Annotated in this window: 50 protein-coding genes and 5 pseudogenes (1 of these 55 cut by a window edge); 29 read left to right on the top strand and 26 right to left on the bottom strand. The window is 68.4% G+C overall.

The annotated features are described in order from the left end of the window. Positions 1-511 carry the 5' portion of a hypothetical protein gene (locus OHS70_RS00685; protein WP_328392504.1) on the bottom strand. 131 nt of this gene lie to the left of the window's left edge, so only the first 511 of its 642 coding nucleotides appear in the window; the start codon lies at positions 509-511; its stop codon lies beyond the left edge, outside the window. Positions 512-703: 192 nt separating this feature from the next. Here OHS70_RS00685 and OHS70_RS00680 point away from each other — a divergent pair, with 192 nt between their 5' ends. Next, positions 704-919 carry a hypothetical protein gene (locus OHS70_RS00680; RefSeq protein WP_328392502.1) on the top strand — a complete coding sequence of 72 codons (216 nt, stop codon included), beginning with the start codon at positions 704-706 and terminating at the stop codon, positions 917-919. A 117-nt stretch (positions 920-1,036) separates the two neighbouring features. Here the strand turns inward: OHS70_RS00680 and OHS70_RS00675 are convergent, their stop codons facing one another. Then, positions 1,037-2,149 (bottom strand): selina-4(15),7(11)-diene synthase, encoded by a 1,113-nt coding sequence (locus OHS70_RS00675; RefSeq protein ID WP_328392501.1) that lies wholly within the window; start codon positions 2,147-2,149, stop codon positions 1,037-1,039. Between the two features lie 278 nt (positions 2,150-2,427). On the opposite strand from OHS70_RS00675, the gene OHS70_RS00670 reads away from it, so the two are divergent. Next, on the top strand, positions 2,428-3,198 hold the full coding sequence (locus OHS70_RS00670) for a hypothetical protein (RefSeq protein ID WP_328392499.1): 771 nt from the start codon (positions 2,428-2,430) through the stop codon (positions 3,196-3,198). A 269-nt stretch (positions 3,199-3,467) separates the two neighbouring features. Here OHS70_RS00670 and OHS70_RS00665 read toward each other — a convergent pair whose 3' ends face one another. Continuing rightward, the gene (locus tag OHS70_RS00665; RefSeq protein WP_328392497.1) at positions 3,468-4,811 is read right to left on the bottom strand and encodes a cytochrome P450; all 1,344 of its coding nucleotides are present in this window, start codon (positions 4,809-4,811) and stop codon (positions 3,468-3,470) included. Between the two features lie 224 nt (positions 4,812-5,035). Between OHS70_RS00665 and OHS70_RS00660 the strand changes: the two genes are divergently transcribed. Continuing rightward, a complete protein-coding gene (locus tag OHS70_RS00660) occupies positions 5,036-6,436 on the top strand; it encodes a cytochrome P450 (RefSeq protein WP_443062541.1) in 1,401 nt (466 codons plus the stop codon). Positions 6,437-6,534: 98 nt separating this feature from the next. Here the strand turns inward: OHS70_RS00660 and OHS70_RS00655 are convergent, their stop codons facing one another. The 3 genes from OHS70_RS00655 to OHS70_RS00645 all read right to left on the bottom strand — a co-directional run bounded on the left by OHS70_RS00655 (position 6,535) and on the right by OHS70_RS00645 (position 13,855). Then, positions 6,535-7,770 carry a cytochrome P450 family protein gene (locus OHS70_RS00655; RefSeq protein WP_328392493.1) on the bottom strand — a complete coding sequence of 412 codons (1,236 nt, stop codon included), beginning with the start codon at positions 7,768-7,770 and terminating at the stop codon, positions 6,535-6,537. Between the two features lie 1,061 nt (positions 7,771-8,831). Continuing rightward, entirely contained in the window at positions 8,832-13,352 is a 4,521-nt protein-coding gene (locus OHS70_RS00650) for a caspase, EACC1-associated type (protein ID WP_328392491.1), read from the bottom strand. 47 nt (positions 13,353-13,399) lie between these two features. After that, positions 13,400-13,855 carry an effector-associated constant component EACC1 gene (locus OHS70_RS00645; RefSeq protein ID WP_328392489.1) on the bottom strand — a complete coding sequence of 152 codons (456 nt, stop codon included), beginning with the start codon at positions 13,853-13,855 and terminating at the stop codon, positions 13,400-13,402. A gap of 574 nt (positions 13,856-14,429) precedes the next feature. On the opposite strand from OHS70_RS00645, the gene OHS70_RS00640 reads away from it, so the two are divergent. The 3 genes from OHS70_RS00640 to OHS70_RS00630 all read left to right on the top strand — a co-directional run bounded on the left by OHS70_RS00640 (position 14,430) and on the right by OHS70_RS00630 (position 17,974). After that, positions 14,430-15,404, top strand: a complete 975-nt coding sequence (locus tag OHS70_RS00640) for a DUF1731 domain-containing protein (protein WP_328392487.1) — start codon at positions 14,430-14,432, stop codon at positions 15,402-15,404. A gap of 219 nt (positions 15,405-15,623) precedes the next feature. Further along, positions 15,624-16,877, top strand: coding sequence for a hypothetical protein (locus tag OHS70_RS00635; protein ID WP_328392485.1), 1,254 nt, complete (start codon positions 15,624-15,626; stop codon positions 16,875-16,877). Then, entirely contained in the window at positions 16,868-17,974 is a 1,107-nt protein-coding gene (locus OHS70_RS00630) for a hypothetical protein (RefSeq protein ID WP_328392483.1), read from the top strand. The genes OHS70_RS00635 and OHS70_RS00630 overlap by 10 nt, the downstream gene beginning before the upstream one ends. Positions 17,975-18,087: 113 nt before the next feature. Here the strand turns inward: OHS70_RS00630 and OHS70_RS00625 are convergent, their stop codons facing one another. The 3 genes from OHS70_RS00625 to OHS70_RS00615 form a co-directional block, all read right to left on the bottom strand. After that, positions 18,088-18,354: a hypothetical protein gene (locus OHS70_RS00625; RefSeq protein ID WP_328392481.1), complete on the bottom strand. Its 267-nt coding sequence runs from the start codon at positions 18,352-18,354 to the stop codon at positions 18,088-18,090. Beyond that, the gene (locus OHS70_RS00620; RefSeq protein ID WP_328392479.1) at positions 18,351-18,965 is read right to left on the bottom strand and encodes a ParA family protein; all 615 of its coding nucleotides are present in this window, start codon (positions 18,963-18,965) and stop codon (positions 18,351-18,353) included. Before OHS70_RS00620 ends, OHS70_RS00625 begins: the two co-directional genes overlap by 4 nt. A gap of 375 nt (positions 18,966-19,340) precedes the next feature. After that, the gene (locus tag OHS70_RS00615; protein WP_328392477.1) at positions 19,341-20,150 is read right to left on the bottom strand and encodes a S1 family peptidase; all 810 of its coding nucleotides are present in this window, start codon (positions 20,148-20,150) and stop codon (positions 19,341-19,343) included. Positions 20,151-20,604: 454 nt separating this feature from the next. Between OHS70_RS00615 and OHS70_RS00610 the strand changes: the two genes are divergently transcribed. Continuing rightward, the gene (locus OHS70_RS00610; protein WP_328392475.1) at positions 20,605-21,456 is read left to right on the top strand and encodes an endonuclease I family protein; all 852 of its coding nucleotides are present in this window, start codon (positions 20,605-20,607) and stop codon (positions 21,454-21,456) included. A gap of 807 nt (positions 21,457-22,263) precedes the next feature. Here OHS70_RS00610 and OHS70_RS00605 read toward each other — a convergent pair. Continuing rightward, positions 22,264-22,866, bottom strand: coding sequence for a DUF2867 domain-containing protein (locus tag OHS70_RS00605; RefSeq protein WP_328392473.1), 603 nt, complete (start codon positions 22,864-22,866; stop codon positions 22,264-22,266). Positions 22,867-22,961: 95 nt separating this feature from the next. Here OHS70_RS00605 and OHS70_RS00600 point away from each other — a divergent pair, with 95 nt between their 5' ends. Next, the gene (locus OHS70_RS00600; protein WP_328392471.1) at positions 22,962-23,516 is read left to right on the top strand and encodes a TetR/AcrR family transcriptional regulator; all 555 of its coding nucleotides are present in this window, start codon (positions 22,962-22,964) and stop codon (positions 23,514-23,516) included. A 439-nt stretch (positions 23,517-23,955) separates the two neighbouring features. Further along, positions 23,956-24,236: pseudogene (gene tnpA / locus OHS70_RS38940) on the top strand (IS200/IS605 family transposase); the annotation flags it as partial. Positions 24,237-24,459: 223 nt separating this feature from the next. Here the strand turns inward: tnpA and OHS70_RS00590 are convergent. Further along, positions 24,460-24,903 (bottom strand): hypothetical protein, encoded by a 444-nt coding sequence (locus OHS70_RS00590; protein WP_328392467.1) that lies wholly within the window; start codon positions 24,901-24,903, stop codon positions 24,460-24,462. A 45-nt stretch (positions 24,904-24,948) separates the two neighbouring features. Next, positions 24,949-25,398 (bottom strand): hypothetical protein, encoded by a 450-nt coding sequence (locus OHS70_RS00585; RefSeq protein WP_328392465.1) that lies wholly within the window; start codon positions 25,396-25,398, stop codon positions 24,949-24,951. A gap of 43 nt (positions 25,399-25,441) precedes the next feature. On the opposite strand from OHS70_RS00585, the gene OHS70_RS00580 reads away from it, so the two are divergent. From OHS70_RS00580 to OHS70_RS00565, 4 genes are all read left to right on the top strand, one after another. Beyond that, positions 25,442-25,579 carry a hypothetical protein gene (locus OHS70_RS00580; RefSeq protein WP_328392463.1) on the top strand — a complete coding sequence of 46 codons (138 nt, stop codon included), beginning with the start codon at positions 25,442-25,444 and terminating at the stop codon, positions 25,577-25,579. A gap of 431 nt (positions 25,580-26,010) precedes the next feature. After that, positions 26,011-26,598, top strand: coding sequence for a peptidoglycan-binding domain-containing protein (locus OHS70_RS00575; protein WP_328392461.1), 588 nt, complete (start codon positions 26,011-26,013; stop codon positions 26,596-26,598). Positions 26,599-26,974: 376 nt separating this feature from the next. After that, entirely contained in the window at positions 26,975-27,979 is a 1,005-nt protein-coding gene (locus OHS70_RS00570) for a helix-turn-helix domain-containing protein (RefSeq protein WP_328392459.1), read from the top strand. A 391-nt stretch (positions 27,980-28,370) separates the two neighbouring features. Then, positions 28,371-28,910: a 2'-5' RNA ligase family protein gene (locus tag OHS70_RS00565; RefSeq protein ID WP_328392457.1), complete on the top strand. Its 540-nt coding sequence runs from the start codon at positions 28,371-28,373 to the stop codon at positions 28,908-28,910. Between the two features lie 64 nt (positions 28,911-28,974). Here OHS70_RS00565 and OHS70_RS00560 read toward each other — a convergent pair. Beyond that, positions 28,975-29,159 (bottom strand): annotated as a pseudogene (locus tag OHS70_RS00560) (ATP-binding protein); the annotation flags it as partial. A gap of 263 nt (positions 29,160-29,422) precedes the next feature. Here OHS70_RS00560 and OHS70_RS00555 point away from each other — a divergent pair. After that, a pseudogene (locus tag OHS70_RS00555) lies at positions 29,423-29,818 on the top strand (transposase); the annotation flags it as partial. A gap of 72 nt (positions 29,819-29,890) precedes the next feature. Here OHS70_RS00555 and OHS70_RS00550 read toward each other — a convergent pair. Next, positions 29,891-30,319, bottom strand: coding sequence for a VOC family protein (locus tag OHS70_RS00550; protein ID WP_328392455.1), 429 nt, complete (start codon positions 30,317-30,319; stop codon positions 29,891-29,893). Positions 30,320-30,614: 295 nt separating this feature from the next. On the opposite strand from OHS70_RS00550, the gene OHS70_RS00545 reads away from it, so the two are divergent. Beyond that, on the top strand, positions 30,615-30,896 hold the full coding sequence (locus OHS70_RS00545) for a hypothetical protein (protein ID WP_328392453.1): 282 nt from the start codon (positions 30,615-30,617) through the stop codon (positions 30,894-30,896). Between the two features lie 304 nt (positions 30,897-31,200). On the opposite strand, the gene OHS70_RS00540 is transcribed toward OHS70_RS00545, so the two are convergent. After that, entirely contained in the window at positions 31,201-31,479 is a 279-nt protein-coding gene (locus tag OHS70_RS00540) for a DUF6355 family natural product biosynthesis protein (protein WP_328392451.1), read from the bottom strand. Positions 31,480-31,915: 436 nt separating this feature from the next. Here OHS70_RS00540 and OHS70_RS00535 point away from each other — a divergent pair, with 436 nt between their 5' ends. Then, a complete protein-coding gene (locus tag OHS70_RS00535; RefSeq protein ID WP_328392449.1) occupies positions 31,916-32,584 on the top strand; it encodes a class I SAM-dependent methyltransferase in 669 nt (222 codons plus the stop codon). 225 nt (positions 32,585-32,809) lie between these two features. Further along, a complete protein-coding gene (locus OHS70_RS00530) occupies positions 32,810-33,346 on the top strand; it encodes a DUF4240 domain-containing protein (RefSeq protein WP_328392447.1) in 537 nt (178 codons plus the stop codon). 152 nt (positions 33,347-33,498) lie between these two features. On the opposite strand, the gene OHS70_RS00525 is transcribed toward OHS70_RS00530, so the two are convergent. The 5 genes from OHS70_RS00525 to OHS70_RS00505 all read right to left on the bottom strand — a co-directional run bounded on the left by OHS70_RS00525 (position 33,499) and on the right by OHS70_RS00505 (position 38,857). After that, a complete protein-coding gene (locus tag OHS70_RS00525) occupies positions 33,499-33,765 on the bottom strand; it encodes a hypothetical protein (RefSeq protein ID WP_328392445.1) in 267 nt (88 codons plus the stop codon). A gap of 79 nt (positions 33,766-33,844) precedes the next feature. After that, on the bottom strand, positions 33,845-35,182 hold the full coding sequence (locus tag OHS70_RS00520) for a flavin monoamine oxidase family protein (RefSeq protein ID WP_328392443.1): 1,338 nt from the start codon (positions 35,180-35,182) through the stop codon (positions 33,845-33,847). Positions 35,183-35,479: 297 nt separating this feature from the next. Continuing rightward, positions 35,480-36,289 (bottom strand): hypothetical protein, encoded by an 810-nt coding sequence (locus OHS70_RS00515; protein WP_328392442.1) that lies wholly within the window; start codon positions 36,287-36,289, stop codon positions 35,480-35,482. 1,257 nt (positions 36,290-37,546) lie between these two features. Next, positions 37,547-38,203 (bottom strand): TMEM175 family protein, encoded by a 657-nt coding sequence (locus OHS70_RS00510; protein WP_328392441.1) that lies wholly within the window; start codon positions 38,201-38,203, stop codon positions 37,547-37,549. Positions 38,204-38,212: 9 nt separating this feature from the next. Next, complete coding sequence (locus OHS70_RS00505; RefSeq protein WP_328392439.1) at positions 38,213-38,857, bottom strand: nuclease-related domain-containing protein; 645 nt, start codon at positions 38,855-38,857, stop codon at positions 38,213-38,215. Between the two features lie 47 nt (positions 38,858-38,904). On the opposite strand from OHS70_RS00505, the gene OHS70_RS38935 reads away from it, so the two are divergent. Beyond that, complete coding sequence (locus tag OHS70_RS38935; protein WP_443062540.1) at positions 38,905-39,249, top strand: hypothetical protein; 345 nt, start codon at positions 38,905-38,907, stop codon at positions 39,247-39,249. 61 nt (positions 39,250-39,310) lie between these two features. On the opposite strand, the gene OHS70_RS00495 is transcribed toward OHS70_RS38935, so the two are convergent. Beyond that, a complete protein-coding gene (locus OHS70_RS00495; RefSeq protein ID WP_328392437.1) occupies positions 39,311-39,760 on the bottom strand; it encodes a hypothetical protein in 450 nt (149 codons plus the stop codon). 1,510 nt (positions 39,761-41,270) lie between these two features. Here OHS70_RS00495 and OHS70_RS00490 point away from each other — a divergent pair. After that, positions 41,271-42,119, top strand: coding sequence for a fascin domain-containing protein (locus OHS70_RS00490; protein ID WP_328392435.1), 849 nt, complete (start codon positions 41,271-41,273; stop codon positions 42,117-42,119). 845 nt (positions 42,120-42,964) lie between these two features. On the opposite strand, the pseudogene OHS70_RS00485 reads toward OHS70_RS00490, so the two are convergent. Next, a pseudogene (locus tag OHS70_RS00485) lies at positions 42,965-43,145 on the bottom strand (hypothetical protein). Positions 43,146-43,457: 312 nt separating this feature from the next. Between OHS70_RS00485 and OHS70_RS00480 the strand changes: the two are divergent. From OHS70_RS00480 to OHS70_RS00470, 3 genes are all read left to right on the top strand, one after another. Beyond that, complete coding sequence (locus OHS70_RS00480; protein ID WP_328392433.1) at positions 43,458-43,637, top strand: hypothetical protein; 180 nt, start codon at positions 43,458-43,460, stop codon at positions 43,635-43,637. 466 nt (positions 43,638-44,103) lie between these two features. Beyond that, positions 44,104-44,562 (top strand): hypothetical protein, encoded by a 459-nt coding sequence (locus tag OHS70_RS00475; protein WP_328392431.1) that lies wholly within the window; start codon positions 44,104-44,106, stop codon positions 44,560-44,562. 270 nt (positions 44,563-44,832) lie between these two features. After that, entirely contained in the window at positions 44,833-45,147 is a 315-nt protein-coding gene (locus OHS70_RS00470; RefSeq protein ID WP_328392429.1) for a hypothetical protein, read from the top strand. Between the two features lie 1,553 nt (positions 45,148-46,700). Here OHS70_RS00470 and OHS70_RS00465 read toward each other — a convergent pair. Next, positions 46,701-47,750, bottom strand: coding sequence for a hypothetical protein (locus OHS70_RS00465; protein WP_328392427.1), 1,050 nt, complete (start codon positions 47,748-47,750; stop codon positions 46,701-46,703). Between the two features lie 322 nt (positions 47,751-48,072). Then, on the bottom strand, positions 48,073-48,771 hold the full coding sequence (locus OHS70_RS00460; protein WP_328392425.1) for a nucleotidyltransferase domain-containing protein: 699 nt from the start codon (positions 48,769-48,771) through the stop codon (positions 48,073-48,075). A 337-nt stretch (positions 48,772-49,108) separates the two neighbouring features. On the opposite strand from OHS70_RS00460, the gene OHS70_RS00455 reads away from it, so the two are divergent. From OHS70_RS00455 to OHS70_RS00445, 3 genes are all read left to right on the top strand, one after another. Further along, a complete protein-coding gene (locus OHS70_RS00455; RefSeq protein WP_328392423.1) occupies positions 49,109-49,582 on the top strand; it encodes a hypothetical protein in 474 nt (157 codons plus the stop codon). A 306-nt stretch (positions 49,583-49,888) separates the two neighbouring features. Then, positions 49,889-50,140: a hypothetical protein gene (locus OHS70_RS00450; RefSeq protein WP_328392421.1), complete on the top strand. Its 252-nt coding sequence runs from the start codon at positions 49,889-49,891 to the stop codon at positions 50,138-50,140. Positions 50,141-50,280: 140 nt separating this feature from the next. Next, positions 50,281-51,747 carry a membrane-associated oxidoreductase gene (locus tag OHS70_RS00445; RefSeq protein ID WP_328392419.1) on the top strand — a complete coding sequence of 489 codons (1,467 nt, stop codon included), beginning with the start codon at positions 50,281-50,283 and terminating at the stop codon, positions 51,745-51,747. Between the two features lie 10 nt (positions 51,748-51,757). On the opposite strand, the gene OHS70_RS00440 is transcribed toward OHS70_RS00445, so the two are convergent. Further along, complete coding sequence (locus OHS70_RS00440) at positions 51,758-52,042, bottom strand: hypothetical protein (protein WP_328392417.1); 285 nt, start codon at positions 52,040-52,042, stop codon at positions 51,758-51,760. Positions 52,043-52,150: 108 nt separating this feature from the next. On the opposite strand from OHS70_RS00440, the gene OHS70_RS00435 reads away from it, so the two are divergent. The 3 genes and pseudogenes from OHS70_RS00435 to OHS70_RS00425 form a co-directional block, all read left to right on the top strand. Continuing rightward, entirely contained in the window at positions 52,151-52,390 is a 240-nt protein-coding gene (locus OHS70_RS00435) for a hypothetical protein (protein ID WP_328392415.1), read from the top strand. Then, positions 52,390-52,767 carry a fic family toxin-antitoxin system, toxin component gene (locus OHS70_RS00430; RefSeq protein WP_328392412.1) on the top strand — a complete coding sequence of 126 codons (378 nt, stop codon included), beginning with the start codon at positions 52,390-52,392 and terminating at the stop codon, positions 52,765-52,767. The genes OHS70_RS00435 and OHS70_RS00430 overlap by 1 nt, the downstream gene beginning before the upstream one ends. A 36-nt stretch (positions 52,768-52,803) precedes the next feature. Beyond that, positions 52,804-53,125: pseudogene (locus OHS70_RS00425) on the top strand (Lrp/AsnC ligand binding domain-containing protein); the annotation flags it as partial. Between the two features lie 97 nt (positions 53,126-53,222). Here OHS70_RS00425 and OHS70_RS00420 read toward each other — a convergent pair. Continuing rightward, positions 53,223-54,785, bottom strand: a complete 1,563-nt coding sequence (locus tag OHS70_RS00420) for a tetratricopeptide repeat protein (RefSeq protein ID WP_328392410.1) — start codon at positions 54,783-54,785, stop codon at positions 53,223-53,225. A gap of 364 nt (positions 54,786-55,149) precedes the next feature. Here OHS70_RS00420 and OHS70_RS00415 point away from each other — a divergent pair, with 364 nt between their 5' ends. Then, positions 55,150-56,688, top strand: coding sequence for an ISL3 family transposase (locus tag OHS70_RS00415; protein ID WP_443062539.1), 1,539 nt, complete (start codon positions 55,150-55,152; stop codon positions 56,686-56,688). Positions 56,689-56,828: the final 140 nt, after the last annotated feature.

Below are 56,828 nucleotides of genomic sequence, written 5' to 3'. Positions count from 1 at the left end.
CGGATACGACCGTGGCTCCGACCACGGCGTGGATGCTGGCGCTGCAGAGGCTCTCCACCAGGCAGCCGTGCGCTGAGAAGGCCTGGTCAGCCCCGGTGACGGTGATGGGGGCGACGCCGCTGTCGTACTGAGTCCTGCTGAACGCGAGGTGATCGGTCGCGGCGGCCGGGCCGCTGAAGGAGCTGATACTGAAGCTGACGGTTCCGTCGAGGTCCGGCGCCTCGTAGCCCACCGTTCCGTAGGCCTTGCGCCCGGCGTCATGTGCCGCGTCGTCGCGCTGCGGCGCTTGCGCCTTCGTCCAACCGGACGGCACAGCGTCCACGCCGGGCAGCGCCGCGGCAACCTGCTTCTTGTCCAGGACGACCGCCTTCGCCCCGTCCGATGGAGAGCTGTCGGGCTTGGAGCTGCATCCTGTTGCGACGACTCCTGCCACCACCAGTGCGGCACCTATCTGCCGCCACTGTCTGTCCTTCACCCGCACCACGACGCACCACCCACCCCTGTTGTTCATCGCCGATCCTCGCACGTCGGGAGCCTTCGCCGCACCTTCGCCGGGCGGGCTCGGGCTGACGGTGACGGCTGAAGGCCCGAGCGCTGCCGGCGCTGCGCAGAAGGGCTTCGCCCCTTGAGCCGCGCCCCGGGCGTTCTGTGCCCGTGGCGCTGGTGGCGTCGCTGAAGGCCGATGGACCGGTGGACGCCGTGATTGGCCGGGCACTACTGCCTGCACGCAGCCCTCGGCAAGCTCGAGGCGGAGGTCGCCGTAGGCCAGCTCTTCGTCCGCTTCCCCGACGTCATCCTGGCGACGACCGACGCCATCCCCACCATGGGCTCCATCTCGCTGTACGGGCTCCAGCGGCTTCTGGCCAGTTTCTGCGCCGGCGACCAGGCCCGCGTCAAGGAGGTCGCCATCAGGGCCTGAGCGGGTGGATACACCGAGGGCCCCCGACCGAGGCGTGTGGTTCGGGGGCACTCGTGTGCCAGATCTGTCGCCGCCCGCACAGGCCACGAGCCAGCGGTCCGTGCTCTGGCTGGGCTGCTACTGCGGTGCGCGCCGAGGCCTGCGAGGAGTGCGGGACTGCTCCAGGGGGGCAGTCCGGGAGGCAGGCACCAGGTCCCACCACCAGGAGACCGACGGGATGTCCAGCGGGTCGGAGCTGTCGTCGGTCGGCCGGTCGGAGAACGACGAGGAAAGGGCGGCCGGGTCGTCGGGAGTGGTGTAGCGCAGGGAGCTGACGCTCCAGTCCTGGGTCGCCCGGATGAAGGAGGCGAGGTTACTCAGGTACCGCCGCACCTGGGGGCTGCCCTCGTCGTCCAGCTTCGCGCGCAGGCTCAGGAAGAGGCACATCACCCGGTCGCGTTGGGCTATGGCCTTGGTCAGAGCCTGGTCCGGGCTCAATGCGTACTCGTGCTCCAGGACGCGGATCACGTTGACGTAGTAGTTCGTTCCGCGGCTCTCCTTGTGGTGGGAGTAGATGTCGTTGTCCCACGTGGTGATGAACGACGTCATCTCGGAGGCGGCGCGCACTGCTTTGCTGTCCCGGTCGTGAGGCTGGAGCTCGAATCCGTAGCCCATCTCCAGGAACGGCTGCACCACGGATGTCGCGCCGTCGTAGAGGCGCATCAGTGCGTAGTCGTTCAGCCCGGGGACCCGGCCCGCGGCCCGGTTCTCGGCCTCCCACACCACGGCGAAGAAGTACTCGCGCAGAGTGTCCACCCAGCGCCCGGCCTGGAGAGCGGTTCCGCAGCGGGAGACCCGCAGCGTGAGGTCCCTCAGTCCCTCGGCGAGGGGATCGTCCGTGAGCATGGGAGCCTCGGGGTTCTGCGCAATGCGCAGCAGCCGCTGGAGGGCCGCTGCCAGCTCGCCCGGCTTGTCGCCGAGATTGCCTTCCTCGCAGTAGCCGTCGTCCACGCCGAAGAGCCAGATGACGAAGTCGGAGAGAAGGGAGACGACCTCCTCCTGCCCCTCCGGAAGGATGCGGGCGGCGAACACGCCGATGTCCTGGGTGACGAGGCGGCTTCGCCACTCGGGTGATCCGATGTTGAAGGTGTCGGCCCAGGCGGCGGTCCGGGCGTCGATTGCTGCGTGGTTCGGGTGCACGGCGGGAGGGATGGGAGCGTATATGGGGGGAACTGCCAGTGCAGGCCTCACTCGTGATTCCCTTTCAGTCGTTGGCGCGCGCGAGCACTCTGGGGGATGTACAGACCATGGCTGGAACTGCACGGTGAGTGATCAACTAGGGGGAATAGTACTGAGCGGAAGTCGGCACTCAAAGGGCTGCCGGGCGTCGCGAGAGCCAAGAAGAAGGCCTGGGCTGGCAACCGATGTTGAGTCGTCCAGCGTGCCTTCGCCGCCTTGCACCACTTCCGGCGCCTGCGCGGCGCCGCCTTGCACAATTACCATGCAACTTCCCTATGGACGCGGAGAGCATGAGCATCTGGCCCAGCTACGTGGGGCGGGCACTGCGTGAGCTCGGCCCAGCCACCGGTTCCTACGTGGTGCACATCGCCGACGAGTTCGTCGACGAGTTCGCCCCGGCCGGGCGGGAGGACTTGGTCCTGCGATACGCCCGCCCACTACCCATCCAGGTCACTGCCGGCCTGCTCGGCATGGACGAGCGCTACGCCGCAGACATTGGGCAGTCGCTGCCAGCACTCATGGGCCGCTCCTCGCATCCGGAGGGCGCCCACAAGACCATAAAGAGCGTCTGCGAGCATCTGGTTGCCGAGAAGGCCCAGGCAGCAGGGCCCGACCTTGTCTCGTGGATGCTTCACCACGCCCCGCCCGAGCGGCACGCGGACATACCCCGCCTGGTACACCGGCTTCTCCTGGGCATCACCGCCACCGCCACGTCCAGAACCATCCTCGAGTTGAGCCGCTGCATTCCCTCGTCCGGCGGCCGTGCCACCGGTCCGGCGTCGGGAGACGCCGGAGCTGTCCAGGGCGCCCTGCCGATTGGCGCCCAGAGGGTGGTGGGTCTCCTGGTGGCGACAGCGGTTGAACGGATCCTGTCGCGGCTGCCTGACGTGCGGCTTCGGATGCCGCTGGCTGAGGTTCTGTGGGAGCCGGTACTCGGCGTGAGCTGCCCCCAGTCTTTGCCGGCTGTCTTCTCACCAGTGGGCATGAGATACACAGCCGACGAGGACATTGATTGGTTGCCCGCGCCCACCTTCACCTCCAGCCCGCCGACGCAGTCCTGAGATCCGCTCGAAGGACCTGGAGTGGTCGTGCACCGGGCCTACGGCACCGGCGTCACGGACGAGGCCAGGGAGGGATGGTGGCGCTGAGCCGTGCCTTCAACACATCCTTCGCGGCAGTGATCTGGGGCCACGAGAGACTCCATTCAAACGCGGGCCCCGGCCGCTACGGTCGGGGCCCGGCACCGGAAGCGGCCCTTGGCGGGTGGTGGTCAGTCGCTCTGCCGGCGGTGGATGACCAGCGGTATGCGGGTCGGATGACGGCGACCGGTTCAGTCTTTCCGCGGCTGAACTGTCATAGGGATGCTGTCGGCGTGGACCACTGCTGAAGCGACTTCCTTGGGCCGGTGGCCGGGTGCCGGGGTGAACTGCCACCGGGCGAGCAGCGTGGCGATGGCGATGGTGGCCTCCGTCCAGGCGAACAGGTCCCCGATGCACTTGCGGTTGCCGGCACCAAAGGGTACGAACGCCTCGCGCGGGATGGCGTCCCGGCGCATGGGCAGCCAGCGGTCGGGATCGAAGGTGTCGGCGTTCACGTAGACCGCCGGATCTCGGTGGATGGCGTAGAGGCTGAAGCCGACCTCCGTGCCGGCGGGGAATTCGGTGTCGGCGAGCACTATCGGCTCGGTGGTGCGGCGCATCAGGAAGGTGACCCCGTGCAGTCTGATGGTCTCGTCCAGCACGCGGCGGATCCCCTCCAGACGGGGTACGTCCGCGATGGTGACGGGCCGGTCGCCGACGACCTCCCGGATCTCGGAGAGCAGCTGCTTCTCCACCTCGGGGTGGTTCACCAGCTCATGAAAGGCCCAGGCGAGCGTGGCGGCGGTGGTCTCGACTCCTGCATACAGAATGGTGCTGAGTTCGTCGCGGACCTCGACGTCGGAGAGGGTCTTTCCGTTGTCCGCATCCTGGGCCGCGAGTAGCATCGACAGCAGGTCGCCCCGCTCGGTCTCTCCCGAGCGTCGAGCATTGGCCACCACTTCATCGATCACCACGCGCAGCGCCTTGCTCGCCGCATCGAAGTCGCGGTTGGCACGGATCGGAAGCCCGTCCAGGACCTTGGGTGACCCTGCCCGTATCAGCAGGTTCTTCATCACGACGGGCAGGTTGACGCGAATGGCTTCGACTGCCGGCAGCCCGATGTCCGCCGAGAACAGGGTCGACGTAAGCGTGTCGATCGAGTATTTGGCCATCGCATGCTGGAGGTCGATCACCTGCCCGGGTTCCCAGGAGTCGGCCAGCTCATGGGCGTGGCGGCTCATGATCTCGGAGTAGGCCGCGATGCGGTCCTTGGAGAACATCGGCTGGATCAGCCGCCGGTGCGCGCGGTGCACCTCGCCGTTCGCGTTGGCCAGGCCGTTACCGGCGAGCGGCCGCAGCCGGTCGAAGAAGCGCCCCTTCTCGAAGCTGCGTGCCTGCCTCACGGTCACCTCGTGGACCAGCTCGGCCGACGTGACCACGTACGTGGGCATCGTCCCGAAATCGATACGGACCAGGTCACCGTGCTGCCGCAGCGACTTCACGAAGCCGAGGGGATCGCGCCACAAGGCCAGAGCGTGGCCCAGAAGCGGAACCGCTCCCGGAGCGCGTGGAACCGTCTGCAAACCAGCTGACACCAGGGAACCCTTTTCTCTCTAGGTCGTGCACCTGCCGGAAACAGGAAGATCCCATCACCGGATGGGCCCCCAGCGCGAGGCCACGGATCGTCACATGATCGTATCCAGGCCTGAGTTCGGCACAAGACCGTCTGCTTGGCCGGTGTGGATCACGGATATGCTGCGTGCGCTCCTCTACGCCATCTGTGCGCGACACCCCCGCGCCGCTGCTTCCCGGAGGCCTCGTGACCACCCCGTACCCAGACTCGTCAGGCATATCGGCTGCGGCGCTTCCGCCTCCGGGATGCCCGGCACACGCACTCGGTTCTGGGGTGCGCCGGATGTACGGACCGGAAGCGGAGGAGCCGTACGCGCTCTACGCCAAGCTGCGTCAGGAGCACGGCTCGGTGGCGCCCGTGCTGCTTCCCGGTGACGTACCGGCCTGGCTGGTACTGGGACACCGGGAGAACCTGGAGGTCATGCGGTCACCCTCCCTGTACTCCAACGACTCCCGCATATGGAACGTCCGGTTGCAGCCCGACTCCCCACTGCTGCCGATGACCGCATGGCAACCGCTGCTGGCTTTCACCGACGGCACGGAGCACGCACGACTGCGGGCGGCAGTGACAGACGGTCTGGCACGGTTCAACCGGCACGGGATCCGGCGCTATGTCGTGCGCTACACGCACCGGCTGGTCGACAACTTCGCCGGCGCCGGCAGGGCCGACCTGGTGGCGGACTTCGCCGAGAAGCTGCCGATCCTCGTCATGGCCCGGCAGTTCGGCGTGCCCGAGCAGGACGCGCTGCCGCTGGGTGCCGCGGTGCGTGACATGGTCAAGGGCACCGAAACGGCGCTGCAGAGCAATCAGTTCGTCGTGGGTGTCCTGCAGGAGCTCGTCAAGCGAAAGAAGGAGCAGCCGGGCGACGACTTCGCCAGCTGGCTGCTGCGCCACGAGTCGGCTCTCACGGACGACGAGGCGATGGAGCACCTGCGGCACGCCATCGTCGCTGCGACCGAGAACACCACCAACCTGATCGCCAACACGCTGCGGATGGTGCTGACTGACCGGCGCTTCCGTTCGAGCCTGTCCGGAGGTGCGATGACCCTCCCGGACGCGCTGGACCAGGTGATGTGGGACGCGCCACCTCTCACCGTGGTGCCCACCCGATGGGCGACCGGCGACACACGGCTCGGCACCCAGGAGATCAAGGCAGGCGACCTGGTGATGCTGGGCCTGGCGGCCGGCAACGTCGATCCCGAGATCCGGCCCGATCTGTCCGCCCCGGTGCACGGCAACCGCTCACACCTTGCCTTCAGTGCTGGGCCGCACGAGTGCCCGGGCCAGGACATCGGGCGGGCCATCGCGGACACCGGAATCGACACGCTGCTCGCACGGCTGCACGACATCGAGCTCGCCGTGCCCGAGGACGACCTGCACGTGACCGGCTCCCTGGTCTCCTCCCGCCTGGACGACCTGCCCGCGCGCTTCACGCCCCGGCGGCCGAAGCAGGAGAGCACCGGCGGTAGCCCGTCCCCTTCGTCCTCCGCCCAGCCGCTGCCGGCTGCCGCTCCTTCGGTCGGCCCCGCTCCCGCGCCGGTCGTGGTCGCGGTCCGCAAGCCGTGGTGGCGCAGGCTCTTTGGCTGACGCCAGAGACAGCCGTGGGGTTCGGATCACGTGATCCGGACCCCACGGGGCGATGCCGAAACCGCCGCTCGCCCGGGAAATTCAGCGGCCCGCGCCGCTCAGGCAGTCATGGCTGCGTCCTGGTCCATCGACAGTGCGCCTGTCGGCGTTCCGTCCCCGCCGTGCAGATGGACCGGCAGGGACTGGTAGCCCTGGAGTGGGATCGACGTCAGGCGGGCAGGCTCCGAGGCCAGCGTGAGGTCGGGGTAGCGGCGCAGGAGTGCGCGAAGCGCGATCTCCGTTTCCAGCTTGGCCAGCCGCGCTCCCAGGCAGTAGTGCGCACCGAACCCGAAAGTAACATGCTCTCGGCTCGTGGTTCTCGCGATGTCGAATGCGTGGGGGTGCTCGTGTCGGCCCGGGTCCCGCCCGGCCGGTACGAGGCTGGCGAGGACGGCGTCACCCTTGGCAACCCGGACGCCTGCGATCTCGGTGTCCCTCACCGCGTACCGCAGGATGGCGTGACGCACGGGAGGGGAGTAACGCAGGCCCTCCTCCACCACATTGGCCCAGGTCCCACCGTCCTCGGCGCCCAGGGCGGCCGCCAGCATGACCGGGTGCCGCAGGAGGGCGTGGAGCGTGTTGGTGATCGAGTTGATCGTGGTTTCGTGCCCTGCGATCAGCACCAGGAACAGGGTCTCGACCAGTTCCTGTTCGCTGAGACGGTCTCCGTCGTCGCCGGCTTGGATCAATGCGGTGGTGAGATCGTCCCCGGGATCAGTGCGCTTCCAGTCGATAAGCGCCGACAGGGAGCTGTAGATCGCTGCCACGGCCACCCGGATGTCATCGTCCCCGGTGGCGCCCTTCTGGGGCGTGACGAGGCGATCGAAGCGGCTGCGCAGCTCGCCGACAGCCGAGTCCGGTACTCCCAGGACATGACAGATGACGGTCACAGGCAGCGGGAATGCGAAGTGTTCCCGCAGGTCGACGGGGCTCCCAGCGCTGCTCGTGGCCGCCAACCGGTCCAGCAGCTCCTCAGCTGTCTGCTCTATGCGGGGCCTGAGCGCCTCGATGGGCGCCCGCGCGAAGCCGGAGCTCACCAACTGCCTCAGCCTGCGGTGATCGGCGCCGTCCATGTGGAGCATTCCAGCACCACGCACCAGGGCGATCAGTTCCCAGTCGTCCGCTATCCGGCCGGCGGCGAGCGCGGGCCAGAAAGCGGGATCCTTCGTCAGGTCCTCATGACCGAGAGCCCGCTGCGCCGTTGCGAGGTCTGTGGCTGCCCAAGCCGGCACCCCGCCAGGCAGTTCCACCGCTACCAGTTGTCCGAGCGCGCGGAGCTGCTCAGCCTCCTCCATGGGGTCAGCATGGGGATCGAGGGGGAAGGGCTTGCGGTTCGTCAGGTCCACGGACACTCCAGTGTTGAGACAGAAAGAGTCGGACAGAGGCACGACACCAAGCAGGTTCCGACTCGGAGTCTGCCAATTTGCGCCACTGCCAAACGAGCGTTGAGGCGGCGGCCCCACCGCGTGTCCTCATGCCACACCGGGTAGATCAGGCACGCCGTGTCGGCAGTCCGGAACTTCAGGCGAGCGGGCGCAGCGACACGGTACAGACATCCGACCGCACCCCGGAGGTGCACGGGGGCACGATCGAACCCCGTGCAGGGTGCGGCGCCGGTTTCAGCTGTCCTTCCGGCGGATGGGAACTTGCATCTGCTGGAGATTGGGCTTCAAACAATCCAGTCTTCGCCACATCGGGCGGGCCCCCCAGCGCACCGCCCCTGACAACTGAGCCCGGTCGCTAATTTCCTGACATGCTGTTGTCCCCTTCACCTTTCGGATCCAGGTAAGTCATCCGGCCCAGAAACCTCCTTCCGAGTTCCTCCCAGCTGAGCCGGGGATACAAACAGAGCGCCTCGTGGCGCACTTGGTGCGCTCGACCACCCAGCGTTTGCGTACCTGGATCGGAGCGAGTACGCCCTGCGGGCGATCTGGCCGTGGAGGCCGAGTTCGTCGAGCAGTTGCCGGGTCGGGTTGTTGTCGTAGGCACCGTCCAGGTGCATGCTCGCGCCCGGCGGGACCGGCAATGCCAGGCCGACCGTCTGGTCGTCGGCGGCCAGGGCGTGGGCCTTCTGGCCGAGGCCGGCCGCAGCCCAGTCCTTGAGCCGGCGGCGGATCGAGTTCGCGCCACCACCCAGCGGGTCCGGCCCAGCCTAGAGTGCCCGGCGATCAAGGAAGAAGTGGGCTGCGGGCATACCGCTGTGCTCGCTAGGGCCGCCGGCCGGCGCAGGATCGAGGTAGGCCGGTCCCTGCGACCGCGGCCACCCGCCGCCCGGCCCCTCCAGTCCGCCGAGCGGACGGGCGCCGTGTACCTGGGTGGGCAGCCGGATCGAGCCGACGCGGACCGCTGCGTCGCGTCAGCCGGAGGGCGGACGGCAGGTCTCCTCGTACGCGGTGTCGCCCGCGTGGACCTTCCAGGCCGCCGGGTCGAGGCCGGCGCCGGACAGTCGTGCGCACGCCCGAGGGAGGAGGTCAGCCTGGGGCGACGCGACCATGGAGAGGTCCCACAGGTCGACTTCGGTGAGGCGCTGGACGGCGAGCGTACTTCCCCTGGGCAGGAACGTCATCGACAGCGGAAAACCGGGACTGTTGCCGTGGAGGGCCGGACCGATGCGACGTGGCTGGCTCCGGTCGGTGATGTCCCAGATGACCACGGCGCCGTCCACGCTGCCGGAGGCGAGCTTGGAACCGTCGGGGGAGAAGGCGATCGCGCCGACCGGGCCGATGTGGCCCACGTTGGTGTGCGCCAGCCGACGCGGACGGCCGGGATCGGTGACGTCCCACAGGGAGAAGGAGGCCGAAGCATGGCCGATGGCGAGCAGCGTGCCGTCGGACGAGAGGGTCATCGACGAACGACGGTTGCCCATCTGGCCGGAGCCGACGCTGCCCAGCTTGCGCGGGCGACCCGCCCCCTCGGACATTTCCCACAGGGACACCTTGCCTTCGACGCCTTCCGTAGCCAGCCTGCGGCCGGACGCGCTGAAGACGGCCTCAACCACGCCGTCGGCGTGGGTCAGCGTCGCCGTCCGCACGGGACCGCCGGAATCGGACACGTCCCAGACGATCACCGCTCCCTTGTTGTCCCCAGTGACAAGCCTCTGACCGTCCGGCGACCAGGCGAAGGCCAGCGGAACGCCCTGATGCCCCTTCAGCGGTGAACCGACCGGCCGGAACGAGCCCCACTCGGCACGCCAAAGCAACACTCCAGTCGAGCCGGTGCCCCCGCTGGTGGCCAGCCATCGTCCGTCGCGGGAGAGCGCGGACCCGGTCGGAGAGGAGGTCTCCTCCCCACGGGGGCCAGGCAAGTAGACGACCGGCGGGAGCGCGCGCGGCCGGTCCGGTCTGGAGACGTCCCAGAGCAGCACATTCCCGTCCTCGGAGCTACTGGCCAGCAGCCCGCCGCCCTCTGATAGCTCCCCCGCCATCGAGAGCCCACCGTGTCCGGCCAGCGGGTCCCCGAGGCGGTGCGGGCGGGCCCTGTCCGACGTGTCCCACAGCACTACCCGGCCGTCGGCTCCCCCGGTGACGACGAGGTCGCGCCGGTCGGCGACCGATACTGAGGTCACCGCTGCGCCGTGGACGAGCGGCCTGTCCGTACGGTCGAAACCAGCCTTGGACACCTGCAACAGTTGTACGGTGCCATCCCTGCTGGCGCAGACGAGCGCAGTGTCCTTGTCGGTGAAGGTCAGGGCGCTCACTTCGTCGGACAGGTCGATGAACGTGGAGTGGTGGGGGTGCAACCGCTTGGGCTTGTCCCGGTCCGTCACGTTCCAGAACGAGACCTCGGCGTCTCTGGTGCCCACGGCGAGCGTTCGGCCGTCGGACGACAGTGCTACCGCAGAGACCGGTGCCTTGTTCGAGGACACCGCGGGGAGTGGGGGACCCAACTTCACAGCCTCCCTGCCGGTGGCGTCCCAGAGTTGGACGGATTGCTTCCCGTCGCTGGTCACGAGCAGGGTCCCGTCGGGCGACAGGGCGAGCCGCGGCCGGTCCCGTGAGTCGCCGCTGTGCTTGACGCTGGCGAGGACCAGCCCGTCGGTCATGTCGATGAGCGCGCTGGCATGGAGGGTGGCCACGGCCAGTCGGTATCCATCGGCCGACCAGACTACCGACGCGACGGGCGCCCCGAACCCGCGCAGGGGTGGGTCGAGGGGCTTGGGGATACGCCGGTCGCCGGTATCCCACAAGGTCACTTCCCTGTCCCCTCCGGCGGCCAGGAGCTTGCCGTCGGGCCGCCACGCCAGTGCCGTGACGGTGCTGTCGCGCGCCTCGGCCGGCTTCGCTGCCGCGACCTTCTTGATCAGCTCCGGCCGCCCGGTCCGTGCCACGTCCCAGAACCGCAGCGTGCCGTCCGCCGTGGCCGCTGCCAGCGTGCGTCCGTCGGGGGAGAGGGCCACAGCGGTGGGTTCCGCGTCGAGGCCGTCCAGGGTGGCCGCGTGCCGGGAGGTGGTGAGGGTGTCCTGCAGGCTCGCCCGGGTGGCTGGGTTCTCCCGGTCGAGCCGATAGGCGGCTGCGCCCAGTTGCAGGGCGAGCCGCGGGTCGCTGTCGCGCAGCAGCTCGGCCTTGTTGACCATGCTCCGTGCGGCGGAGACCCGTGCCTCCCGCAGTGCTTCCCCGCGTTGCTGGTAGGCGATGGCGGCTGCGGTCGCCGCGAGCACCAGCAGCAGCGCCAGCGCGGTTGTCACCAGGTTCCGCAGCCGCCGTCGCTGCTGTCGCCGCCTGGTGCTGGCTGTCAGGAACTCCTGGGCCACGGCGGGTAGTTCGGGCGCACGATTCGCGTCGGCCGCGGCCCAGTCCTCGGCGGCGGCCAGCGGTGTCCCGTCGTACAGCAGTCCCGGTTCCCGTTCCTGGGCCGCCCAGCGTTGAGCGTGGTCGAGGAGCTGCTGCTCCAGCAGGAGGTTCGCCTGGTCCTCCTTCAGCCAGCCGCGCAGCACCTGCCATTCGCGCAGCAGTGCGTCATGGGTGATCTGCACCGTGGCGTGGCTGTCCTCACCGTCGTCGGTGATCAGCCGGGCGGCACCTAAGGCGTCCAGTACGTTCTGTGCCGCGGCCGGATCGGGCAGGCTTGCCAGCAGCCGTCGGCGGTGCAGTCGGCGGCGGGTCGGCACGGTCTCCTCGTCCAGGTGCACCAGCCTCAACAGCAGCCGCCTCGCGCAGTCCCGGCCCGCCGTGTCCAGATCATTCAGCGCCTTGTCGGCCCGGTCCGACAGCGCACGGCTGATTCCTCCGGTCCGCAGGTAGTCGGCCACGGACAGAGCCGGGCCCGTACCGCGCTCCCAGGTCTCGCTGAGCGCGTACGACAACAGGGGGAGTCGGCCCGGCTCGTACCATCCCTCGCCCGTACCCCAGCCACCCTGGCCGAGGTCGGTGAGGAGTACCTCGACCAGGCCGGGCTCGATGCGCCGGCCCGCGGCGGCGGCGGGCTTGGTGATCGTCTCTCGAACCTCCTCCTGGCTCATCGCCCGCACTGTCAGCGGCCTGTTCTCCAGCGCTACCGCGAGCTCGGGGAACGCCGCGCAGCGGTCGTAGAAGTCGGCGCGTACGCACAGCACCAGCAGCGCGGCCGGAGCCTGGGTCCCGCCGCCGGCCGCGGTAACCAGCGCCCGTACGAAGACGTGCTGATCGGCCTCCGTCGCCCCGGCGGTGAACAGTTCCTCGAACTGATCGACCGCCAGAACGACCCGGTTCTGCCGGTCGGCGAGCAGCAGGGCGCCGAACCGCCCGGGGTCCTCGCGTAGCCCTGCCGCAGCTTGCTCCGCCGGTAGTCCGGTCAGGTCCTCCACCATCCCGGCGAGCACTCCGACCGGGTCGCCGGTGGGCGTGATCACGCGCCGCGGCCACCAGGCCGAACCCGCCACGTCCAGCCTGCCCTGCGCCAGCGCGGGCAGCAGCCCTGCCCCGACCACGGACGACTTGCCCGCCCCCGACGGCCCCAGCACTGCCAGCGGCCGCCCGTCCATCGCGCACTCCCGCAGCCGTCCGATCATCTCCGTGACCAGCCGGGCCCGTCCGAAGAACAGCCGCTCGTCATCCTGGTTGAACGCGTCCAGCCCCTTGTACGGGCAGTCCGGTCGCGGGCCGTCGCCCTCAGCCGGCGGTGCAACCGGCGGGTCGGCCGGGGCAGCGGGTGTCCACGCCGGGTTGTCGGCGACAATCAGCCGCCCCACGCCGCCGCTCAACAACAACCTGGGCCGCGGCAGGCCGGCGGCCGGCAGCGACCGCTCCAGCTGCCGGTGGACCTCCTCAATGGTGAAGACCGGCGGCCCTCCCGCCACCCCCGTGGCCAGCATTCCCAGCAGTGCGCCGCTGAAGGCCGTATGACGGTCACCTGCCGGTGCCAGGGCGAGCTGGCTGCTCCCGGTCGCCGTCAGGACCAGTGCTCCGGCGATCCGGGCGAGCTCGGTCACGGCGGCGCCGTTGTCCGGCGACAGTGAGCCCAGGGCGAGCCCGGCGAAGCAGCAGTCCAGCACCACGACACGGGACGCGGCCCGGCTCCCCGCGACACAGGCCCGCACTGCGTCGTACGGAAGGGCGGTGAAGCGGATCATGTCCCCGCTGCTCACCGATCCGGCGGTGGCCAGGTGCAGCGTCCCGTTGGCGGCGACGAGCCCGTGTCCCACGTAGTGGATGAGCAGCATGCCCTCGGCGGCCTCCTTGGCCTCTGTGATCGCCTGGCCGAATGCCTCCACGTTCGGAGGGTCGTGCACGACGGTCACCGACTGCCGGGGCAGTCCGCAACGTTCGACGTACATCTCCCGCAGGTCCATGAGCGTGGGGGCCACCGCCTCCACATCGGGGAGGTCCGACCTCGCGTCGTGCCGCCCTGTGCCGATCAGGACGACCCTCGCCCCCTCGTAGTCCCCCAGCCTCGCCGCCATGCCGCGCCCCCGCTTAGGTGCTTGTTCCGCCCGTGCCGACGTCCGTCTCAGTGCCCGGGAGTTGTCCCGTCGTCCTCGCCCGCGTTCTCGACGGCCGACGGGCGGATCGCAGGAGATTCCAGAGTGTCCGCGATCTCCCCGAGGAACTTGCGCAACTGCTCACCGTTCAGCTCGGTGACATGGTCGGCCGAGAGCGTCACGCTGTCCCCGTTGCGGCGCCGGACCACCAGCCGCACAGTGGACCTGCGGCTCCGTAGCCAGGCCACTAGCACTCCCGCCACCACGACCATTGCGCCGCCTGGCTCGACCAGCAGCGTCAGCACGTCCGCCGGCACCCCGAGCGTTCCGGCCTCAGGGGGCCGCGCGACCACATGCAGACGCCCCCTCAGGTCCTCGTCGCCCGTCAGCCGGTGTCTCAGTTCGAACAGTGGCGTGCCGTCGCGTTCACCGACGGGGCTGTCTTCCGCCAAGACGATCGTCACTTCACTCGTCGCGCGCTCCACGATCCGCCCCCTCCAGGACTTCCCCCGACCAGCATCGGATAACTGGTCAGGGGGTGGGACGACAGCCTAGGGACGATGAGGCACGCCCATGGTGGAACCCACCGAAAGGAGGCGCCCAGTTGCGAGCGGGCGCCCCGGCGCACGCTCGCCGGCGCGGCGGGCCACGCTTGGACGGGCGACGCCTGAACTCCTTCGAAGTGTGGGGCGTTGACGGCCGCGGTCGGGGCAGATGGGCCGGTGAGGGCTCCTGCCGTGTTCCCCCGTCGCGGCAGGAGCCCCCTGCGCCGTCTTGTGTGAAGCCGCTCAGGCGTGCGAAGCAACGGGCAGAACGGCCGTTACCGACATCGGTGCCGCCGTCCGCGCCGATGCGCCGGACGGCAACCAGTCGTGCGTCGGAGCGCGCCGGCGGTTGCTGCTGATCATGCAAGGGATGGGTGCAGCAGTCGGTGAATGCCAGGGCCACGCCCGCCGCGTATGTGTGCGCTTCGGTTCCGGTGACCGGCGGAGCGGTTGTGCCAGTCTTGAACGTGTTCAATTCTGCGATAGATTCGTCCCATACACCTAGGGGAGCCTGATGAAGACAGTGATACCCGGGGGAACCGGGCAGGTAGGCACAATCCTGAACCGTGCGCTGACGGCCGCAGGCCATGACGTTGCGGTCCTGACCAGACGGCCGGTGCGCGACCGTGAAGTCCTCTGGGACGGCGAGACCCTGGGGCCGTGGGCGGAGGAGATCAACGGCAGCGACATCGTGATCAACCTGGCCGGACGCAGCGTCAGCTGCCGCTACACCGCGGCCAATCTGCAGGCCATGATGGATTCACGCGTGCACTCCGCACGGGTTGTGGGTGAGGCGATCGCAGCCGCCGCGCGGCCTCCCCGGCTCTGGCTGCAGATGAGCACTGCCACTGTCTACTCCCACCGCTTCGACGCGCCCAACGACGAGGCGACCGGCGTGCTCGGCGGCACTGAAACCGGCGTCCCGGGCTACTGGGCCTACAGCGTCGAGATCGCAAAAGCGTGGGAGCGGGCGCAGGAGCGAGCCGAAACCCCGCACACGCGCAAAGTCGCCCTGCGCTCCGCCATGGTGATGAGTCCCGATCGCGGCGGCGTCTTCGACATCTTGCTGCGGCTGGCGCGACTCGGCCTCGGCGGCCCGGTTGCGGGCGGCGCGCAGTACGTGTCCTGGATTCACGACCGCGACTTCGTCCGCGTCGTTGAGTTCCTGGCCGCCCGGGACGACCTTCTCGGGCCGGTGAACCTCGCCGCTCCCGTTCCTTTGCCGCAACGTACGTTCATGCGCGCGCTGCGCGCCGCCTGGGGTGTTCCGGTTGGTCTGCCCGCAACGAAGTGGATGGCCGAGCTCGGCGCGTTCGCGCTGCGTTCGGACACCGAACTCCTGTTGAAAAGCCGCCGCGTCGTCCCCGGCCGCCTGCTCGAGGCGGGTTTCGCCTTCGATCACGCTCAATGGCCGGAGGCCGCCGACGACCTCGTGCGGCGCGTGCGCGGCGGGTCTCGGGTGGGCACGCCGGCTTCCGCCTCCCAGTAGGTCCCGCCACCGTGAGCCGGACTCGTGCACGGCACGGCAGGCGATGTGCAACGACGGCTGGGCCGGCCACGTTCACCGTCGCTGCCACGGGACTTGCTGCCCACGTCTCCGCGCTGCCTCGACAGGAGTTGCATCGAACGACCTGCGTCCTCACCGTGGCTGGACCCCCTGATAGGTTCCAGGCCTTGATCCGCCGCTAGGACTGGGGGAGGGGGCTCCGTGGGCCGGGTGCCGTCGTGGTTGCGCAAGCCGTTGTTCATAGGGCTGCCGCTCGTATTGATCGTCACCGGGGCGGTGCTCTCCTTCGGTGCCGACGATCCGGGTGGCCATTCAGTGGCGAATCAGGCGCAGGTGAAACGCGCCTGTGCGGGGCTGCTGCCGCACGAGGAGCTACGAGGCCTCGTGCCCGACGAAGTTGCGGGCGAAGTGAGCCAGCACGGCACGATGCTCCAGCCCGACGAGGACAGCCGCTCCCTGGTCAACTGCTCTCTGACCTGGCCGGGGCACGGGTCGGTCCGGGTGCGGGCCGTCGCGCTCATCTCCCGGATGCCGATGACGCTTCGGGCCGAGGACATCCTGCCCGGCGGTGACGAGGACGGGTACGAGGCGCCCGGGGTCACCGGCAGGGTCGGCGAGGACGGGAGGACCTGGGTCGTCGCCGAGTGCCCCAACGGGCTCGAAGGGCGGGTGCGCGAGGTGTCCGCGATGTATGTCACCGCCGCTGTCGATCTGCCCGTACCCGGCAAAGGGAAGCGGGCCGAGTATCTCGCGGACTTCCGTACCGCCGTCCGGGTCGCCAACGGGATCACTGCGGCCCAGAAATGCGGTGGCTCCCCGCTGAAGATGCCTACGCAGGTCATCGACACCTATGAGGCCCATGTCACCTCGGACGCGGACGGGGGCAACATCAGAGTCGTGGGGATCGACGAGCCGGGCCTGGGCGTGAAGAAGTGCCGTGGGCTCGGCAAGCGCGCAGGCTTCCCCGGCAAGTGGACCGCGAGCGGGGACCTGCAGGACTCACGGCTGCTGAGCGTCTGCGACGCCACCATCCTCGACCGCAAGGACCCGATGGACACCGAGCCGACACCACCCGACGGTGCGGTCGTCGATGTCTCGGCGGCGAGTTGGGCCGGGCCGCTCAGCGAGTCCGCGAACGGCCAGTACCACCACACCGGCGACAGCTTCGCCTTTCGCGAGGGATCGCGGACCAAGGTGATCCCCGACTCGGAGCCGCACGAACTCGCCCTGTGGGCACGGTCGGAGTGCGCCGCGGGCAGCACCTACCACCGTGTCAACGTCCGCACGGAGACGTCCAGCCTCAGCGCGCACACGCTCAGCGAGGCACAGCGGACCACGTTCTCCAAGGACGCCCGCAAGCTGATGGACAGCTATCTCACGGACCCCGACGGCTGGCCCAGGCAGCAGGGGTGCCATGACACCAAGATCCTTGGAGAGGTGGAGGGATGGCAATGAGGCGGATCGTCCTGCGGACGCTCGCGGCCCTGGCCGCAACGGCCGTTGCCGTCGCCGGCTATCTCTTGGTGCACGGCGACTTCCAGCGCTGGAGCGACGAGTCGGCACTCGACAGCGCCTGCGACGGCCTGCTCGACCGGAACACGGTGCGCAGCGTCCTCGGCCCGGGAGCCGTCGAGGTCGAGCACGAAAAACGCGATGCGGACCTGGTGGGCTGCGAGGTGCACGCGCACAACGGCGGTACCGCCGAGATCCGTGTCCTCGACACCACACACGTCGGACAGTCCTTCGACTCCCTCTACACGGGCCCGCCGAGCGCGCTCTCCGTGCCGGTCGGCCATGGATGGACGGGGCTCTTCGGGGCCGACCCGGACCCTTTCGGAGCCGACCCGGACCCCTTCAGGGCCGACGAGGACGAGAAGGTGACCACAACCCTGGTCCTTGAGTGCACCAAGGCAAGCAGCGCCAAGGGCCTGTCCGTCACCGTCGAGACCACGCTCGACAAGACGCTGGACGACCCGGCGAACCGGCCGGAGTTCGCCAGGATCGCGACCTCCACCGCGGCGAAGGCGTCGCAGTCCCGGCACTGCGGAGCCAAGCTCGGAAAGCCCGTCCTCAGCCTCGACCTGCCGGTGAACGAGGACGAGTACAAGCCGCTCGGCACAGCCGACGGAACCTGCTCCGGCATTCCCGCCGCGCGCGGTGTGGCCATCGCCACCGAGACCGCCCGCGGCGGCGCCCCGCACGAAACCTGCCGGCTCGCTGACACCGGCCTCAGGGCACGCTACGTACTCGCAGCCGACTACGGCCCCTATGCGCAAGAGCAGTTGCTCCGTTACGAGAAGGAGCCCGTTGACGACACTCCGAACGCTGACACACCCGCGCACCACCGGGACCCTGACGGCCGGATGAGCTGGACGACGGCCAAGTGCCTGGACGGCCGAGCCCTGTTCACCCTCCACCTCGCCCATGACAGGGGCGAGGACCGCAAGTATCCGAGGGGCAAAGAGGACCTCGCCCACGAACGTGCCGCACTCAAGACATTTGCTGAGCGCTCGGCAAGAGCCCACGGCTGCTCCGCCCCCCTCACCCCTTGACGGTGCCTCCCGTTCGCGAGGGCCGCTTCAGCCGCCCGCACTCCGGGAGGCACAGGGTGTCGCACACAGGCAGAGTGCGTTCCGTGCGGAGCCGCACGATCGCCACGGGGTCGCTACCGCCCCGAGGGGGGTGCGTCCGCCGCGGATTCGGGCGCAGCTGCGGCGGTGCCGGTGAAGGTTCGCAGGACGGTCGTGCCGGCGAGCATCAGCGCTGAGATCGGCAGACCGGCCCATCGCGTCAGGTCGCGCTGCAGGTCCGGGTCCACTTCGATGGTCATCCGGACGTATCTGCTGTTCAGGGTGATGATTTTGGAGGACCGGGCAGCGGTGTCCCCTTCGCGCTGCAACGCGGCGCGGTACCTGTCCTTGCGCTCCGTCATGCCTCTTCCTGACGTTTGATGAGTTCCTCGGCGAGGTCCATGTAGGCCGATCCCTTGGCCCGCACCGGACTCCCGAACGACTGGGCGTACAACTCGAGCCTCGCGATCTGGGTGTCCAGTACCACGAACCCCAACTCGGTGAGCGCCTCACGAGCGTCGGCATCGGGGCCGGTGCGTGTGGCGTCGGGACGATTGGTCCGATTCAGGAGGACTGCAGTGCGGGCCGGGTCGGCGCGCAGGGACTGGACGTCGTCCATCTCGGAGCGGATGGGTGCCATTCGGTCCAGTTCGATGGGAGCGGGGGTCACCGGGACGATCCACTCACTCGCGTACCTCATGATGCTGCGGGCGATGCGAGGATGGTCCTCCAACTGCGGCGCATCCAGCACCACAGCCTGCCGATTGTCCAGGAAGTCGTTCACGCGCCGGTGCACGTCACCCACCGGCAACGCGATGACGGGAAACGGAAAGCCGTCGGCCAATTCGCTCCAGCGCAGCGCGGAGGCGGCTGGGTCGCCATCGACCAGAAGCGGCGAGTAGCCCGACTCGTGGAGCGCGTGGGCCAGCCATACGGCACTGGTCGTCTTGCCGACTCCCGGCTTGAGATTCACAAAGGCAAAGCTTAGTGGCATGGGAACCAACCATAAGGGGCATGATCGGCCGGATGGCTTCGACGCGAGTGCGGGAGCTCCATCGTTCACTCGCAAGCAGTCAGGAACCGCTCTTCAGGCGGTGGTCGAGCCGCACGGGGCTGATGACCATGCCGCTGTTGCCGCTCGTCCGGGGTGACGGGGCGGGCCGGCGGCGGGGCGGTGGCGGCCCGCCGGTGCTCGTGTGTGTGTCTTGCATGTTCGGGCGAACTCCGGACGGGCCCGCTGCCGAGCGGGAAAGGGCTCGGCAGCGGGGTGCGTTGGCGGGTCCGGTCCGTGTGTGCGGGTTACGCCCACCCGCCTGCGGATCCGGCCTGCGGCTGCGGGCCGGTCGGGTCAGCCGCCCAGTTCTTCGGCCGCCTTCTTGATGTCCTCGGCGAACGTGCTGACCTCGGTGTAGACGCCGGGCTTGCCAGGGCGGGCGCAGCCCTCGCCCCAGCTGACGATGCCGACCTGGGTCCAGGCATCCGCTTCGTCCTTGCGGAACATGGGGCCGCCGGAGTCGCCCTGGCAGGTGTCGACACCGCCGGTGTCCAGGAGGCCGGCACAGAGCTCTTCGCCCGGTGTCAGCTGATCGCCGTACGCGTTCTGGCATGTGGCGTCGTCGATGGACGGCACCTTCGCCTTGAGCAGGTAGCGCTGCTGGCTGCCGCCCTCCTTGTCGGCGCCCCAGCCGGCTATGTCGAACTCGCCGCTGTTGAGCTTGTCGTCCGCTGCGATCGGCAGGGTCGGCAGATCGATCGGCTTCTCGAGCTTGATCAGTGCCCAGTCCTTGCCCTTGCCGTTGTATCCGGGGGCCTGGAGGACCTCGGTGGACTTCACGCTGATGGCGCTGGGGTCTTCCAGGTCGACCACGCCGGCCGTTGCGGTGATGCCGGTGTTGGGGCCGCTGCCGTCGACGCAGTGGGCGGCGGTGAGCACGATGTCCTTGGCATACAGCGAGCCGCCGCAGCCCATCGACAGCCGTACCATGAACGGGAACTCACCCTGATCGGCCTTCGTACCGCCGACGACCGTCGGGCCCATCTCACCGCGTGGGGTCGGCTCGGAGGCGGCGTGGGCCGCGGCGGGCTGGAGGCTGAGGGCCGCGAGGGCGACGGCACCGGCCGCGGTGGCGCGCTTGAGGTGCTTGAGGTGGTTGGTCAACGGACTTCCTCTCGTGGGGGGACACGCGTTTCGAACCCGGCCCACGAGGATCGGCGGACCACGCCGACGGCGGCATGGCAGAGCACCCGCGTACCGCCGTTGTGTCATGGCAGCACGCAGTGGTGCGTCCGAACCCAGTGGGGGATGAGTTCGCAAAGCGCCTAGCGATTATGGGGAACAGTTGCGCGGTGCATCAAGGGCGTTGACGGGCCAACTCCCTTTATGGCCGGTGCTGTTGCGCATCGCTGCAACAGAGGATTGGCCCGCTGCCGCCGGGGTACAGGGCTGCGCTTCAGCGGTGTTCACGGTGTCGGCACACGATGGGCGCAGCCTGTCCACGCGGTGGGGGCGACGGCATGGAAAGCTCCCTGATCGAACACCTGTTGCTTTGCGCCGGCGCGCGCGACAGTTGCGCCGCCGGTCGCCCGATCAGGGAGAGGACACCCCCCACACCATGTCCACCCACCGCCTCAAGCGCCGTAAACCGTGGCGCCTGGCCGTCGTCGCCGTGGCCGTGACCGCAATCGCCGCCCCCGCCGCTGCGATGGCCACCCAGAACCCCTCCACCCCCACCCCCACTGCCGACCGGTCCGCCGACGCGGTGGACGCGTACGACGACACGTACTACAAGGACGCGTTGGGAAAGACCGGCCCGGAACTGAAAAAGGCCCTGCACACCATCGTCAGCGACCAGACCAGACTCGGCTACGACCAGGTCTGGGACGCGCTGAAGGACACCGACGAGGACCCGGCGAACCCGTCGAACGTGATCCTCTTCTACAGCGGCCGCTCGCAGAGCAAGGACAGCAACGGCAGCGGAAACGACGACTGGAACCGCGAACATGTGTGGGCCAAGTCCCACGGCGACTTCGGCACCGATGCCGGCCCCGGCACCGACATCCACCACCTGCGCCCCACGGACGTGACCGTCAACAGCACGCGGGGGAACAAGGACTTCGACGCCGGCGGGGAGGAGGTCGAGGAGGCCCCGGGCAATCGCACCGACGGCGACTCGTTCGAGCCCCGTGACGCGGACAAGGGCGACGTCGCCCGCATGATCCTGTACATGGCCGTCCGCTACGACGGCGGCGACGGTTTCGCCGACCTCGAACCCAACGACAACGTCGACAACGGTTCCGCGCCGCACATCGGTCGCCTGTCCGTGCTGAAGGAGTGGAACGAGCAGGACCCGCCGGACGACTTCGAGAAGAAGCGCAACCAGACCATCTTCGAGAAGTTCCAGCACAACCGGAACCCGTTCATAGACCACCCCGAGTGGGTGCAGGAGATATGGAAGCAGGCGTGAACTCTTCCTTCTGAATTGTCCTGGCCGGCATCGGATCCGGCGGGCAAGGGCTTGTGCCGGCCTGGGGCCTGCGGCGGCGAGTCGTGGCCCCAGGCCGTTTCGCCCCCTGCCGAGCAGCCGGCTCCGAGGCGGGGACCAAAAACGGGTGCTGACATCCGTGGTGCGGCGGGAGCGGCGTCAGTGGGCGCGTAAGGCGCGGCTGTCGAGAGCGTGACCGTCGCGGCGGTGTTGGAGAAGATCACGGCCCGCAGACGGCCCAACGAGTGAGCCCCGGACGGCCCTGAACAGCACTTCTGCGCAGGTCAGGGGCCGTTCCACCGACAGAACCCTCTGAAGTTCCTCAATTGGGCTTTGCACGCTGCCCCTGCGGGGGATGTCGCAAACACAGATCCAGAATGCAGAGGAACGGGGTGGAGACGTTGGAACTTCTGGGCGTCGTCGGGATCGGCCTCATCGTGGTGTTCATCGCGGCGGTGCGCGGAGCTGGCACGCCGTCGCGGAGGCGACGGCGTCCCGGCTCGTGGCTGAGCGCTGGCGACGGCGGCGGGTTCGGCTGCGGGGGCGGCGGAGGCGACTGACACCACGACCCGCATCGCCTGCCGGCGCACGCTTTCGACGATAAGCGGTGCGTTCGGGCACAAGGTGGGCCGTGTGGATTGGCCCTGTCTATGTGCCGTTGGCTGCTCCACCGTTGACCGCGGGTGACATCTTCCACGGCACCGTCACCCGTCGCAGCAATCCGGCTCTGGCTGCGTGCGTGAACCACCTGCCGGAGATGCGCGGCGCGTCGGCTGAGGACGGAGTCGGTCAGTGCGCGGTCCGCGCGGCGGCGTTCGCCTGCCACTCGCGGCCGATGGAGCGCAGCAGCGCCGGGTACACCCCGGTGTACCGAAAGGGCTTGATGGCGGCCATGTAGAGGGTGCCGAACAGCCCGTTTGGCTTCACCAGGACGGCCATCTGGCCGCAGTAGCCGCCGGACCCGTCCGGGACCCAGCCGATGTGCATCACTGCGTGCACCGTCTTGTTGCCCATCTCGGCGGCCCACTCGTCGTCCCTCTGATAGAGGGAGGTGAACGGGGACGAGCCGAGGTTGGGACCCTGAGGGCCCTCGCGAAGGTCCGTCGGCAACCGGTCGCGCAGGGAAGGCAGCCGGGTGCTGATGCCGGTACCGGACTTGTCCCAGCCGAGCAGTGCTCCGAGCTTCCAGCGGACGGCGAAGAGCACGCGGGAGACGGGACCTTCTCCCTTCACCCCGCTCCTGAGACCTTCGGCGAACTGGCGCACCAGCCACACAAGATCGTCGGGTCCGCCGGGGGTGGGCAGTGCCCACACGTCCTCGACCGTGAAGTCGTCGGCGATCTCGTGGATCCGCCATGAGCGGTCGGTGTGGGCGGTTCGGGGAAGTCGCATGAGCAGGCCCCTGTCTGTACGGTGGCGTATACATCGAGCGTAGACCCATCCATACGCCCCCGTATGCTGAGCAGGGACGTGAGGAGGCACACATCATGGGCGCGACCCGCACGCCACGCGGCAAGTGGATCGAGGAAGGCTTGCGGGCACTGGTCGCAGGCGGTCCCGAAGCCGTCCGGATCGAGGCGCTGGCGCAGGCACTCGGCGTCAGCAAGGGTGGTTTCTACGGGTACTTCCGCAATCGGGGCGCGCTGCTCACCGAAATGCTCGACACCTGGGAACACGAGGTCACCGAGAGCGTGATCGAGCAGGTTGAGAGCGGCGGGGGAGACGCCAGGACCAGACTCGAGCGGCTGTTCGTCGTCGCCGCCACCGACGGGCCGGTGCGGGGCACCACCGCCGATATAGCGATCCGCGACTGGGCCCGCCGCGACGCGGCCGTCGCCGAGCGCCTGCGCCGCGTCGACAACCGCCGTATGGACTACCTGCGTTCGCTGTTCTCCTCCTTCTGCCCCGACGAAAACGAGGTCGAGGTCCGCTGTCTGCTCGCCGTCTCTGTGCGCATCGGCAACCACTTCAACGCCGCCGACAACGGCAAGCGCAGCCGCGCGGAAGTGATGGACCTGATCAGTCAGCGGCTGCTGGACTAGCCGCCCCGCCATCGTCACCCGCACGTGGCGTTACTCGCACATGGCTCACCGTGCGCCTGGCCCAATCAAGAAAGCACGCAAGGTGCACTTCCCGGGACCGCGCGACGTGCACGGTCCAGCAGGGCGGGGACGGTGCCGCCGAGCGGCCACACACGTCACCACGCCAGGCACGGCCGTCAGAGCGGACACACCCAGTTCGCCTACCAGCACCTCCTCAACGTCCAGGAGGGCGAAGCCGACCGCGTGCACGCCCAGCGTCCGACTCGGCGGTAGCCAGTCGTCGAACCACACCCACCCGCCCATTGCCGCCATTATTGGCGACGATCCGGATGCGCGGCCGGACTTCTTGAAGCCGGCTTCCTTCATCACGGGGCCACATGTTGCCTGGCCGGCAGATCCAGCGGTGTCATCGACACCTTCCTTGTTTCGCATCAAGCGCGAGGTGTGTACAGACTTCGAGGCCGAGCTGAAGCAGTTCAACGGGCAAGAGGACCACGTCCACCTGCTCGTGCACCACGCGCCCAAGGTCCAGCTCCCCAAACTGGTCAACAGCCTCGAAGGCGTGTCCTCCCGCTACCTGCGCAAGGAGTACGACACCCACGTACACCGCTACCTGTGGGGCGGACACTTCCGGTCCGGCTCCCACTTCGCCGCCTCCTGCGGCGGCGCGCCCCTGACCGTCGTCCGAAGTACATCGAGAATCAGCAGCGTCCCACATAGTCGGCTGAGGCCGACAGTGCAGACCCCTGCTCACGGACAGGTCGGAGCAGTTTCGGGATGCGCTGCACCTTCCCCTAAACGAGGGAGCACTGCGCAAGATCAGAGGTAGAACGACCGACCGAGCGCCCGCCCCTCAGCGTCCCCTGGGTGCGAATGCCCACGCCAGGGACGATGAGGGGCGCTGCCGCATGGGAGCTTGAGCTGGACCGGGCCGCGATCGGGTTCAGTAACCGGACGGCGCGATCATGCCCTTGTAATGTGTGAGATCGCCCGCTGAGCGTCCGTACCCGATGGAGATGAAAATGTCCGAGGTGCGGCCGCTGAAGTTCGCCGTCTTGGTCGTCCAGACGCCGTTGCATTCGCTGAAGTCCCTGACGCCGTGCTCCCCGGCGACTCTCGACCGGGCGCAGACGCCGTCGGTGCGGGAGTCGAGGAGCTGGAACTTCACCGTCTGCCAGTAGGAGCCGTCGAAGATGTTCTTTCCCCAGGTGACGGTGCAGTTCCGGATCTTCGCATGGATGATCCCGCTGGAGTCCTTGCTCTCCAGCGTGCCGCAGCTGACGGTCTGCGTACGATCACCGTCGTCGGCGGCCGCGGCGGTCGGCAGCAGCAAGACCCCACTGATTCCGACGGCAAGCGTCAGGGCGGAGGCCGCCAGGGGCCTCATGGATTTCTTCTGCGGATGTGCTGACATTGCCTTCCCCCTCACATCTCAGAAACCGGACGGCGGCGTGACATTGGTGCTGATCTTGCCGTATGTGGAATTGGAGCCGTAGGCGATCCTGATGAAGATGTTCGGGGTCCGGCCGCTGAAGTTCGCGGTCTTCGTCGTCCAGATGCCGTTGCACTCGCTGGAGGAGGCGCTTGCCCCGGTGTCGGACGGAATGACGAGTGCCTTGGCGCAGACGCCGTCGGTGCGGGAGTCGAGGAGCTGGAACTTCACCGTCTGCCAGTAGGAGCCGTCGAAGATGTTCTTTCCCCAGGTGACGGTGCAGTTCTGCAGCCTGGCATGGGTCACTCCGGCGGAGTCGTTGACCCACAGGGACGAGCAGCTGACGGTCTGTGTACGGTCGCCGGTGTCGGCGACGGCCGCTGTCGGCGCGACCACGGCTCCGGCCAACGTCGCGGCCAGCGTCAGGGCCGAGACGGTGGCGGCTTTCACCCAAGATTTCCGTGGCAGACGTGCGGACATGTATTCCCCCCACATGAATTGGTACCTGCACGAAGGACCGCTGGAGCAGCGGTTGGAGCAAGGACAGGGTCTGGCCGGCATGGCGCAGCCGGCGGCACCGCGCAGGCGTGACCGGGCGGTCTCCCGTGCCGCCGAGGGGAGCCTGTGGTGAAGCGACGCCAGTGTGCTCCAGATCGAGGCGGTCAACAAGCAATGATGTAGCCGACATTGAGGCGACGTCCGAGGGGTCGGCGGCGAAAGCATCCCTGCCGAAGCGGTTACCCGGACGCCGTCGCAGTGTGCGCTCCTTCCCGCTCCGGGCGTGCGTGATCGTCGCCTCTCCCAGCTCACCGATCGGATTGCCGAGTCCTTCGGGGGACGTTCTCGGTTCCAGGTGAAGGCCGCGGGAGGCGTGGTGTGACGCGAGGCGTTCCGCCCGCGAAGCCGTCGTTCGAACTGGCGCTCGCAGGCAACTGCTTGGCGCTCCGCGACAACGACAAGCGCGCTTCGGGCAGGCGACACTCTCCTCGCCGTCGGAAGGTACAGACCACCCCTCTGCTTCCGGCCGCACGACCTGAGCCATCGGACGACGAGGAGACTGATATGAGACGAGTGGTTCTCGCTGTGCTTGCGGCTGTCGTGAGCATGTTCCTGCTCGCCGGCACGGCCAACGCCGTCCCTGGGAATTCCGGTGTGTACGGCACCACGTTCGTCGACGGCGGGGGAATCCTGACCGACGACTTCGGCGACCACTACTCCGAACTCGGCAATTCGCTGTGCAACGGCTGCGCCGACTCGCGGAACACGGATCTGGTCGTGATGTGGCAGTCGATCCTCGTCGCGGAGGGGCTGCTTCCGGCGTCCGGGATCGACGGTTCGTTCGGTCCCAACACGGCTGCGGCCACAGTCAAGTGGCAGCGGCTGTACGGCATAGACGACGACGGCTGGGTCGGGAACGAAACGTGGAGCAAGGCCGACGATCGGCTCCGCTGGCTGCACTACAACGACTCGTACGAGGTCTACTACGACGGCAAGGGAAGCGGAGGGGTGTACTTCCTGAGGGGGGACGAGACGTATCAGGACGACGGTGCGTACCTCCTCACCGTCGCCCAGCAGCCGGACCTGGGGTACAACTTCTTCCACGGCGGCGACCGCATCCAGTACTACCAGCGGACCGTTCTGAGAGGCTAGAAGGCCTCGCCCTCAGCCGAAGTTCGCGCCTGCGGGGAGGGCTTCTCGGCAGGCGGGGCTGACGGTGGCAAGGTATGGGTCAGGCCACCGCGAGCTTTCCCAGGTGAACCTTGCGGACCAGTTCGTGTCCTGGGGGCGGCGGGTGTCCCGCTGCCCCGACGGAAGGCCGCTGACCACGCTGCGGTGTACCGAACCGGACCGAGGTCCTTCGGAGCCGCCTGAGGAGCTCCAGTACGCCCCTGAACCGGGGCCGTTCGAACAAGTGGACACTACCCTGTGCCTGAGTGCCGCGTCGGGGAAGCGACACCGGGCACAACCATGCGGTCCGTGCACTGTGTTGACGAGCCGTCACGAGAACTCACAGGGGGGACCGACGATGACCGACCACCGTTCCCGGCCGCCGACGGGTGACTGCCTCGCCCACTGGCACGAACCTCTGGCCGGCCCGCTTTCGCCCTCGGAGGCCCGCGTCAGCCACACGGGCGACAGGCAGACAACCGTGCTGGTGCGGGATCTCGGGGCCGTACGCGTGTCCGCTGTCATCCTCTACCCGGACCGGACACGCCGACCGGCCGAATCCGTCCGGCACGTTCCCCCTGGCTGTCGTCAACTGCCGCCGGTGAACTGGGGCTTGGTCACCGTCTCGCAGCCCGCCCCCAGCGGCGGGACCAGGCATCACGACGTGATGCTGTGCGGCGCGTGGCGGCTCGGGGGCAACGCGGTCGATCCAGGCGGCGGATCGGTCTCGACCGTACACGTCCAGTTCCCCCGGACGCTGATCCCCTGGCCGCCCGATCGGATCGACAGGATCACCACAGTGCCGTTACCCGCCCTGGAGGGTATGGGCGCGCTGCTCAGCCAGTACGTAACCTGCATCGTCCTGGACCCGTCCGACTACCGGCCGGCGGACGCGGTACGGCTGGGCAATGTGCTCGTCGACCTCATCACGGCCCTGCTTGCCCACCACATCGCCGCAGGGAACGCCATGCCCCAGGAAAGCGGTCGCAGTGCCCTGCTCGTGCGGATCCACGCCCACATCGAGCGCTCGCTCGGTGACCCGGAGCTGTCCCCGGTGACGATCGCCGCGGCCCACCACCTGTCCGTCCGTTCGCTGCACCGGCTGTTCGCGGAACAGGGCACCACCGTCTCGGACTGGATTCGCGAACGCCGGCTGGAGCGTTGCCGCCGCGAACTGACCGACCCTCTGAGCCGTGACATGCCAATCCGGACTGTCGCGGCGAGATGGGGATACAGCAGCCCTGCCGGCTTCACCAGAGCCTTCCGCGCGGCGTACGGTCTGACGCCTCAGGAGTACCGCGGACAGGGCGCGCCCGCTGCCCGGACCGGCCGGAAGGCCGAGGAGCGTGGCCCCTCGCTCTGACCCCGCCGTGACCGGTCACGGGGGCTTGCCCAGCCCCCGGGGAGGCTTGCCCGATCGGTCACGGACGGCTTGCCCAGCACATGGGCAAGCCTTTCACCTGCTCTTTCAGGGAGCCGGGCAAGCCAGTCCGAGGAGACACGAGATCCGAAAGGAGACGTGCCGTGCTCGAGGTACAGCACCCCCCTCACCGCCGGCGGAATCTTTGACCGCCTGGATGCGGAGTGGGCAGCACTGTGCGCCGACACCGCCGTCCACGTTGCGATGACCGATCACCTGGCCGACGCCGTCGGGGCCGTGACCGGTTCCTGGGTGTGCACCCTTGGTCCGGTGCGGCTCCTTGCCGCACTTCGGCCCCGCGACGGGGCGGGCAGAGGTGACACCATGCGGTGTCATGGCAGATGACAGCACCAGTGCGTTTCAGGCGGGCCAGACGGGGCTCATCGTCCGGATCCCCGAGGCGGAGCCGTCCGTCCGCGGGTGGCGTGAACGGCTCGACCCCTCAGCCCAGGCCGGGGTTCCAGCCCATGTCACCGTGCTCTTCCCGTTCCTCGACGAGAGCCGAAGAGATGCGCTCGTCTACTCCGCTCTCGCGGACGTGCTGGGAAGCTACCAGGCCTTTGACCTGCGGTTCGAGAGATGTGGACGACTCCCGGAAGTGCTGTATCTCGTCCCCGAGCCTGATACGCAGTTGCGGCAGCTCACGGAGGCGATCGCTGATCGCTGGCCTGAGGTTCCGCCGTATGGCGGCCGGTTCGCCGAGATCGTGCCGCACCTGACCATCGCTCAAGGTCAGGAAGGCGCCGTCATGGAGGAGATCGAGGCCGACCTCGCCGGCAGGCTCCCGTTCACGTCTCACGTCTCGTCGGTTGAACTCATCGTGCACGACGGCACGAAGTGGCAAGAACGAGCGTCGTTCGCACTCGGAGGATGAAGCAGGTCATGAGGCTTGGCTGGTCCGCTGCCCCTTGGGGCAGAGGACCAGCAGGGGACTCCGGTCAGCCGGCTTCAGCGTGCTCGGCGCGTGCTCGGGTGCTGGCAAGTCGGTAGGAGTCGGTGCCGGTCTCGATGATGGTGCCGTTGAAGGTGAGTCGGTCGACGATGGCCGGGCCGCGCAGAGGCGGGGGTCGGTGAACGTCTTGGTCCAGCCGCCGAAGGACTCGTTGGAGGCGACGGCGACGGAGAGCTCATGGGCTCGCGAACTGCTGAGAGGCCAGCCCCTGCCGGCGGGCTGAGGACATGAAAGCCGGTGATGTCCGAGCTTCTGCCGGGCGGGACCGGTCTTTGACGAGAGATCAAGGTCCCGGAACTACCGAAGGTCTCCGCCCGGCAGGGCGAGGCGGAGCCGGTCTGACCACAGGGATCCAGTCCCAGAACGGCGGCAGGCTTCCACGTCGCCTGGCGACCCTTGCACTCCCGCGCTCGGGCTCGCTGATGACCTATTAGAACTACCGGTACGCGACCAACCACCAGGTCATCATCGACGCCGGCACCCGACTCGTCGTCACCGTTGGCCGGCCGGTCACGGGCAACCGCAACGATTGCAAGGCGTGGGAACTTTCCGGTGCGAAGGCCGCCGTCGGCCGGGCCACGGTCATCGGGGACGGCGGCTACCGGGGCACCGGCCTGCTCATCCCGCACCGCCGTGAACGCGGCCAGACCGAACTGCCGGCTTGGAAGGAGGAGCACAACGCCTCCCACCGCAAGGTCCGGGCCCGCGTCGAGCACGTCTTCGCGCGGATGAAGGCTTGGAAGATCCTTCGCGACTGCCGTCTGAAAGGCGATGGCGTTCACACTGCCATGCTCGGCATCGCCCGGCTGCACAACGTCGCCCTCACGGGACAACTCCCGCCCCATGCGAGACCAGAGAGGTCCAAGGGAGGCGGCTCCCCACATCTCCGGCTCAGAGAACGGTTAGTCGATACAGAACTCGTTGCCCTCGATGTCCTGCATCGGGATGCACGAGTCATTGCCGTCATACAGCGTTTGCACGTGTACCGCGCCGAGCGGGACCAGTCGTGCGCATTCGGCCTCAAGTGCGGCGAGGCGCTCTTTACCCACGAGCCCGGTGCCGACCCGCACATCAAGATGCACCCGGTTCTTGGCGGCCTTCCCTTCGGGGACGCGCTGGAAGTACAGTCGCGGGCCCACTCCTGAGGGATCTATGCAGGCGAACCATGAATCCCGCTGCTCAGGTGGCTGCGAGCGCTTGAAATCGTCCCAGGTGGAAAACCCCTTCGGTGGCGGCGGTACGACGTACCCCAACACCTCGCACCAGAAGCGAGCGAGGCGCTCAGGTTCTGCGCAGTCGAAGGTGACTTGGAACTTCTTGATCGCTGACATCGGCGCACCATAGCAGGGGGGACTCTGCCACTGGGTGGATCCGCGCGCCCCCCGTTGCGCCCTGAGCCACCTTGGACGCCAAGTGATCAAACCGGACAGTACACGAGAACGATGTGACCGTGGCGGCGGAGCCCACCAGTGGTCCCCAGTATCCAGTCCTGACAACTACCCATGCCAAGATCAGTTGCGGGACAACCCTTAGGGCGCTACGCACAGGACTGGGCGACCTGGGGCAAGTTCTGCGCCGACAGCGGCGTCCCCTGCTCGCCGTCACCCCCGGCACCCTGGTGATGCTGTGGACCCGGCCCGGATCGAAGCGCGGCACCTGCACCGCACCGTCCACCATCGACCGCCGCCTCTCCGCACCGTCGTCTCCGCCCGCACCGAGCACGGCGTCACCCCGGAGGAGGGCGTCACCCCGGAGGAGGGCGTCACCCCGGAGGAGGGCGTCGCCCGCCTCGCCCGCAACCGGCTCAAGCAGCTGGTCAAGCAGATGGAGGCCAAAGGTGAGACCCGCGGCCGCGGCCAGGCCCCGGGTACGCGTGGCGCCGCCTGCCCTCGTGCTGCTACACCGTGATGGAGGGCGGGCTGCAGCCCGCCCTCCATAGGAGACGTCATCACCCGTGCCGGCCAGGGCGCCGGGCTCGAGATCCGCTTCACCGGACACTCCCCGCGTCGCGGACTCGCCACGTCCTCCCGGCTGAAGGGCCACGACCGGATCGTCATCGCCGAGCAGGGAGGCTGGGCTCCGCATTCCAAGGTGCTCGCGGGCTGCCTCGAGGTCGTCGGCCAGTGGGAGGACAACGCCCTGACCGGGGTGCTGTGGCAAGCTCCCTGGAAGAACGGCGTGCTGGACGACCGCTCGAAAACTGCCGCCCGGTTCAGCAGAGCCGGCCGGTGTACCAGGCGTTGCGGATCTGCTGTGTGGTTCCGAGTTGAGTGGTGCCGGGGTCGACGCAGTGGGTGGTGTCCCACCAGTTGATCCGGTCGATCTTGATCTTGATGCGGGAGCCGTCGTTGGTGCAGTGGTTGTAGAAGGCCAGGTGGTTGCGGGTGAAATACCCACAGGGGTCGGCTGCGGGGGCGGCCGTGGCTGCCGGAGCGGTAGCGCCCAGCAGGAGCGCGGTCAGGGCGAGGGGGAGCAGTCGTCGTGTGCGCATGACGGGAACGGTACCCACGCGGCGAAGCCGGCGAACACTGCCCGCAGGCCCGCGCCTCGTCGGCGCGGGCCCTCGGTTCGTCCCGGACGGAAGAATTGCACGAGATGTCATGCCGACCGGGTCCGCCGACGACGTGCTCACCCGGATCGGGGCGAGGGCCGGACTCGGCACCTGTCCGACCAGGGGGTCGGGGAGCAGCGGACCGAGAGCCGGCGCCAAGGGCCTTGCCGCAGCCAACGGGACCGCTTCGCGCAGTTCCGGCGCGGTATTGTCGCAGCTCAGCATCGCCGATGCCACAGATATCGGGCCGCTGTCTGCGGGACAGCTTCAGAGCGGTCCCGCGACCGATGCCCCGTCAGCCGCCCACCAGGACCGACAGATCCTTAGGCCGGCTCCCGTTGCGGTGTGCCCAGGACCGTCGTCCTATTGTTGGCTGATGCGCGCACACCATATAGACCGCCCAGCCGATCTCGACGTGGTCCGTGAGTCCTATGACCGGGTGGCTGACAACTACGCCCACATGGTGGTGACGACGGGAGTCGGCGACATCCGTCGCCATCCATGGCTCAAGGCATCAATCGATGCCTTCGCTGACACCGTGAGCGAGCTTGGGCCTGTCCTCGACGTCGGCTGCGGACCCGGAACGGTGACCGCCTACCTTGCCGAACGCGGACTCGACGTGTCCGGGGTGGATCTCTCTCCTCGAATGATCGAGAACGCGCGCCGTCTTCATCCGCAATGCCGCTTCGGTGTCGCCTCTGCCACCGACCTCGACCTCGGTGAAGCGTCCCTTGGCGGCGTGCTCGGGTGGTGGTCACTGTTCAACCTCCCTCGCGATGTCCTTCCTCAGGTTCTCGCCCTGTTCGCGCGCGCCCTGAAGCCGGGCGGACACTTCATCACCGCAACACACGTCGGCGACGAAGACGCGGTGCGCACCGAGGCCTACGGAGGTGTACCCGTTCGTTGGACGACGCACAAGTGGCGGCCGGAACAGCTCGTGGACCTGATCGAGCAGGCTGGACTGCGCCCGGTCGCCGAACTTCGGCTCCCTGCAGATGAGCAAAGCGGACCGGGTCTGGTCGTCATGGCCAAGCGCCCCGCCTGAGGACCAGGTGCCGGAGGCGGCACAGGGTCTTGTGCCGGGACCCGTCACCTGATGCCTGCCGCACCACGACAAGACCGCCACTCGGCTGGTCACCGAAGCCGCAGGAACCTGGAGGCGATATGCGCCCGGCGACCACACACTCTGACAGGAGCGACTTGGCTGCTCTGGTGGGCCGAGCTCCCGTGACCGGCCCGATGTCAGTACCAGGTGGCATGCTCTGCGGCCATGAACAAACAGCAGTTCTGGCAGCTCATTGAGGCAGCCCGCAATCAGGCGTCCAACCCGAACGACGGCGAAGATGTCGCCCGCCGGGTAACCTCGCAGCTGGCCACGCACCCGGCCGAGGAGATCGTTGCCGCTCAGCAGGTGCTGTGGGACCTGATGGCAGACTCCTACACGAACCCTGTGTGGGCCGCTGCCTACGTGATCAACGGTGGATGCTCCGACGACGGCTTTGACTACTTCCGTGGCTGGTTGATCGCGCAGGGACGCGAGGCCTTCGAGCGCACAGTCGCTGACCCCGATGCCCTGGCAGAACTGCCCATCGTGCGAGCGTCAGCGGCCGACGGACTCGATCTCGAGTGCGAGGAGGCGCTAAGCATCGTCTGGAACGCACACATCGTGGCGACCGGCAAACAACTCCCTGACGATGCGTTCACCATCCGATACCCGGAGCTGGACCCCACCTGGAACTTCGATTTCGACGACCATGGCGAAATGACTCGCCGACTGCCCCGCTTGGCAGCTCTCTATCTCGAGTGAGCGGAAGCTCGCAGTTGCAAAGCGAGGTCAAACAGCGGAGGGGGATACTCCCGAACATCACGGCGCACCCTCAGGGCATGAACACATCTCCGCTGACGAACACGCGACACCGCAACATGCGAGCTCACTGGTCCCAGGCGCCTGACCGGCGGTCACCACCGGACCAGGGCCCGTGCGGTCTTCAGCGCCTCATCGAAGGCGGGGCGGATTCGCACCCGGGTGCTGTTCTTCTCGCTGAAGATCTTGTCCCTCGGGATGCCGTGCTTGCTGAGCGCGTCGAGGTGCGAGTCGAGTTCCTGGCCGGGGGCCGAGCACCTTGCGCAGCCGATGCGGATGTCCGCGCTCGGCAGGTCCAGGCCGGCGGCAGCCGGTGGCGGGGCACCCGGCCGGCCTGGCCCGAGGTCGGCCAGGGTCGGCACCGCTTCGGGTGTATCGGCAACTGCCGACCGAAGAAGCTGACTGACTGCCGGAGCCGGGGCGGGGTCTGAGTGGCGCAGGTCAGGAGTGCATGTGCTGCAGGACTCTCATCGCGCTGTCGACGACCTCGTCGTCGGACGCCCGGGCGAGCCGGTGGGCGTGGTCGCCGCCGTTGAGGCCGAGGAGGACGGGCTTGCCGAAGATCTTGTATCCGTTGACCCACCAGGGCCACAGGCCGGGGTTTTTCGGGTCGGACCATTCGATGACGTTGGCGTCCTTGTCCCAGAAGGGCTTGGGGAATTCGAGCCACAGTTTGTCGAGGAGGCCGGCTCCGAGGGTTTCGATGGCTTTCTGCTTGGGGGCGGGCAGGGCCGGCTCGAAGTCGATGGCCGCGGCTTTGAGCACTCCGATCGGGACGGTGATCACTGCGCGGTCAGCCTGCACGGTGTTGCCGTCCCGTAGGGTCACGCTCACGCCGTCGGTGCCGTACTCGATGCCGGTGACGACCTGCCGCGTGCGCACGGGGACGTCGCCGCGGACGTGCTCGAGGAGCCGGGCGTAGCCCCGCGGCAGCAGGAGGTCCGGGCCTTTGGGGCCGCGGCCTTCGAGGGTGGCTGTCACCGAGAGCTGACGGGGCTCGGCGGCGTACTCCAGCGGATAGTTGATGGTCAGCGCGGTGCGCAGCGCGGCGGAGGGATTGCGGGGCATGACCGAGGCGACGGTGGCTTCGTCCGGGTCCTCCACGTCCTCCAGCAGCTCCTCATAACGGGCGAGCTCGCGCATCGCCTGTTCGTCCTCACCAGTGACGTTGTCGTAATCGAAGGTGTAGCTCGGATCGCCTGTTTCCTTCAGGACGCGGGTCATGGCGTTGCCCGAGGAGCCGTGGATCCAGGAGGCTCCCATCTCCGCCGGGACTCCGGCGATGTGCTGGGTCCAGATCCGCCCGCCGATGCGGTCGCGCCCTTCGAGAACCGTCACCTGGTAGTCCTCGTCCAAAAGCGCGCGAGCGCAGCCGAGTCCGGCGAACCCGGACCCGATGATCACGATGTGCTCGCCCTCCTCGGCCGCGTCGATGACTTGCCTGGCCGCGCGCCGTCCGCTCTCCAGGGCGCCGTGGGCTGTGGAGGGCGCCTCGGAGGACGTCGCCTCCCCGGCGAAGTACAAGCGCCCTCCCACCGGCGCGGTCAGCATGGTGCGTGCCCGCGCACCCAGGCTGCTGGGCGCGAGGTAGGAGTAGGAGCAGCGGGCGAAGGGGTCGACGGACCAGGACGTGCGCAGGTAGGCCACCGGTTCCCGGACCGCGGGGTTGCCGAGTCCTGGCGTTGTGCCCGGCTTGCAGGAAGCCACCGTCCCGCTGACGGCCACAGAGAGAGCCGAGCCGAGCAGCCTGCGGCGCCCGATTTCGTTCGGTGACTTCATGCGAAGGGATCCTGTCCAGGTGAGCGGTAAGGGAAGGTCGACTGCAAGACGAGAGCATGACAGTCGTGGTTACGCAATTGCGGTTCTGGCGACGACGGCTGGCTGCCCGGCCTGGCCTCGCCCCCGGGCGGCCGCTGAGGTCCCTTGCTCGGGCGCCCGCCATGCGGGCCGAGCGGTTCAGGCTTCCTGGCCGGTGGCGGCCAGGACGATCTCCCGAATGGTGACGTTATGGAGTTGGTAGTAGGCGTAGTGGATGGCCTCGGCTACGACGGTTGCCGGTGCCTCCTTTGAACATCGTCAGTGCGCCCCGAACGACCAGAAGACGCCCACCTCGTCGTCGGTCACCGCGATCAGGCCCAGGTCCTCGATGAAGTCGAGGCCGTTGAGGTACTCAGAGGTGAGGAAGCCGTGGGATTCAGTCCCCTGGAGGCCCGCTGCGAGGAAGTCCGGGGCCGGGTCAGAGGCGGCGGTCGTCGCGTTGGTCCAGTAGCGCGCGGTGGGCCCGTACCGGTCGAGCAGGGTCCGGGCATCCGCCAGCACGGCGTTCCGGTCCGCGCGGGAGCGGACGGGGGCGCGTTCCGACTGCCATTCCTCGGCCATGATGGCGAGCGCGGCGACCGCCGCCTCCGCCTCCAGGGGGTACAGGCGACCGGGCAACTCTGATGAGTCCGGGGGATCGAAGGGGTACGCAGGCACCGTGTGGCGGGCGGTGTTGGTGCGGTCCCAGTCCAGTCGGACCCAGCCCCGGGGGTCAGGGACCGACCGGTGCAGCACGGCGCGGACGTCGTGCGCCCAGTCCTCGTACCGCCGGGGGCCGGTAGCCGCGAAGGTGTACGTGTCGTCGAGCAGCCGCAGCGCCGCCGCGTTCCAGGGACAGCGACGGGAGCGGAACTCCACCAGAAGATCGCCGACTTGACGGGCAAAGGCGTCCTTCGGCTCGCGGGGGATGCGCCGGAGCTGGTCGAGGGCCCAGTGGACGAGCTTGCCCCCTCCTTCCGCTGCAAGGCGGACCGGCCCCTGCGGCAGCGGGAGGTCCGTTCCGTCCCATAGCGCCTCCAGGTGCGCATCGAGCAGGTCCAGGGCGAGCCGGTCGGCAGGCAGGGGCATTTCGCCACTTTAGGCCGTCTCTTTCGGACCATGCCGGTCCGGGGTGATCGGCGAGACGCTCGCTGCGGCAACGATGCGGGGGAGCGACGACACGGTGCGTCAGCTGCCCGAGGACAGCAGGGTGCTGTGGAAACTCGTGAACCGTCCCGGCCTCGGGAGCCTGGTGCCTCCCATACCAGTGTCGAAGTGCTGTCCGTTCCGACCGAGAACGGTTGTCGGCGCGTTCTGAGAACACGCGAGGGTCAGCCCCCGGCGAATGTTCGCGAGCAGTGAGAACACCCATCGGTCTCCTCCCGTTGGCCTGGCGATGGATTAGGCCGGTTCCAGCAGGACAGCCGACAGCGTGCCGTTCACGATCAGGTCTTTCGGCAGCGAGAGCCCGAAGCTTCTCGACGATGCCCAGCGCGGTGCGGTGCACTTCCCTTTGATTCTGCTCCGGGTCCGGAAGGCCGGCGGCGGTCAGCAACTCCTGCAAGTGGGCGGCCGTCGCGGGGTCGCCGTCGACTCCCTGGTAGCCCCACGAGGCGTCCAGGTGCAGATTGCAGCCGCTCAGGAGCCGGCCGTCGTGGAAGTGCTCGAGATGCGGCGGGACCGGCTTGCCGTTCCCCTCGTCGTACTCCAGGAGGCAGACGGGCGCTCCGCCGCGCGATGCCGGTGCCAGGGAGCCGAACTCGCCCGGCCAGCCGCCGTACGCGACCGCGTACGACCAGTCCCCGGCGCGGCCGAGGCGCAGGCCGATGCCGTCGACGGCATCGCCGTACGTGTCGTCCATGAGCTCCAGAAGGGATTCTCCGGTGTGCTCCCCGACCGCCACGGCGATGTGCTTCGTGTCGTACCGCACGGCCGCAGTGAGGCGGTCGGCGAGCTCATCCAGGGAGAGCCCACGGGCGAGCACCACGTAGTGGCCCCCGAAGGCGAGGCATTGAGGGGCAGCAAGCCAGGTCGTTCCGTTCGTCATGACAGCCATCCTGAGGACGGTCTCCTCAAGGCGTCGGCCTTCTCCAGGCGGTCCGCGAAGTGGGGGCCACCTCGACATCAGAGAGAGCCGGCCGGCGCGGGGCCGTGGTCACAGCTTCAGATACACGGTCAGGGCCCACGGCGGCCCCAAGGGTCAGAGCCGGGATCAGTCCCGGGTGACGAAGTCTTCGAGCGAGTCGAACGCCCGGTACACGAACTCCCGGTGTCCTGTGCCATCGAACTCTGAGCGTGCGCCATCGAAGTCCGAGTGGTGCTGGCGCCGCTCTTGTTCGAGTCGGGCTATGCGTGGCGGGTTGTTCGGCTGCGCCAGCGGATCGCATGTTTGAGGGGGAGCGACAGGAGCCAGGTCCACAGTGCTGCCTGAGGGGAGACGACGAAGGCGATCACTACGGATGCCGCGCAGAGCAGGGCGACCGCGCCCTGTTCCGTGACGGTGGTCCAGCCGACACGGTCGGGAATAGGCCGGGCCTGCAGGCTTTCGCGCCGCCAGATGCTGGTGAACAGCGCGAGGTGCAACAGGGTGATCAGAGCGATGGTGGCTGCGTAGGTGGACACGGCCAGTGGCTGCTCGCTGCCGTATTCGGAGAGCAATGCGGTGGGGAACGGCAGCAGCGCGGCAGCGCCCAGGCCGGCCAGGGTCAGGCGCACGGTGAGGATGTCGGCACGTCGCACCCGGTGAAGGATCTGGCGCTGGTCGCGCCAGAAGGCGGCGAGGACGGCGAAGCTGAGCGCGTACGCACCGAGCTTGGGCCAGACCTGGCTCATCTCGTGCCGGAAGCCCGCCGCGTCCAGGCCCTCGGGGATGGAGACATCAAGCACCAGTAGTGTCATGGCGATTGCGTAGACACCGTCGGACAGAGCGGCCAGCCGCGCCGGGCTCTCCGCGTACGCGGGCTCGCCCATGTCTCCCGTACTGTCCGCGCCGATCACACCCATGACCGCACGCTAGACCCCGCACGAGCACACCGCCGGGCGACCACGCCCCGTGTCACCCGCACCGGTGGCCAGTTCGCGAGCTTCCCGTGGACAGGCTGTGAGAAAGCTCGCTCCTCCTGCGTGAGTCGGACTTGCCTCGCTCGAGGTCGACCGCCGACACCCCTGACACCCCGGAATCCCACGCCGCTCAAACTTCGATGCCGAGTCCCAGCCCGGTTGGGGAGGAAGGCTGCGCGGCAGGCCGCGCAGCCGCCTCGCCTCCACCACGGTCACGCACCGATCTCCATGCGGCCGCGCGGCGCGGCGACCTTGGCGCCGTGCACGGCGACCACCGGGCGCACCGGAACGCCGAGCACACGCCTGTTCCGCCTCCCACACGACCGTCTGCGGAGCGTGGCTCTGGTCGTACTGCCCGTACCGCAGGGTGCTGCCCTGTACCGTCAGCCGGGACTTGCCCGACGTCCAGTTCTTCGTGTCCACGTACGCCGCACCGGCCACCGTGAAGACGAGGTGGTCCAGGTTCGCGCGGCTGTTCGGAACGGCACGGTCGTGGAGCACCAGGGCGTGACCCTTCCGTGCGAGGGGAGCCAGGAGCCGGGCCGTCCGCGCTTCCCCGCGGCGCCCACCAGCCAGCTGTTGTGGGCACGCCGGCATAACCGACCCGCCCAGCCCGCCACGACCAACGCGGCCACCAGGCCCAGTTGTACGACCGCGAGACCGAGTGGGCTCCGCCGCACTTCGCCGGGCAGCTGCGCGAAGTCGGCGAGTCCCTGGCCGACGCCGAGCGCGAGTCGCTGCAGAAGTACATTCACGCGATGGAGGCCGAGACACCCGAGCGGCAGCGGGAGCTGGAGGAGACCGTCGAAGGCTACGAGGCCCTGACCGTTTCGCTCTCCGAGGACCGCAAGAAGTCCGGTCGCGGATCGGGCGGACGGCCTCCACGCTCTGCCCGGCTGCGTCGTCCGCTTCCAGTCAAGGTACCGCTTGCCTTGGAAGTACGGGCGGGCGTCGCCACAGCCCATGGTGCACCATGTCGGACGCCTTGACCGCCTCCACGGCGAGCGCCTTCGGACGCCGACGAAGGTGTCGGTGAAGGCCCGGTCGGCGTCACGCGGAGCGCTGTCCGACAGATCGTTCGGCACCGTAGTAGCCGTGACGCATCCGAAACCTCATGGCGTCGGTGCCGTCTGCTTGGATGTGCCCGATCAGCATCGACCTCAGCGGCTCGGGCAGCTGCCTGCCGTGTGCTTTGGTCCATTCGAGGGAGCCGAACAGTTCGGCCGCCCCGTCGAGCTGAACCGGGCTCAAAGGCCGCGCGGCGAACGTGGCGAGAATGAGGTCGGGAACTTCGGCCAGGAGCTGGCGTTGCACCGCCATGTCGTGCCACTTCAGGCCGCCGGTGGATTCCCAGGCGGGAATCCCGGCCCATGCCAGCAGCGCGCGAATCCGTTCGATCCCGTCGGGATAGCGGTGTTGGGTGAGAGCGGCGAGCCTGTCTTTGACGTCGCGCAGTCGACGCGGGCCCTCAGTGAAACCAACCGTTCCCTTGTAGATCACGTCCGCGACGATATCGGCAGCTCGACCGTCAAGTCCGTCTTAGGTAGCGGGATCCACTGACTCCGGCGGGCTCTCGCACTCAACTGCCGCGAGTTCCCCGAGGAGTCCGAACTGCTGGTGACCGTGTGCGATCTCCGGCGGCGTATCGGCTCCACGTTCCGCCGGTCTCCTTGCGCAGGTGGTTGGTGATCTTTTCGTGGTAGCCGAGAGCGTCACCTATTCCCCAGGCTGACGATGTCGGTGGGACCAGGCAGTGGAAGGGAAGGGTGCCCGCTGTGTCTCTCTCATCGTTCCACCGTGATCAATCCGACCAACTGCCCTCATACGTAGCCGATGTGTCACTGCCCTCAGCATACGAGCCTGATCGCGCTCCTGGCCCGGAGCGCATTCGGTGCCTTCGCTATGGGTGCGATCGACTGCATCCACGCCGTTCGTAGACTCGGCGCCGGCCCGTGGAAGGTGGGCGAGCGTCGTGCCTGGCGGAGCCGCGCTCCGGGACCCCTGGGGAAGCTCACGAACTTCGGCCTGGAGGACAACGCGACCGTTCACAGGCCGCGACGAGATGTCCGCGTCGGACTTGCGGCACCACGGCATTGCTCCTTCCGCCGCCGGGACGACGCGCTCCATGAGCTGCCGGAGACCGGCGACCTCACCTGAACCAGGGCCGCCGCCGCGGCCCCTGCCTGCCCCTCCCAGGATCTCCGGTCCGCCTTGCTCCCCGCTTTCCTGCACCTCGGCGGAGGCGGCGGCGGCCGATCGGCCGCCAGGGGAAGACCAGCAAGGCTCGTGCACCGCCGACCGTATTGACACTGCTTCAGATCTGCCGCCACTCTCAGCTGCCCACTGCGCCACCCACCGGGCCTACCGCTCCGGATCCCTTCCCTCTTGGAGGAAGCACGCGCATGCAGAACCGGGCCACGCCTTCGAATCCATCCCAGCGCCGAAGACACTCCTCGCTGCGCGGACTCACTGCACGGCTGGCGAGCATCCTGCTGTTCGCCACCGTCCTGGTCGGCCTCGACTCGTCACCGGCATTCGCCGACGAGGGATGCTTCCCGCCCGGCTGGTGCGGACAGGTCATCAACAGCGGCTCTTCGGGTCCTGTCGTCAGGGCAGCCAGGAGCTGGTGCAATGACGACCTCGAGGTCTCCCTGGAGTCGGCCTCGTCGCGGATGCCTGCGGACCGCAACGGCGACGGCAAGACCGACTGCACGGACGCAGCCAACACGTTCAGTCAGAAGAGCGACTTGGCCCCGGGCTCGGAGACCCCCGACAACGAGGACTGGGACGCCTTCCGGGCCGACCAGGGGTGTAAGGCCGAGACGGACGCGCTCAGCTCAAGTGGCGGTGTGTATGACAACACCGATCTCCTTGGCGACCGGTGGGTCAAGGTCGACGACGGCGTGGACCGCGGCATCTATAAGTCACTTGTGCATCCGCGCTGTCGCACGTCTCCGACAACCGCTGCGCCCACACCCCGACCAGCTTCGCCGGGAACGGGGTCTTCAGCATGCCTGCGGCGAACGGCCAGCTGGTGTCCGCCGAGTCGCGCATCGATGCCCCCGGCGTGCTGCGGGCCCGTACGGGGAGCAGTAGCAGCGGCCCATGGGAGCAGTTCCGCTTCGACGTTGTCGATGCCAACTGCTCGGTGTACGCGCTCTGGTCCATCGACAAGCAGAGGTACGTCTCCGTAGAGGCTAGCTGGCGCGGCGGCACCTCGGGCGCGCTGCGGGCGCGCGCCACCGGTATTGGCGAGTGGGAAAAGTTCACACTTCACGACCTGGGTGGGGACGACTTCGCCCTGCGCTCGTGGGCGAACGGTCGGTATGTGACGGCGGAGCTCAGCTACCCCAGCGACCGCTACGCCCTGATGCGGGCACGCGCGACCTCCATCGGGCCGTGGGAAAGGTTCCACAAGAACACCGCCTCGCAGTTCACTTCGTACTGCCAGGAGACCGACCCCGACACCACCTACTGCCAGGTCAGGACCAACGGCGCATCCGGAACGGGGGCGACCGGCACCACAGGCACCACCTTTGTGTGGCTCGACTGGAGCGGTCGCTCCTCGGGCCGCTGGACATCCGTGAGCGGATCGGCATGTGTGACTGACACCTGGGCCAACGGGCGGGGTGTGAAGGCCCAGCTCGACTTCCACAAGGCCGGCGCGGACACCACCGTCAACAACACCAACTACGTCATCCGCGGTCCCTACAAGGACACCGGCGGCTCCTGCTCCTCCTGGTACACCTTCACTGCCAGCAAGAGCGGCGGGATCGACTTCGTCGACATCGAGTGGGGCGACACCTGGAGCAACTGCAGCTACTGCTCCATGGGCCGGTACAAGCTCACGGTCCTCTGAATCCGCTGAAGGCCTTCCGCCCCGCCGGCGCTTGCCGGCGGGGCGGCTCTACGCGAGTGACTGCGAAGGCGGTCGGTGCAGAGTGGAACGCTTCGACGAGCGGCTGACGGCATACGCGTCCGGCCCGACTGGTCGGCCGTCATCGCCCACGATAACGGCGAGCCCGCGGGCTTCTGCTTCGGCGTACCGCTCGGAACCGACACCAAATGATGGTCGGCCATGACCGAACCGCTCCCCGAGGACTACATGAACGAAGACGGCAGGAGGGACCGTCGCGCTCAACGAGATCGTGGCCCGCAAGCCGTGGCGCGGCAGCGACGTCGCCTGGCAGCTCCACGAAGCCTGGCCGTCACACCGGCAGGAGGAACGCGTGACCTTGCTTGTTAACCCGACGGCTGGCGATGGAGCGGTCCAAGCGGCGTATGAGGCATGGGGATACCGCAAGATCGGGGGAGCAGCAGTCCTTCCCAGATTCCCGGATCTTCGCGTCGATGATGCGTCCTGTACGACAGGCGCTAGTTGCTGCGCCTGGCCAGGCTGAGGACGAGGACGAGCACAGCTACGGCCATCACGGTCACATGCAGCCATGCAGGGGCAGCCGAGACGTCCGCAGCGGCTGTCATGGGCGAGGTCATCCTGGGCTCCTGTTCGTTTCGTCGTCCGGGGCCGGGGGGCTCCCCCCACGGGGTGCGGCCTGTGCCGTACGGGTGGGGCTGCGGTGATGCTGTTTCTGGTGGACTGCCTTGCGGCAGTGGGTGAGACGGTTTCGGGTGCATGCCCGCATGCACCCTGGGGAGGTGGAGTGACGCGCCGTCACGACACACCGTGCGCCTCGAGGGATGCTGTCAGCGTCGGCGGGCCCGGCCGGATCGCCAAGCGGTTCCGATCCCCGGCGACATGCAGGGCCAGGAGTGCCAGGCCGAGCAGCATCACGTTTCTTGAGGAGAAGACCTCGTCGGTCGCGATCTCGGCGGCGTTGATCAGGAAGGCGATGAAGAAGAACACTGCCGCAGCTATAGCAAGCATGGGCGCGGCTCCTTTCGAGGGCGTGTGACTCGTCTGCCCCCTTTCCTCACTGCCAGGCCTCGAAGGCTTACCGGGCTGCTGCGCAAAGCCTTGGATCCGGAGATGGACGGCTTCACACGCAACCAACAGCTCGACGAAATGGTCATCACTGCTGTCCGAGCAGCTCGGCGGCCATTTCATCGAGGCGGTCACTGCTCTGAACGCGGACCGAGTTGACTCGCAGTGTTCATTCGTGCGCAGGTTCTGATCGGGGTGCGCCGGGACTGTTCGATCGGTGCAGGTCAGGACGGTGTGAGGGGGAATGGTGGGGGCATGAACCCGAACTCGCCGGTGAACTCCGGTCCCGTGGGCGGCTCCGGGCCGGAGCCGCCGTTCCTGTCCTTGCATACCACCGTCGTCCTGCTCGCCGCGCTCGTCACCGGGCTGGTGGCGGGCGGCGGCCTGACCGCGCTCACCGGCGCCCCGTCGCGGGCGCAGTGCTCGCCGGGCTGACTGCGGCCGGCTCTGCCGTCCCCGTGCTGCGCTCGCTCATCGGCACGCATCACGAGGGCTCCTCCCGGTGAGCCGCCAGGGCCCTCGGACGGGCGGTGACCCGCCGTCCGTGCGCCTGGCATCGACTCCAGAAAGACGTGGAGCCAGGCTCCCGGTCTGCCCCAGGTCTACTACGCCACCGCGCCAGCCCCCGACCCTACACTTGGCGTGAGACCGGTTGCTGGCCGGGATCGCGAAAGTGTTTTCTGAGCTGGAACGATGAACCCTGACGAGGGGCTTCTGTCGGGTCCAGGTGGGAGGCACTTTCTACGTGCAGGGTATCGGTTCGCGTCCCAAGCTCCATGTCGCTGCTGGCAGTTCGAGGGTGGCTCAGCCGCCCAGCAGCCCCAACTGAAACGGCGCTGCCTAGATCTGACCCACCGGTTATTGCCGTGCAGCTCGAACCGGAGTTCCATACGCTGCCCGGATGATAGAGAACTCCGAGAGGAGCATGTTGGTACGCGCGGGATTCGAGCGGGTCCATGTGGAGAACGACTGGTACGACGGCCCCAGGGAGGGGATTGCCGATGTCCAGGGGACACCGCACTACTTCAGGGCCATTCATCACTACGGGCACCCCGACGACCCCCACGACGACGAGTACCTTGTGTGGCCCATCGATGAAGCGTCGCTCTCCCTGGAGCGTGAGCAGTCGGCGATAACCGCCGACTGGCACAAGCGCGTCGTCGAGGGCACCGCGACGACGGGCTTTCCTGGCTACGGTGGAGTCGACAGGCGCTACGACGAGCTGCAGGCGTTGCTCGGGCCTCGGCGGGAGGCACCTGCCGATGCGCGGCGGCTGGTGGCCGAGTGGAAGACTCCCGCAGAGGACCCGTACGACGTGGAAGGGCTCGCTTACATGGTCAGGTGGCGCCAGGACCGTTGAGGCCGGTGGCGCGAGAAGTCGGCGAGTCCGTTGGTCCAGCCGGCCCCGAGTCCTCCAGGTCAGAGCCCATCCCGCCCGCCGCCAGGACCTGCTCATCGGTCTCCGTGATCACGGCCACAGCAGAGGCATGACAGATGAAGAAGACCAGCTCCACAAAGACAACGGAAGCAAGGGGACCTCATGGGCGGTCTTGCGTCAGCGCTGCGTTGAACTGTCGGTCGGACCGAAATTGACTTCTCCGGCCGAGCGAGCCGTGAAAGGTTGTGCCGCATGGCCATAGCAAAAAAGGGCACGCGGGTGATCACCGTCGGTGGAGAACGCTATCGCTGGGTGGTCGCACCCAGCGATGACGGTCTGAGGATCGTCGTGGTGGGCGGCGACGGGGACGAGCAGCGAATGGCGACATGGGTTGAGCACGGCGTGGTGATCGCACCAGGGCTGGTCGCTGCGGTCATCCGCCAGGCATTGCGTCACCACGGCTGGACGCCCTGGCAACGTGGCAAACAGGTCACCTTGCGGTGTCTGGACAGGGCCCCCGATCTGGCTGATCTCAGGTTGATCACTTGGCCACGGGGGACCTGGTGACCTGGCCTCCGCTGCGAACGGCAGTGGGTCCGGAACTGGAACGAAGACCCCAAGCCGTTCATATGGACCAGGACCGCTGAGGGGATCCTCGAATTCCTCGCCCGCTTCTGCCGATGGACCTCCGGCGCACGGGAAACAGGGCCTGTCCGGCAGGTAATGGTATAGGTGGGCGCAGGGAACGGGCCGGCTCGCCGATTGCTCCCGGACGGGGACTGCTGGTTCCCGCTGTGTATCTTCACAGGGGTCGTCGGCCCAGCGTGCAGCGGCGTGATTCCGGGCCATCAATGGGGGATGAGGGGGATGTTGCGCGGAGGAAGCTTCCCGCCCCGGCGTTGCTCGGCCACCCCGCAAACCGCAGCGGCCTCATCCACCATGAACCGCGGCACCGCCGCGACCAAGACTCCCCGCGAAACCTGGTCCGGCCGCGCGACGAACCCACCCGAACCCACGGAGCCCTGAGCCATGCGGCAACCCTAGCCTCGTGGCTGGCGCGACATCGGTGCCTCTCGACATGGGTGAAGAGTGGATAGCCGAGTCCCGAGAGTGTCTCGCGGCGGCCCGAGCCGCTCTTGGCCTTGGCACAGAGGGATCACCATGAGGCACGTCCTTGAAGGCGAGCTCGGCGTCCCGAACCCCACTGCGACTGCTTGATCCCAGAACGGGTGGCCCGTGCGGTGCCGACCCTCATGGATCACGATACGACGATTGGGAATCAGTCACAGCAGCGCCTGTGACTTGGCGCCGTGGTTGGCGGCCTGGCCAACATGCTGATCGCGACCCCCGGACAGGCGGGGCGGCACGCTGATCTCATTGCCCACACCTCGCCAGACTGAACGCGTTCAAATGTCGCTCGAGTGTTTTGCATTCTGCAGGCGGGGCGTATGCGTAAGGAAGCAGCCGAAGCGGTCCCCTGGTTGGGGACCATCGTGTCTCTCGTGATGACGGTAAGCGGGTGTGTTGCTCTCTGTCTCACGTTGCCGAGCGTCACCGATGTCTCGGCCGGCATGGGCCGGACGACGCCTCGGTGATCCTGGAGGGCGGCGGGCTCGCCGAGGTCCGGGACCTTGGTGGGCAGGACGGGGACTTCGGTGAAGGATGGCGGCTGTCCGGCACGGGCACCTGGCAGCTGATCGAAGGCGCCGGCGGGAAGACCATCGCCGGTGCCCCAGCGGCAGAGGTCACCCTCACAAAGGCTGCCGTCTGTCGGGAGCTCAGACACATCACCCCAGGCTTGCCCACCGGCACCAGGCCTGCCCACCCCGGCCTGAGGCTTGCCAGTCAGCGACAACCCGCGCTGGCTGGCCTTCGCCCGCTGGTACGGCTTTCGACGTCCGTCAGCCCGTCCAGTGGGAGGCCGGAGCCGCCCTCGTACCGGACGAGCTCCGGCGCCTGGTGCTCGAAGTGACTGAGCTACGCAGCTTACCCAGGAGCGGCGCCAACGCCGGCTCCTGGACAGGCCGGTGACGCACCCGCATTCCTCGCCTCGGCGGCGCCGGGTTCGTGGAAGCGGATCACAGCGAAGGGACGGCACTGCCACCCTCGAAGCCGTCGGCTCAGCCGGTGGCCATCGCGAGTTCCGCAAAGTGGATCCAGTACGGCTGCCGGTACTCGCTCTCCCTGCCGATGATCAGGTCGGTGGCCTTGGTGACTCCAGCGGCCTGCGCCGTGCGCACGATCAGCGCAGACATCTCCGAGGCCCGCACTTCCCCGGGGCCGCCCGCGTCGATGCGCCAGGGCATGTCGCCGTCGTCTCCGGGGTGGATGTGCCCGGGCGGCAGCAACTCCCGGCGGGTCCACCCGAGCTTGACTGCGTTGTCGCCGCGCGCCGCTTCCTCGACCATGTACTCGCAGTACCCGAGGTAGAGGCGGTCGTCGCAGACGATGTCGAACATGATGGGTGAGGCGTCGCCGACCCGCCCGTACAGGGACAGGTTCTGGGACATGCCGGTCGCCACCGTGACCGCGGGCAGCGTCCGCAGGAATGCACCGATCGAGACCTGCAAGGTGTTCCAGTCGCCGGCCAGCTCCCACCGCGGGTGCTGCAACTGCTGTCCGCAGTCCTCCAGGACGCCGATGAAACCCCGTCCGGCCAGTGAGTACCACGTCTCCCAGGCCTCGCTGGGCTGCAGCACGAGCTCCGGCCCATCCGTCCCGGCCCGCAGTTCCAGGGTCACCCGGTCCTTGCGCCAGCGCAGGAACGGGCAGCCCCACAGGGGCCGTGCCTCACGTCGTCCGTACGGCCCGGTGCTGCCGTGACTGCCGACGTACGTCGCGTCCCCGAGCACTTGGCGCACCGCGTCCGCCGCGCGCCGGAACTCCTGGGCCTGCGCGCGTGGTTCCGGTGCGGGCCGGCTCAACGGCACCACGAGCTCCAGGTACTCCTCCAGCGTCGCCCACTCCCGTTCGGTGGCTTTGACCGGGACGAGCACTGCGTCCCCGCCCGGCAGCCCGGTCACGGCCCCCGCCGGGCCGCCGGGTTCGCCGGTCCACTCCCAGCCGAGCCAGCCGATGAGTTTGCGCATGTCCGTCTCGCTCCAGAGCAAGCCGACGAAGCGGCTCGTCAGTTGCTGGGCAAGAATGCCTATGTCGTCACTGCTGATCATGACTGCATTGCTATCAGGTCCCACCGACAGTCTCCGGTGCCGCCGTCGTCGGTGGGCTCGGTCGGCCGGAAGGGCTCAGTCGCCGGTCCCTCGAGGCCCTGAGCGATGCCGACCGCCTATGAACGTGGTGGGTCGTCGTGCCCGCCACGAGGAGGCCGAGGCCGCCGTCGCACTGCTGGGAGAGCTGCAGGTCCCGGCACTACTGGGCGGCTGGGGCTGGGGACGACCGCCTCGCCACCACGCGCGCCCGAGCCGAACAACAGGCCTCAGCCGGCTGATCGCGGTCATGCCCCATGTGGTGGTGCGGTCGCGCCCCACCGGCTCATCGGACGGCATACCCGTCCCATAGCGGGCCGCCGGCCTGGTCCAGCACCTCTGCCACGACCGTGGCGAAGATCTTTGCATTTCCGGCGATCGCCTGCGTGGCAGCTTCGGACAACGCGCGGTGCACCCTGGGGTCGGCCGCAGCCAGCCGCCGTGACAACCACTTGCCTCCGCCGAGCCAGTGCCCGCCGACCTGCAGGACCAGCTCCGAGGCACGCTGCAGCATGTGCGAGACCAAGTACACCCGCTCGGCAGGGTCCGCGCAGCCACGCAGGTCGTCGAGAAGGTCGGTCAGGACGTACCGCTGGTAGTCACGCTCGCGATCCGAGAGCGGCGGCGGGCCTGCGGCCCAACGCTCTCGCGCCTCGCTCTGGAGCGAAGCGCCCAACCCGTCCGTGTCCACCAGGAGCATGCCGTCAGCACACATCGAGAGCAGCGACGAACTCCGCTTCGCGGTCTCCTGGTCGGCGAAGCTGCGCCAGACGGCCTCGGTTTGCACGAACAGCTCCACGGGCCAGCTGCGGTACACCAGGCTTTCTCGGTAGGGCGCGGGCGGCCCGTCCAACAGGACCACGATGTCCAGGTCAGATGTGGGCGTCCGGCGGTCGGTCAGCACGCTGCCGGCGAGGAAGGCCGCCCGGGCGGCGGGAAATCGGTCCCTCACCAGTTCTCGGGCGGTGAGCATGGCGTCGTCCATGATCGCAGCGTACGTGCCGACGTCGGTCTCGTAGGAGGGCCGGTGCGCTTCCCGGACGCGTCAGCGCGGACAGCCTTCGGACGCCAACGCGGCATCGGCCCTTCGGATCAGCATGCCGCCACCCTGCCACGCCCCGGTCCGGCTCGGCGCGTTGTCATCGAGAGACCGCGGCTCTGGCCCAAATTGTGTGGAGCGGTTGCTCTCCGTCGCAGTGCCTCGGACAGGCGCTCAGCCGGTGAGACCACCCGTTTCGGACGGTCCACCTGGTGCGCCATGGTCGACGAGGCGCAGGAGCTTCGGACCGGCATGTCGGAAGCGGCCAATAGCCTCAGGCACCATGGGCATTCAGATCGATGTAGTGGTGGGTTACCCGATCAACGATGAGGTGGAGAGGGTGCTTGGGTTGGCCGAGGCTGTCGGCGAGCCCGTCACTGTCACGTTCATGTGGGAGGGGCGTGAAGAGGCGGAACGCGCGGTGCTGGTGCCCGCGGCCACGCTGGCGCTCTGGGAGCACTGGGCCCCCACCGCCTACCCGACGAGTGGCGGCGGGGAAGAGAACCGGGCTGTGGCGGAGGAGCCGGAACTGGCCCACCCAGCGGAATTCGGCGCGTTCACGCTCTTTCGTCGTCGCGTAGGAGGGCGCACGGCGGTTGCCCGTAAGGGCGTGGTGGTCGCCGAGCTCCTGGACCCCGACGAGGCGCACTGGCTCCAGGAGAAGGCCCGCAATGTCCGCCAAGGCTTCATGGATCCGAAGCAGAAGGCGGCGTTCGAGGAGTTCCTTGCCCGGCAGGCATCCCTCGGTGATCAGTGACGCGCCGAACTCATGCTTCGTCGCTTTGTAATTGATCTTCGGGATCTGGTCCGGTTCGTATGGTGTGGTGACGCTCGGTCACGCCAACAGGACACGTTTGCGGAGGAGTTCGAAGCCTACGCGGCCGACCATCTGGCGCTTGAGCATCTGGGCGATCTTCGTATTGCGGTCGGCCATCCTCTGGACACCTCAATCCGGGAAGTCGGCCTGAGCCCGACGCCAAGCCGCGGTGTTGCTGCTCCTATTGGCTGTCAAGGGTGAGGTGGTCCGCCTGAGCGGAGGGGATCCGGCTCAGGAGCCGACCCGTTGGACGGCGTCCCTGCCGAGCCGCTCCCGCCCCGCTACCGCGAGATCCTGGCCGCCTTCGAAAGGGCCGACGGCACGCTCCGCGCGAAGGACGTCTGCCAGGCACTGGGCACCGGGACGGAGCCCCGTCACGTCGAAGGTATTCGGGCCAAGCTGAAACGCCTGGTCAGCCGCGACATCCTCACCGAACCCGAGCCCGGTCTCTTCACCCTGCCAGGGGCTACTCGCCCCGCCTCGCAGCCGCAAACCTAGGAGTCAATGACTCGCAGCCGATGAGGTAGGGGCCGGGCTCGGCGAGGCCCGGGCGGAGGGCGGGGTGGAAGGGTGTCGGACAGCATGGCGTGCTCCGTACGGCAGTTGACAGCCCGAACGCAGCACGTCAGAGTCCCGGCGTGAGCGAGACCAACGATCTGACGCCGGCCGAGGTACGTATATGGCGGGCCTTTCCGCGAGGCGAGTCCGTGGACTTCAGCGCCGCCGCGAACGAGAATCCGGCGCTCGGCAACACCTGGGGCGCGGAGCGGACCGTACGGGCGAGTGTGCTGCGGGCGCTGCTGCTCAAGGCTCCGCAGGAGGACGGGGAGATCGCCGCGCTCAAGATCACGGGGGCGCGGATCACCGGCGTACTGGACCTGAAGTACGCCACGATCGACGCCGCCATCCGGCTGAGCCACTGCCAATTCGACGGCGTTCCCGACCTGTACGGCGCCCAGCTGCGCCAACTCAATCTGAGCAACTCCGTTCTGCCGGGCCTGGCCTCGGCGACCTTGCAGGTCGAGGGGGTGCTGCGAATGACGGACTGCCGTATGCAGGGGCCGGTGCGGCTCGGCGGGGCGCAGATCTCCGGGGCGCTGTTCATGGAGCGGGCGGAGTTCACGGCGCCGGACGACTCCGAGCCGGTGCTGCAGCTCAACCAGGCCGCGATCGGGGACGACTTGTGGGCGCCAGAGATGCGCGCGCACGGACAGGTGCGGCTCACTGGCGCCTCCGTCGCCGGGCGGATCAACGTTCAGGACGCCGAATTCAACAAGCCCGATGGCACCGCGCTGGACGCGCAGAACCTCAACGTGGGAGCCCATGTACGGGCGCGGTGTGTACGTGCGCAGGGCCGGGTCGAACTCCGAGGCTCGCGCATATCGGGCCGTCTCGACCTGCTCCACGCCCACCTGTCGCATCCGGGCGACACGGCACTGCGGGCGAGCAGTTGTGTCATCGGTGAACTCTGGCTGCACAGCGGCGATCGCATCGAGGGCGCCCTGAATCTACGGCGTTCTCAAATAGAGATCCTGACCCTTGAACCGGAGATGCTGCCGGACCAGGTGTATCTCAGCAATCTCTCGTACACCGTACTCGCGCCGCACGAGCCCGCCGAGCGGCGCCTGCCGATGCTGGAGCGGGACGGCGACCGGTATGAGCCGCACGGCTACGAGCAGTTGATGGCGGCCTACCGCCACGTCGGTGACGACGACGCGGCCCGGCTCGTCCAACTCGCCAAGCAGCGCCGCCGACGCACCACGCTCACCTGGTACGGACGGCTGTGGGGGTTCGTCCAGGACGCCACCGTCGGCTACGGCTTCCGCCCGTTGCGCGCGGCTGTCTGGCTGCTGTCCCTCATGGCCATCGGATCGATCACGTACGGCCTGGACCACCCACGCCCCATCAAGGCGGAGGAGGCCCCTGACTTCAACCCCGTCTTCTACACCCTCGACCTGCTCCTGCCGGTCGTCAACTTCGGCCAGGAGTCAGCGTTCGCCCCTGACGGATGGCACCAGTGGTTGTCGTACGCCCTGATCATCACCGGCTGGATCCTGGCGACAACGATCGTCGCGGGCGTGACCCGCACGGTCAGCCGGCAGTGACCCCCTCTATTCACGAAGACCTCACAGAACGCCCTCTGAGGTCCGCGACGTCGGGGACGGTGACGGGCGTTGTCAGGTAGTGGTGGATCTCCCGGGCGATCGCGCGCTTGAGCAGGCGGATGATCTCCTTCTTCGTCCGGCCGGATGCTGTCTGCCGGGCGACGTACTCACGTGTCCGGGCCTGGGGGGCGGGGCGCGGCGGGGTGGGTCCGTCGGGCGTGTGGACGGCCCCCAGCGGCACCCTCGAAGGCTGCTCTCGCGTCTGGGAGGGTTCGTGCCAGTCAGGGGCGGCCACGGGCATCACCTTCGCCGCGGGCATATGGCGGGTGGACCGGCGACGTCCCTGTGCTGCTCTTATGTAGGCGTACCACCACAGAGTGGTAACACATGTTACCATGCGCGTATGGCGAAGACACAGCTGGGCGCACGCGTGGATCAGGAGGTCGCGGAACTCGCGCGGAAGCGGGCCGCGGACCTGGGTTTGAGCATCGGGGACTATCTGGCCCGCCTGGTGCAGGACGACGCCAGCGGCCTGCGCGCCCGTTCAGTGGACGCCGCTGCCCGGTTCCTCGCCGAGCATCAGGGCGTCTTCGACGAGGCCGAGGACGCGCGGCAGAGGTCCTCGGCAGCGCGTGCCGCCTGATGGATCTGCACATCGACGTTCCCTGGATTCTTCAGGTTGCCGAGGTGGCCGGGGCGGGCGATCCCGCCCCGGACGACTACGGCGTCCCGGTCTCGGCCGTCGCGCGCCACCGGGCCGAGCTGTTCGGGCAGCCCGTGTACGACGGCCCTTACACCAAGGCGGCCGCCCTGGTGCACACCCTGGGACGGTGCCGCTGGCTGGAGCGCTCCAACCTGGCCGTCGCTGCCGCGACCGGCGTCATGTACCTCGAGGCCGCCGGCATCCCCGTCAAACCCACCCGCGACGACGCCATCGCCCTGCGGGACCTGCTCCTCGACCCCGCCTGCACAGCTGCGCAGACTGCCGCACTGCTGCGGTCCTGGCCCACCGCCACCTGACGCCCGCAGTATCGCCGCCGCCTGAACTTCTAGACGCTCGTCTTCGCTACCCTGCGCTGGGAGACCCCGACACCGTCACCGCGTTCGAAGAAGGCGTGGCTGCCGTCCCGAACGTGTTTCAGGCGCAGCGCCTGTTCGGCGAGCCCGACTACCTCCTGTGGGTTGCCACCACCGACCTGGCGCCGTGTTCCAGGGGCTGTACGACCAGCGGCTCGCCCGACTGCCCGGAGTCCAGCGCCTGACCTACCCCACCCTCGTCATGAAGAACGTCATCGACGACCGGTACCTGCCCGACAGCTGGTCATCATCGAGCTGCTGCGCTGTTCCAGCGATGGCACCGCACCCGGCGCTTCGCTGAGCAGCTACAGGCTCGCCAACTACAACGCTGAGTCACAGCTGTTGTGACTGAGCGCTGTAGTTGGCACTGAGCGCGCTCAGGTTTCCGGCAGGCGACGTCACGCCGTCAGCGCCGCCTCCACCTTCGCCAACTCCTTCTCCGGGTCGACCGTCCGGGACAGTACGTCCAGGTCGTCCCGGCTGTAGCGGGCGTTCACGTCGTCGTCCCAGCGTGCGGCGGCGGTCCGCAGCGGCTCGATCGCTTCCGCGAGGCGGCCCAGCCGGTGCAGGACGAGTCCGTAGTACCCGGCGGCCTCCGTCCTGTACGCGGAGTCGCCGCCCTGTTCCCAGGCCATACGGAGAAACGGTTCCGCCTCGGCGTACGCGCCGCGCTGGGCCTTGAGTTTGCCCGCGAGCATGGCGTTGAGCGGGGACCCGTCACCGGCCGCGCGCGCATACCAGCGCTCGGCCTCCTGGTAGTCCCGGTGGTGCTCGGAGAGCCACCCCATCTGGTTGCACGCGTCGTGGTGGCCCGCCTCGGCAGCCGTGCGGTACCACTGGTCGCGCAGCGTGGGCCTGCGCAGCGCGCCGTACAACTCTGCGAGGTCGTACGCCGCCTGCGGGTCCCCGGCCAGCGCGGCGGGTTCGATCCAGCGGACAAGGTGGCGGTCGTCCGCGCCGCCCCAGTCGCCGAGGATCCTCCCGTACGCGTACGAGGCGTGCACGTCGCCCGCCTCCGCTCGCTCCCGCAGCCTTGGCAGTCGGCGCAGGTCCTTGCCGGGGGCGACGGAGCCGCCCGCCCGGATCGCGGCGATCCGGGCGAGCTGCTCGACGACGTCCTCGTCGTCCTCGCCGACCTCTCGGAACCAGCGTTCGGCCTCCTCGTACCGCCGCTGCCGCTTGCACAGGAGCCCGAGGTTCCACTGGGCCGGCTGATGCCCGTGAGCGGCCGCGAGGCCGTACCAGTGCTCGGCGTCGCCGAGGTCGCCGCGCTGCTCGTGCAGGACACCGAGTGCGTACGCGGCGCCTTCGTAGCCCTCCTCGTGGGCTTGGAGCAAAAAGCCGCGGGCCTCGGGCCAGGACGCCTCGCCGCCCGTCTCCGTCAGGAACACGGCGTGGTCCACGCGGGCGCAGGCGCTGACCGCGGAAGCCCTGCGGTAGTAACCGGCGGCCTCGGTCGTCAAGCCCGGGTAGTCGCGGAAGTGCTGTTCCAGGGCGAAGAGCGGGCGCAGCGCCTCGGCGGCGGCGTCCCCGTCCCCGGCGGCCTCGGCGGCATCGAGCCCCGCCGCGACGCGGTCGAAGTCCTCGCGGATCGACTCGAAGAGCTGCGCCCAGCGGAAGACCGCGATGTCGCCCAGATCGATGTCGCTCATCAGGAACTTCGCGGCCTCGTCGAGTCGCCCCTCGGCCGCGAGCAGCTTGCCGAGCTCGATCTTGCAGTCGAGGTTGCGTCCTTCCTCCCAGCCGCGGCGGAACCAATCGGCGGCCTCCGGATCACCATCCTCGCGGAGCAGTACGCCGAGTCCGTAGGCGCACCCGGCGTGCCGTTCGGCGACGGCGCGGTAGAGCGCGTCCGCGGCCTGCCGATCACCCCGGATCTTCCGGTACCGGGCAAGGGTGTAATGCGAGAAGGCATCGCCGGCCGCCACGGCCTGCTCCCAGTACGGGATGCCTTCGTCCACGTGCTTGCGCAGCCCGAAGAAGTCGGTGTGCCGGCGGGCGGTCTTGGTGTCGCCGGCGTGGGCGGCGGCGACGAGCGCCTCTCCGTGGGCCTGTATGTCCTGCGTCGTGATCGCATCGTGCCAGGTCGCGCCAAGGACCAGCCAGTTGGCGGCTGTTGCCGTCCGGCAAGGGCAGGTGCGCCAGGGACCGCCCCACGCGGCCGGGTTCGTCGAGGCGGTCCGGCCACGCGGTTCCGCCGTCGCGTTGGAGCCACGTTCACCACACCACGCCGGCCCCTATTCCTGCCTCCGCAGGGACTGTAAAACGTTCGGCTCTGTCCTGTAATCGGTGGTAACGACGAGTAACGGGCATCGTTGGCATGGTGTGCGAGATGTCAACGAGCTTGTGAGCGTGGTGTTTTCGGGGTTGTCGGCGCTGGTCATCGAGGGTGTGGCGGACGAGGGCGGCCTGATCCGGGTGACGGCGCGGACCCGGGACGATCCGGTGCCGTGCCCCGAGTGCGGCACGCCGACAGGGCGGGTGCACGGGTTCCACGGGCGGAGAGTCGCGGACGTGCCGGTGGACGGACGGCGGGTCGTCGTCTCGGTGAGGCTGCGGCGGCTGGTGTGCCCGGTGCTCGGCTGCTCGCGGCAGACGTTCCGCGAGCAGGTTCCCGGCGTCGTGGAGCGCTACCAGCGCCGGACCAACCGCCTGGCCGACCAACTCAGCTCCGTGGTCAAGGAGTTAGCGGGCCGGGCGGGTGAACGCCTCTCACGCGTGCTGGCCTGCTGGATCTCTCGCTCGACCGCCCTGCGCATACTCATGCGCAGGGCGGCCCCGCCGCTGCGCGGCCCGCGCGTGCTCGGCGTCGACGATTTCGCCCTCAAGCGCCGGCACCGCTACGCCACCGTGATCATTGACGCCGAGACCGGCGAGCGGATCGACGTCCTGCCCGAACGCACCGCTGAGACCCTGGCGGCGTGGCTGCGCGAGCATCCCGGGGCCGAGTACGTCTGCCGGGACGGCTCCACTACCTACGGCGAAGCGATCCGCCAGGCCCTGCCCGAAGTGGTGCAGGTCAGCGACAGGTGGCATCTGTGGAGCAACCTGTGCGGCAAGGTCCTGGCCGAGGTCCGCTCCCACGCCGCGTGCTGGGCGACCGCCGTGAACCCCGCCCGACCCGGGGGCGTCCGCGAGCAGACCACCCGCGAACGCTGGCAGCAGGTCCACGACCTGCTCGAAAAGGGTGTCGGCCTGCTCGAATGCGCCCGCCGCCTCGACGTCGCACTGAACACCGTCAAGCGGTACGCCCGCATGAAGGAGCCCACCGCCGAGCGTCGCGCACCCTGGTACCGGCCCACGCTCGTCGACCCTTACCGCGACCACATCCGCGCCCGTCGCGCCGCCGACCCGGCCGTCCCCGTCAAGCAACTGTTCCGGGAGATCAAGGAGCTGGGATACACAGGCAGCCTCAACCTGCTCTACCGCTACATCACCCAGGGCCGGGCCGAGGGCGACAAGCCCGTCACCACCCCGCAGCGCTTCGCCCGTCTCCTCCTCACCCGTCCCGAGAACCTGCGCGACAAGGACGCCGCACTGCTGCGGGAACTCACCAAAGCCTGCCCCGAGATGACTGAACTCGCCCGCCTGACCGGCGAGTTCGCGCAGCTGCTGACCCCGGCCGAGGGCAACGACGCCAAGCTCACCGTCTGGATCACCGCAGTTCGCGCCACCGACCTGCCCCACCTGCACTCCTTCGCGAACGGTCTCGAACTCGACCGCGCCGCCGTCGACGCCGGACTCACCCTCCCGTACCACAACGGCCGCACCGAGGGCGTCAACACACGGACCAAGAAGATCATGAGGCAGATGCACGGCCGAACCGGGTTCCCCCTGCTCCGCCACCGCGTCCTCCTCCAGTGATCACCACACAGCGCTACCACCGATTACGGGACAGAGCCGATTACGGGACAGAGCCGCTCGTTTGACAGACCCGGTACCGGGAGATCACCACGGCGTTTCTGCGGGTGGTCCCGGCCGAGGGCAACCCGCGGGCGGTGACC

This window comes from Streptomyces sp. NBC_00390 (assembly GCF_036057275.1).
Taxonomy (GTDB): Bacteria; Actinomycetota; Actinomycetes; order Streptomycetales; family Streptomycetaceae; genus Streptomyces.
Note: the sequence above shows the minus strand (reverse complement) of the source record. Positions and strands in the feature narration are given on the sequence as shown.

Excerpts from the sequence above, each read along its gene's own strand:
- OHS70_RS00670 (WP_328392499.1), top strand. The coding sequence starts at position 2,428 with ATGAGCATCTGGCCCAGCTACGTGGGGCGGGCACTGCGTGAGCTCGGC.
- OHS70_RS00655 (WP_328392493.1), bottom strand. The coding sequence starts at position 7,770 with ATGGAGGAGGCTGAGCAGCTCCGCGCGCTCGGACAACTGGTAGCGGTG.
- OHS70_RS00650 (WP_328392491.1), bottom strand. The coding sequence starts at position 13,352 with ATGGCGGCGAGGCTGGGGGACTACGAGGGGGCGAGGGTCGTCCTGATC.
- OHS70_RS00640 (WP_328392487.1), top strand. The coding sequence starts at position 14,430 with ATGAAGACAGTGATACCCGGGGGAACCGGGCAGGTAGGCACAATCCTG.
- OHS70_RS00630 (WP_328392483.1), top strand. The coding sequence starts at position 16,868 with ATGGCAATGAGGCGGATCGTCCTGCGGACGCTCGCGGCCCTGGCCGCA.
- OHS70_RS00625 (WP_328392481.1), bottom strand. The coding sequence starts at position 18,354 with ATGACGGAGCGCAAGGACAGGTACCGCGCCGCGTTGCAGCGCGAAGGG.
- OHS70_RS00610 (WP_328392475.1), top strand. The coding sequence starts at position 20,605 with ATGTCCACCCACCGCCTCAAGCGCCGTAAACCGTGGCGCCTGGCCGTC.
- OHS70_RS00605 (WP_328392473.1), bottom strand. The coding sequence starts at position 22,866 with ATGCGACTTCCCCGAACCGCCCACACCGACCGCTCATGGCGGATCCAC.
- OHS70_RS00600 (WP_328392471.1), top strand. The coding sequence starts at position 22,962 with ATGGGCGCGACCCGCACGCCACGCGGCAAGTGGATCGAGGAAGGCTTG.
- OHS70_RS00590 (WP_328392467.1), bottom strand. The coding sequence starts at position 24,903 with ATGAGGCCCCTGGCGGCCTCCGCCCTGACGCTTGCCGTCGGAATCAGT.
- OHS70_RS00580 (WP_328392463.1), top strand. The coding sequence starts at position 25,442 with ATGAATTGGTACCTGCACGAAGGACCGCTGGAGCAGCGGTTGGAGCAA.
- OHS70_RS00575 (WP_328392461.1), top strand. The coding sequence starts at position 26,011 with ATGAGACGAGTGGTTCTCGCTGTGCTTGCGGCTGTCGTGAGCATGTTC.
- OHS70_RS00570 (WP_328392459.1), top strand. The coding sequence starts at position 26,975 with ATGACCGACCACCGTTCCCGGCCGCCGACGGGTGACTGCCTCGCCCAC.
- OHS70_RS00565 (WP_328392457.1), top strand. The coding sequence starts at position 28,371 with ATGGCAGATGACAGCACCAGTGCGTTTCAGGCGGGCCAGACGGGGCTC.
- OHS70_RS00550 (WP_328392455.1), bottom strand. The coding sequence starts at position 30,319 with ATGTCAGCGATCAAGAAGTTCCAAGTCACCTTCGACTGCGCAGAACCT.
- OHS70_RS00540 (WP_328392451.1), bottom strand. The coding sequence starts at position 31,479 with ATGCGCACACGACGACTGCTCCCCCTCGCCCTGACCGCGCTCCTGCTG.
- OHS70_RS00535 (WP_328392449.1), top strand. The coding sequence starts at position 31,916 with ATGCGCGCACACCATATAGACCGCCCAGCCGATCTCGACGTGGTCCGT.
- OHS70_RS00530 (WP_328392447.1), top strand. The coding sequence starts at position 32,810 with ATGAACAAACAGCAGTTCTGGCAGCTCATTGAGGCAGCCCGCAATCAG.
- OHS70_RS00520 (WP_328392443.1), bottom strand. The coding sequence starts at position 35,182 with ATGAAGTCACCGAACGAAATCGGGCGCCGCAGGCTGCTCGGCTCGGCT.
- OHS70_RS00515 (WP_328392442.1), bottom strand. The coding sequence starts at position 36,289 with ATGCCCCTGCCTGCCGACCGGCTCGCCCTGGACCTGCTCGATGCGCAC.
- OHS70_RS00510 (WP_328392441.1), bottom strand. The coding sequence starts at position 38,203 with ATGGGTGTGATCGGCGCGGACAGTACGGGAGACATGGGCGAGCCCGCG.
- OHS70_RS00505 (WP_328392439.1), bottom strand. The coding sequence starts at position 38,857 with ATGCCGGCGTGCCCACAACAGCTGGCTGGTGGGCGCCGCGGGGAAGCG.
- OHS70_RS00490 (WP_328392435.1), top strand. The coding sequence starts at position 41,271 with ATGCCTGCGGCGAACGGCCAGCTGGTGTCCGCCGAGTCGCGCATCGAT.
- OHS70_RS00480 (WP_328392433.1), top strand. The coding sequence starts at position 43,458 with ATGAACCCGAACTCGCCGGTGAACTCCGGTCCCGTGGGCGGCTCCGGG.
- OHS70_RS00475 (WP_328392431.1), top strand. The coding sequence starts at position 44,104 with ATGATAGAGAACTCCGAGAGGAGCATGTTGGTACGCGCGGGATTCGAG.
- OHS70_RS00470 (WP_328392429.1), top strand. The coding sequence starts at position 44,833 with ATGGCCATAGCAAAAAAGGGCACGCGGGTGATCACCGTCGGTGGAGAA.
- OHS70_RS00465 (WP_328392427.1), bottom strand. The coding sequence starts at position 47,750 with ATGATCAGCAGTGACGACATAGGCATTCTTGCCCAGCAACTGACGAGC.
- OHS70_RS00460 (WP_328392425.1), bottom strand. The coding sequence starts at position 48,771 with ATGGACGACGCCATGCTCACCGCCCGAGAACTGGTGAGGGACCGATTT.
- OHS70_RS00455 (WP_328392423.1), top strand. The coding sequence starts at position 49,109 with ATGGGCATTCAGATCGATGTAGTGGTGGGTTACCCGATCAACGATGAG.
- OHS70_RS00435 (WP_328392415.1), top strand. The coding sequence starts at position 52,151 with ATGGCGAAGACACAGCTGGGCGCACGCGTGGATCAGGAGGTCGCGGAA.
- OHS70_RS00430 (WP_328392412.1), top strand. The coding sequence starts at position 52,390 with ATGGATCTGCACATCGACGTTCCCTGGATTCTTCAGGTTGCCGAGGTG.